The 56,823-nt window shown below is 65.2% G+C and carries 53 protein-coding genes and 1 other RNA gene (2 of these 54 running past the window's edge); 27 read left to right on the forward strand and 27 right to left on the reverse strand.

The genetic code is table 11. The annotated features are described in order from the left end of the window. A protein-coding gene (locus tag IE116_RS23270; protein WP_189616003.1) for an NCS2 family permease crosses the window boundary here: on the reverse strand, positions 1–764 show its 5' portion. 526 nt of this gene lie to the left of the window's left edge; the window shows 764 of its 1,290 coding nt (coding positions 1–764); the start codon lies at positions 762–764; the stop codon falls past the left edge of the window. Positions 765–938: 174 nt separating this feature from the next. Then, entirely contained in the window at positions 939–1,274 is a 336-nt protein-coding gene (locus tag IE116_RS23275) for a BON domain-containing protein (protein WP_189616005.1), read from the reverse strand. A 139-nt stretch (positions 1,275–1,413) separates the two neighbouring features. Between IE116_RS23275 and IE116_RS23280 the strand changes: the two genes are divergently transcribed. Continuing rightward, complete coding sequence (locus IE116_RS23280) at positions 1,414–2,271, forward strand: 23S rRNA (adenine(2030)-N(6))-methyltransferase RlmJ (protein ID WP_189616006.1); 858 nt, start codon at positions 1,414–1,416, stop codon at positions 2,269–2,271. A 104-nt stretch (positions 2,272–2,375) separates the two neighbouring features. Here the strand turns inward: IE116_RS23280 and IE116_RS23285 are convergent, their stop codons facing one another. After that, on the reverse strand, positions 2,376–3,389 hold the full coding sequence (locus IE116_RS23285; protein ID WP_189616008.1) for a Bug family tripartite tricarboxylate transporter substrate binding protein: 1,014 nt from the start codon (positions 3,387–3,389) through the stop codon (positions 2,376–2,378). Between the two features lie 81 nt (positions 3,390–3,470). Beyond that, complete coding sequence (locus IE116_RS23290; RefSeq protein WP_189616011.1) at positions 3,471–3,920, reverse strand: carboxymuconolactone decarboxylase family protein; 450 nt, start codon at positions 3,918–3,920, stop codon at positions 3,471–3,473. Positions 3,921–4,040: 120 nt separating this feature from the next. On the opposite strand from IE116_RS23290, the gene IE116_RS23295 reads away from it, so the two are divergent. After that, positions 4,041–4,709, forward strand: coding sequence for a GntR family transcriptional regulator (locus IE116_RS23295; protein ID WP_189616013.1), 669 nt, complete (start codon positions 4,041–4,043; stop codon positions 4,707–4,709). A gap of 23 nt (positions 4,710–4,732) precedes the next feature. Here IE116_RS23295 and IE116_RS23300 read toward each other — a convergent pair whose 3' ends face one another. The 11 genes from IE116_RS23300 to IE116_RS23350 form a co-directional block, all read right to left on the reverse strand. Next, on the reverse strand, positions 4,733–6,661 hold the full coding sequence (locus IE116_RS23300; RefSeq protein WP_189616015.1) for a hybrid sensor histidine kinase/response regulator: 1,929 nt from the start codon (positions 6,659–6,661) through the stop codon (positions 4,733–4,735). Further along, positions 6,658–8,445, reverse strand: a complete 1,788-nt coding sequence (locus IE116_RS23305; protein WP_189616016.1) for an ATP-binding response regulator — start codon at positions 8,443–8,445, stop codon at positions 6,658–6,660. Before IE116_RS23305 ends, IE116_RS23300 begins: the two co-directional genes overlap by 4 nt. 23 nt (positions 8,446–8,468) lie before the next feature. After that, positions 8,469–9,473, reverse strand: a complete 1,005-nt coding sequence (locus tag IE116_RS23310; protein WP_189616018.1) for an ATP-binding SpoIIE family protein phosphatase — start codon at positions 9,471–9,473, stop codon at positions 8,469–8,471. A gap of 13 nt (positions 9,474–9,486) precedes the next feature. After that, positions 9,487–9,903 carry an anti-sigma regulatory factor gene (locus IE116_RS23315; RefSeq protein WP_373303093.1) on the reverse strand — a complete coding sequence of 139 codons (417 nt, stop codon included), beginning with the start codon at positions 9,901–9,903 and terminating at the stop codon, positions 9,487–9,489. After that, positions 9,900–10,268 carry an STAS domain-containing protein gene (locus IE116_RS23320; RefSeq protein WP_189616019.1) on the reverse strand — a complete coding sequence of 123 codons (369 nt, stop codon included), beginning with the start codon at positions 10,266–10,268 and terminating at the stop codon, positions 9,900–9,902. The genes IE116_RS23315 and IE116_RS23320 overlap by 4 nt, the downstream gene beginning before the upstream one ends. A gap of 3 nt (positions 10,269–10,271) precedes the next feature. Next, positions 10,272–11,123: an STAS domain-containing protein gene (locus IE116_RS23325; RefSeq protein ID WP_373303094.1), complete on the reverse strand. Its 852-nt coding sequence runs from the start codon at positions 11,121–11,123 to the stop codon at positions 10,272–10,274. Positions 11,124–11,292: 169 nt separating this feature from the next. Then, positions 11,293–11,970, reverse strand: a complete 678-nt coding sequence (locus tag IE116_RS23330) for a glycosyltransferase family 2 protein (protein ID WP_189616023.1) — start codon at positions 11,968–11,970, stop codon at positions 11,293–11,295. Beyond that, a complete protein-coding gene (locus IE116_RS23335) occupies positions 11,967–12,566 on the reverse strand; it encodes a class I SAM-dependent methyltransferase (RefSeq protein WP_189616024.1) in 600 nt (199 codons plus the stop codon). Before IE116_RS23335 ends, IE116_RS23330 begins: the two co-directional genes overlap by 4 nt. 10 nt (positions 12,567–12,576) lie before the next feature. Then, a complete protein-coding gene (locus IE116_RS23340) occupies positions 12,577–13,338 on the reverse strand; it encodes a PIG-L deacetylase family protein (protein ID WP_189616026.1) in 762 nt (253 codons plus the stop codon). Next, a complete protein-coding gene (locus IE116_RS23345) occupies positions 13,326–14,393 on the reverse strand; it encodes an acyl-CoA dehydrogenase family protein (protein WP_189616028.1) in 1,068 nt (355 codons plus the stop codon). The genes IE116_RS23340 and IE116_RS23345 overlap by 13 nt, the downstream gene beginning before the upstream one ends. 393 nt (positions 14,394–14,786) lie before the next feature. After that, on the reverse strand, positions 14,787–14,966 hold the full coding sequence (locus IE116_RS23350) for a CsbD family protein (RefSeq protein WP_189616030.1): 180 nt from the start codon (positions 14,964–14,966) through the stop codon (positions 14,787–14,789). A 176-nt stretch (positions 14,967–15,142) separates the two neighbouring features. Here IE116_RS23350 and IE116_RS23355 point away from each other — a divergent pair, with 176 nt between their 5' ends. Then, complete coding sequence (locus IE116_RS23355) at positions 15,143–17,227, forward strand: putative bifunctional diguanylate cyclase/phosphodiesterase (protein ID WP_189616032.1); 2,085 nt, start codon at positions 15,143–15,145, stop codon at positions 17,225–17,227. Between the two features lie 99 nt (positions 17,228–17,326). Next, the gene (gene folE2 / locus IE116_RS23360; protein ID WP_189616033.1) at positions 17,327–18,274 is read left to right on the forward strand and encodes a GTP cyclohydrolase FolE2; all 948 of its coding nucleotides are present in this window, start codon (positions 17,327–17,329) and stop codon (positions 18,272–18,274) included. Between the two features lie 18 nt (positions 18,275–18,292). Here folE2 and IE116_RS23365 read toward each other — a convergent pair whose 3' ends face one another. Both IE116_RS23365 and IE116_RS23370 read right to left on the reverse strand, forming a co-directional pair. Continuing rightward, entirely contained in the window at positions 18,293–19,324 is a 1,032-nt protein-coding gene (locus IE116_RS23365) for an Lnb N-terminal periplasmic domain-containing protein (protein WP_189616035.1), read from the reverse strand. Between the two features lie 51 nt (positions 19,325–19,375). Next, the gene (locus IE116_RS23370) at positions 19,376–20,242 is read right to left on the reverse strand and encodes a TraB/GumN family protein (protein ID WP_189616037.1); all 867 of its coding nucleotides are present in this window, start codon (positions 20,240–20,242) and stop codon (positions 19,376–19,378) included. 290 nt (positions 20,243–20,532) lie between these two features. On the opposite strand from IE116_RS23370, the gene IE116_RS23375 reads away from it, so the two are divergent. The 7 genes from IE116_RS23375 (at position 20,533) to IE116_RS23405 (ending at position 30,353) form a co-directional block, all read left to right on the forward strand. Continuing rightward, positions 20,533–21,423, forward strand: a complete 891-nt coding sequence (locus IE116_RS23375; RefSeq protein ID WP_189616039.1) for a LysR family transcriptional regulator — start codon at positions 20,533–20,535, stop codon at positions 21,421–21,423. A 138-nt stretch (positions 21,424–21,561) separates the two neighbouring features. Further along, a complete protein-coding gene (locus IE116_RS23380; RefSeq protein ID WP_189616041.1) occupies positions 21,562–22,716 on the forward strand; it encodes a mandelate racemase/muconate lactonizing enzyme family protein in 1,155 nt (384 codons plus the stop codon). A gap of 172 nt (positions 22,717–22,888) precedes the next feature. After that, complete coding sequence (locus tag IE116_RS23385) at positions 22,889–23,914, forward strand: Bug family tripartite tricarboxylate transporter substrate binding protein (RefSeq protein WP_229828850.1); 1,026 nt, start codon at positions 22,889–22,891, stop codon at positions 23,912–23,914. Between the two features lie 8 nt (positions 23,915–23,922). Beyond that, a complete protein-coding gene (locus IE116_RS23390) occupies positions 23,923–25,086 on the forward strand; it encodes an alpha-hydroxy acid oxidase (protein ID WP_189616043.1) in 1,164 nt (387 codons plus the stop codon). Positions 25,087–25,666: 580 nt separating this feature from the next. Beyond that, complete coding sequence (locus IE116_RS23395; protein WP_189616045.1) at positions 25,667–26,419, forward strand: hypothetical protein; 753 nt, start codon at positions 25,667–25,669, stop codon at positions 26,417–26,419. 71 nt (positions 26,420–26,490) lie between these two features. Further along, entirely contained in the window at positions 26,491–27,243 is a 753-nt protein-coding gene (locus tag IE116_RS23400; RefSeq protein WP_189616048.1) for an N-acyl amino acid synthase FeeM domain-containing protein, read from the forward strand. 161 nt (positions 27,244–27,404) lie between these two features. Continuing rightward, positions 27,405–30,353 (forward strand): putative bifunctional diguanylate cyclase/phosphodiesterase, encoded by a 2,949-nt coding sequence (locus IE116_RS23405; RefSeq protein WP_189616050.1) that lies wholly within the window; start codon positions 27,405–27,407, stop codon positions 30,351–30,353. A 69-nt stretch (positions 30,354–30,422) separates the two neighbouring features. Here the strand turns inward: IE116_RS23405 and ssrA are convergent. The 5 genes from ssrA to IE116_RS23430 all read right to left on the reverse strand — a co-directional run bounded on the left by ssrA (position 30,423) and on the right by IE116_RS23430 (position 34,501). Next, positions 30,423–30,843: a transfer-messenger RNA gene (ssrA, locus tag IE116_RS23410) on the reverse strand. 27 nt (positions 30,844–30,870) lie between these two features. Beyond that, positions 30,871–31,536: an HAD-IA family hydrolase gene (locus IE116_RS23415; protein WP_189616052.1), complete on the reverse strand. Its 666-nt coding sequence runs from the start codon at positions 31,534–31,536 to the stop codon at positions 30,871–30,873. After that, positions 31,533–32,264, reverse strand: a complete 732-nt coding sequence (gene ubiG, locus IE116_RS23420) for a bifunctional 2-polyprenyl-6-hydroxyphenol methylase/3-demethylubiquinol 3-O-methyltransferase UbiG (RefSeq protein WP_189616054.1) — start codon at positions 32,262–32,264, stop codon at positions 31,533–31,535. The genes IE116_RS23415 and ubiG overlap by 4 nt, the downstream gene beginning before the upstream one ends. A gap of 133 nt (positions 32,265–32,397) precedes the next feature. Beyond that, positions 32,398–33,045, reverse strand: a complete 648-nt coding sequence (gene ompA / locus IE116_RS23425) for an outer membrane protein OmpA (protein WP_189616056.1) — start codon at positions 33,043–33,045, stop codon at positions 32,398–32,400. A gap of 97 nt (positions 33,046–33,142) precedes the next feature. Continuing rightward, entirely contained in the window at positions 33,143–34,501 is a 1,359-nt protein-coding gene (locus IE116_RS23430; RefSeq protein ID WP_189616057.1) for a TRZ/ATZ family hydrolase, read from the reverse strand. 128 nt (positions 34,502–34,629) lie between these two features. On the opposite strand from IE116_RS23430, the gene gyrA reads away from it, so the two are divergent. From gyrA to aroA, 5 genes are all read left to right on the forward strand, one after another. Then, positions 34,630–37,374, forward strand: a complete 2,745-nt coding sequence (gene gyrA / locus IE116_RS23435) for a DNA gyrase subunit A (protein WP_189616059.1) — start codon at positions 34,630–34,632, stop codon at positions 37,372–37,374. A gap of 58 nt (positions 37,375–37,432) precedes the next feature. Further along, entirely contained in the window at positions 37,433–38,563 is a 1,131-nt protein-coding gene (serC, locus tag IE116_RS23440; protein ID WP_189616061.1) for a 3-phosphoserine/phosphohydroxythreonine transaminase, read from the forward strand. Next, a complete protein-coding gene (gene pheA, locus IE116_RS23445) occupies positions 38,556–39,638 on the forward strand; it encodes a prephenate dehydratase (protein WP_189616064.1) in 1,083 nt (360 codons plus the stop codon). The genes serC and pheA overlap by 8 nt, the downstream gene beginning before the upstream one ends. A 66-nt stretch (positions 39,639–39,704) precedes the next feature. Further along, positions 39,705–40,658 (forward strand): prephenate dehydrogenase, encoded by a 954-nt coding sequence (locus IE116_RS23450; protein ID WP_189616066.1) that lies wholly within the window; start codon positions 39,705–39,707, stop codon positions 40,656–40,658. A 140-nt stretch (positions 40,659–40,798) separates the two neighbouring features. Continuing rightward, on the forward strand, positions 40,799–42,127 hold the full coding sequence (gene aroA / locus IE116_RS23455) for a 3-phosphoshikimate 1-carboxyvinyltransferase (protein ID WP_189616603.1): 1,329 nt from the start codon (positions 40,799–40,801) through the stop codon (positions 42,125–42,127). Here the strand turns inward: aroA and IE116_RS23460 are convergent. Next, positions 42,103–42,375: a DUF2061 domain-containing protein gene (locus tag IE116_RS23460; protein WP_189616068.1), complete on the reverse strand. Its 273-nt coding sequence runs from the start codon at positions 42,373–42,375 to the stop codon at positions 42,103–42,105. The two genes, aroA and IE116_RS23460, sit on opposite strands and share 25 nt — an antisense overlap. Before the next feature lie 106 nt (positions 42,376–42,481). On the opposite strand from IE116_RS23460, the gene cmk reads away from it, so the two are divergent. The 3 genes from cmk (at position 42,482) to IE116_RS23475 (ending at position 45,461) form a co-directional block, all read left to right on the forward strand. After that, positions 42,482–43,177, forward strand: coding sequence for a (d)CMP kinase (cmk, locus tag IE116_RS23465; RefSeq protein ID WP_189616070.1), 696 nt, complete (start codon positions 42,482–42,484; stop codon positions 43,175–43,177). A 224-nt stretch (positions 43,178–43,401) separates the two neighbouring features. Next, positions 43,402–45,111, forward strand: a complete 1,710-nt coding sequence (rpsA, locus tag IE116_RS23470) for a 30S ribosomal protein S1 (RefSeq protein ID WP_189616072.1) — start codon at positions 43,402–43,404, stop codon at positions 45,109–45,111. Positions 45,112–45,158: 47 nt separating this feature from the next. Next, on the forward strand, positions 45,159–45,461 hold the full coding sequence (locus tag IE116_RS23475) for an integration host factor subunit beta (RefSeq protein ID WP_179590588.1): 303 nt from the start codon (positions 45,159–45,161) through the stop codon (positions 45,459–45,461). A gap of 62 nt (positions 45,462–45,523) precedes the next feature. Here IE116_RS23475 and IE116_RS23480 read toward each other — a convergent pair whose 3' ends face one another. From IE116_RS23480 to IE116_RS23490, 3 genes are all read right to left on the reverse strand, one after another. Further along, positions 45,524–46,360 (reverse strand): alpha/beta fold hydrolase, encoded by an 837-nt coding sequence (locus IE116_RS23480; protein WP_189616074.1) that lies wholly within the window; start codon positions 46,358–46,360, stop codon positions 45,524–45,526. Between the two features lie 151 nt (positions 46,361–46,511). Then, complete coding sequence (locus tag IE116_RS23485; protein WP_189616076.1) at positions 46,512–47,159, reverse strand: NADPH-dependent F420 reductase; 648 nt, start codon at positions 47,157–47,159, stop codon at positions 46,512–46,514. Positions 47,160–47,319: 160 nt separating this feature from the next. Next, entirely contained in the window at positions 47,320–48,078 is a 759-nt protein-coding gene (locus IE116_RS23490; protein ID WP_189616078.1) for an SDR family NAD(P)-dependent oxidoreductase, read from the reverse strand. A 109-nt stretch (positions 48,079–48,187) separates the two neighbouring features. Here IE116_RS23490 and IE116_RS23495 point away from each other — a divergent pair, with 109 nt between their 5' ends. From IE116_RS23495 to cysM, 7 genes are all read left to right on the forward strand, one after another. Continuing rightward, the gene (locus tag IE116_RS23495) at positions 48,188–49,141 is read left to right on the forward strand and encodes a LysR family transcriptional regulator (RefSeq protein ID WP_189616079.1); all 954 of its coding nucleotides are present in this window, start codon (positions 48,188–48,190) and stop codon (positions 49,139–49,141) included. An 86-nt stretch (positions 49,142–49,227) separates the two neighbouring features. Continuing rightward, positions 49,228–49,554: a LapA family protein gene (locus IE116_RS23500; RefSeq protein ID WP_189616080.1), complete on the forward strand. Its 327-nt coding sequence runs from the start codon at positions 49,228–49,230 to the stop codon at positions 49,552–49,554. Positions 49,555–49,563: 9 nt separating this feature from the next. Then, positions 49,564–50,805, forward strand: a complete 1,242-nt coding sequence (lapB, locus tag IE116_RS23505) for a lipopolysaccharide assembly protein LapB (protein WP_189616081.1) — start codon at positions 49,564–49,566, stop codon at positions 50,803–50,805. After that, positions 50,798–51,769: a D-glycero-beta-D-manno-heptose-7-phosphate kinase gene (rfaE1, locus tag IE116_RS23510; RefSeq protein ID WP_189616082.1), complete on the forward strand. Its 972-nt coding sequence runs from the start codon at positions 50,798–50,800 to the stop codon at positions 51,767–51,769. Before lapB ends, rfaE1 begins: the two co-directional genes overlap by 8 nt. Before the next feature lie 98 nt (positions 51,770–51,867). Continuing rightward, positions 51,868–52,857 carry an ADP-glyceromanno-heptose 6-epimerase gene (gene rfaD, locus IE116_RS23515; RefSeq protein WP_189616083.1) on the forward strand — a complete coding sequence of 330 codons (990 nt, stop codon included), beginning with the start codon at positions 51,868–51,870 and terminating at the stop codon, positions 52,855–52,857. Between the two features lie 543 nt (positions 52,858–53,400). After that, positions 53,401–53,883 carry a ComEA family DNA-binding protein gene (locus IE116_RS23520; protein WP_229828852.1) on the forward strand — a complete coding sequence of 161 codons (483 nt, stop codon included), beginning with the start codon at positions 53,401–53,403 and terminating at the stop codon, positions 53,881–53,883. Between the two features lie 29 nt (positions 53,884–53,912). Continuing rightward, positions 53,913–54,818, forward strand: coding sequence for a cysteine synthase CysM (cysM, locus tag IE116_RS23525; protein ID WP_189616084.1), 906 nt, complete (start codon positions 53,913–53,915; stop codon positions 54,816–54,818). 64 nt (positions 54,819–54,882) lie between these two features. Here the strand turns inward: cysM and mltB are convergent, their stop codons facing one another. Continuing rightward, a complete protein-coding gene (gene mltB / locus IE116_RS23530; RefSeq protein ID WP_189616606.1) occupies positions 54,883–56,058 on the reverse strand; it encodes a lytic murein transglycosylase B in 1,176 nt (391 codons plus the stop codon). A 279-nt stretch (positions 56,059–56,337) separates the two neighbouring features. Between mltB and IE116_RS23535 the strand changes: the two genes are divergently transcribed. Next, positions 56,338–56,823, forward strand: the 5' portion of a protein-coding gene (locus tag IE116_RS23535) for a histone deacetylase family protein (protein ID WP_189616085.1). It continues 438 nt past the right edge of the window; the window shows 486 of its 924 coding nt (coding positions 1–486); its start codon is at positions 56,338–56,340; its stop codon lies beyond the right edge, outside the window.

Here is a 56,823-nt window from a genome sequence, read left to right on the forward strand (position 1 = left end):
GCGTCGAACACTTCCACCAGCACGAAGACCAGGATCACCTGCAGGAAACCCGCGTGCAGCACGCCCAGGATGTCCAGTTGCAGGAAGGTAGGCGCAAGGCTGGGCGGCGTCGAGAGAATGCCATTGAAGGTATTGATGCCCAGCAGCATGCTGACCACCGTGACCACCAGGATCCCGATCAGGATCGCGCCGCGAACCTTGAGCGCATCCAGCACGGCGATCACGAAAAAGCCCAGCACGGCCAGCAGGGCCTGCGGCGAATGCAGGTCGCCCAGGCCGATCATGGTGGCCGGATTCTTGACGATGATGCCCGCGCTGCTCAAGGCGATGATGGCCAGGAACAATCCAATACCGGCCGCGATGGCGCTGCGCAAGGACGGCGCAATGCCCGCAATGAGCCAGCTGCGTATCCCGGTGACCGTCAGCAACAGGAAGATGCAGCCGGAGATGAACACGGCGCCCAGCGCCTGCTGCCACGTATAGCCCAGGGCGGCCACGACGGTAAAGGCAAAGAAGGCATTCAGGCCCATGCCCGGCGCCATGCCGATCGGGTAGTTCGCCACCAGCGCCATGACGATCGACCCGATGGCCGCGGCCAGGCAGGTCGCGACAAAGATCGCATCACGATCCATGCCCGTGGTGGACAGGATCTGCGGGTTGACGAAAATGATGTACGACATCGTCAGGAACGTCGTGATCCCGGCGATCACTTCGGTCTTCACGGTCGTCCCGTGCTCACTTAACTTGAATAGGCGCTCGAACATGGTGGCTGTCCTGGTCGGTGGGTGCAACCTGAATAGTAGGTGTGCAAGCGCTGACTTGAAAACAAAAGCGCCCCGACCTATCGGGGCGCTGTGGTGTGTTTGCCGTGACTATGGCGCAGGCAGGGATTGCATGCTAAAGCACGCAGGCACCCCTAGGCGCGCAGGCGGGAATCGTTACTTGCGCAGCTGCAAGTTGTTTTTGACGTCGGTCACGCCTTTGATGCCGCGCACCGTACGCAGCGCGGAGTCGATCTGTTCGGTGCTTTCGACTGCGCCCGTCAGGTTCACCACGCCATTCAGCGTTTTCACGCTGATCTGCAGCGACTTGGTCAGCTGTTCCCGCAGCAGCGCGCCTTTGACCTGAGTGGTTATCAGGCTGTCATCGACGACGTCTCCCAACGTACGGTGATGGTCATTGCTCATCGGAGCGGGGGTCTGCGCATGCGTCAATGGGGAAAACACGGCGGCGGCGCTGGCGAGGGCGGCGAAAATCAGATGCTGTCGTTTCATAGGGGGGCTCCTTGTCAGGGTGCAGGGACGGCAGGGGCTGAGTCCCTGCTCAGACCGCCAAGGTAGTGCGCCGGCAAGGTCGCGTCAAAGCCCCGGGTGTAACCCCTAGTACACTGCAAGGTCATCGAACCGGGTCCCTATGTTCAGCTACCGTCACGCCTTTCACGCCGGCAACCACGCCGACGTCCTCAAACATGCCATCGTCGTTTACCTGCTGCGCCATCTTGCGCAAAAGGACGCGCCGTATTGGGTCATCGACACGCATGCCGGGGCGGGCGCCTATGCGCTGGAAGACGAGTGGGCCGAAAAGAATGCCGAATACGAAACCGGCATCGCCAGGATCTGGGAGCGCGACGATCTGCCCGAGATGATCGCCGACTACCTGAAACAGGTGGACGCGTTCAACGAAGACGGCACGCTGCGCTACTACCCTGGATCGCCCTTCATTGCCGCGCAGCTGCTGCGCGAGCGTGACCGGCTGCGGCTGTTCGAACTGCATCCGACCGAGATCGACGTGCTGCGCAAGAACGTCCAGTCGCAAGGCCGGGACGTGGCCCGGCGCACGATGATCTACGCCGCTGATGGCTTCGAGGGCATCAAGGCGCTGCTGCCGCCGCCGACCCGCCGCGGCCTGGTTTTGCTGGATCCGTCGTATGAAGACAAACGCGATTACGCGCGTGTGGTCCAGAGCGTGAAGGACGGACTGGAGCGCTTTGCCACCGGCTGCTATGCCGTGTGGTATCCGCAGGTCGCCCGCAACGAAGCCATTCAGTTGCCCGAACGCCTGGCCAAGCTGCCGGTAAAGAGCTGGGTGCATGCCGCGCTGACCGTGCAGTCGCCGTCGGGCGATGGCCTGGGACTGAATGGCAGCGGCATGTTCATCCTCAACCCGCCGTGGACCCTGGCCGCGGCCCTGAAGGACACCTTGCCCTGGCTGACCGAGGCGCTGGGGCAGGACGACGGGGCCAAGTACACGCTGGAATTCAAGGAAGGCTGACCGGCTGGTTGGCAGGCGCGGGCGCTGCGCGTGGGACGCCGGCCGGTCACGTGTGACGCCGGCCCGCCTGCATCCCGCCGGCCCGTCCCGCATCCCGCCAACCCTTAATCTGCGCGGATGTTCCCCTTCTTCACGATGCCGCCCCACAGCGCGATTTCGCTTCCCACGTAGTCGCCAAACGCTGCGCTGTCCATGAAGTGGATCTGCACGCCCGTGTTGTTCATCACCTCCACCACCGCTGGATCGGCCAGTGCCCTGCGATTGGCTGCGGTCAGCGCGGCAACCACAGCGGGCGGGGTGGCGGCCGGCACGAACATGCCCGCCCAGGTCGCGCACACCACGCTGGGGTAGCCCAATTCGGCAAAGGTCGGCACGTCCGGCAGGGCCGGATGCCGCTGGGCCGCCGCCACCGCCAGGGCGCGGGTCTTGCCGGCTTTCAGGTTGGGCAGGGACACCGTGACCGTGTCGAACATCATCGCGATATTCCCGCCCAGCAAGTCCACCGCGGCCGGCGCGCCGCCCTTGTAGGGCACGTGGGTCATGTCCACACTGGCAGCCTGCTTGAACAGTTCGCCCGCCAGGTGCAGCGACGTACCGTTGCCGGCCGATCCGAAGGTCAGCTTGCCGGGCTCGCGCTGCGCCTGGGCGATCAGGTCGGGCACGCTGCGGATGTCACTGCTGGCGCGCACCACCAGCACATTGGGCACCGAGCCCCAATGCGCGATCGGTGTGAAGTCGCGAACGGCATCGAAGGGCAGGCGCGGAAACAGCGCCGGGTTCACGCCGTGCGTGGCCGACGTGCCGACCAACACCGAATAGCCGGTCGGCGCCGCCTTGGCGATCTGTTCCGCGCCGATGTTGCCGCCGGCACCCGGCTTGTTTTCCACCACGACCTGCTGGCCCAGTTCGCGGCTGAGCGATGCGCCCATGGCGCGCGCCATCTGGTCGATCGCGCCGCCTGCCGCGAAGGGCACGACCATCTGGATTGGCCGGGTCGGAAATGCCTGGGGGGAGGGCGCCTGTGCTTGTGCCTGTGCCTGCGCGGCGCCGTGCACCAGCAGGCCCGTCAGGGCGGCTGCCAGGGCAATACCCGCAACGGACGTTGTGATCGTAGTCATGGTTGTCTCCTGATGACCTTGTGGGCCGCTGGCCCGTGATCGGGCTCTGTGGCGGCAAAAAGCTGCGTCAAGAACGCATCGTCACGCCGGATCGGCCTGCTTGCTTTCGTGTTCGGCAATTGTCGCCAGCAGTTCCGCGCCCCGGTTGGCCGCCGACAGCCCGCGGAACAAGAAGCACAGGCTGACTACGGCCTGCATCTCTTCCCAGCTTGCGCCGGCGCGCCGCGCGGCAATGCCATGCAGCACCACGGCATCGTTCATGTCCATCAACAGCATGCCGAACAGCATCAGCTGCGCCGTTTTCACGTCGAAGCACTTGGGATACATGGCCTGCTCGCGCATCTGCTCCTGCAGATCCAGCAGTTTGGGGTCCAGCGCGCCGGTCACGGCCAGGCGGGCTTCAATGCGCGGCGGAATGAAGCCGATCAGGTCTTTGTAGATATCGCCACGCGCTTCTTGCGAGGTCACCGGATCGGCGTAGGCGCCAATGCGTGATTCCACCAACTGGCGATCGATTCGTTTGGGCAGCATGACAGTCTCCGTCTAGGGTCGATGAGGGATCGGCAGCGATCCGTTGCCCATGGTCAGGTAAATCGATTTTTACGTCAATATCGATTTTCAAGCGGCGTGTTTACGATATCATCGCAAGCCATGAGCGCCTCTCTTACTTCCCGACTGACCCAAACGCTGCGCGACGAGCTGCTGAACGGCGCGTTCAAGCCCGGCCAACCGCTGCGGCTGAACCAGTTGTGCGAACAGTTCGACGTCAGTCTGAGCCCCTTGCGCGAAGCCATGTCCCGCCTGGCCGCCGAGGGCCTGGTGATCGCGCAGGACCAGCGCGGCTACCAGGTCGCGCCCGTGTCCCTGAAGAACCATGAAGAAATCACCGCCTTGCGGGTGATGCTCGAGCCGTGCGCCCTGCGCGCCGCCATGGCGCAGGGGGGCGAGGAATGGGAAGTCGATCTGGTGGCGGCGCATCACCGCCTGCAAATGATCGAAAAGCGGGGCGCGGCAACCGGAGAAGCGCCCGCCGACTGGGAACAGCGGCACCGCGAATTCCACCTGACCCTGATTGGCGCCGGGCAGATGCCGGTGCTGACGCAGTTCTGCGAAAAGCTGCTGGATTTTTCGGATCGGTATCGCCGGATCTTCTTGCGGACGCGGCCGCTGGACCGGAACATTCCCGACGAGCATGACGCCATCCTCAAGGCGGCCCTGGCGCGGGATGCGGACACCGCCTGCGCCCTGCTCACGCAACATATCGAACGCACGGCCGCCAACATCTCGAAGATGCTGACGGCTGATCTGCCCCCAGCCTGAGCCTGGAGCCGACGTTCATCGGTTCAGACCGGCTGCTCCGGCAGATGGTCGATGACCGCTTCCAGGCTGGCCAGGTCGGTCGGCTTGACCAGGTGGAAGTCGATGCCGGCCGACCGCGACTTCAATTTGTCGGCTGCCTGGCCATACCCCGACAGCGCCACCAGCACGGCACGCGATGTGGCGGGTGACGCACGCAGTTCCCGCGCCAGCTGATAGCCGTCCATTAGCGGCAGGCCGATATCCAGGATGATGACCTCGGGTTGCAGGCGCCGCGCGGTTTCCAGGCCACTGACGCCGTCCAGCGCCACGGTCACGATATGCCCGCGCTCGCCCAGCAGCAGCGCCATGCCTTCGGCGGCATCGGCGTTGTCTTCCACGATCAGGATGCGTCGTGACGTAGGGTGCCCGGCAATGGCCGCGGGATCGGTCGACGCGCGGGGGCCGGGCGCGCCCAGGGGCAGGTCCAGCGTGAACACGGACCCGTTGCCCGCGCCACCGCTTTTGGCCGTGATCTGGCCGTCGTGCATGTGCGCCAGCGTCTGGGCCAGCGACAGCCCCAGGCCCAGTCCGCCTTGCGAACGGTCCAGCGACGGATCGGCCTGCATGAACAGGTCGAACACGTGGGGCAGGGTGTCGGCCGCAATGCCAATGCCGTTGTCCCGCACGCTCAGGTGCATGCGGTCGCCATGCTGTTCGGCGGTCAGCGTGATTTCGCCGCCCATGGGCGTGTACTTGGCGGCGTTGTTCAACAGGTTGCCCAGCACCTGTGCCAGCCGCACCGGGTCGGCCGACAGCCACAGTTCGTGCATCGGCATGACGGCGGTGAACGCGTGTTTGCGCTGGTCCATCAGCGGCCGCACCGCTTCGGATGCCGCGCGCACGACGGTCGACAACGCCACCGGCTCGCGCACCAGAGAAATCTTGCCGTGCGTGATGCGGGAGACGTCGAGCAGTTCGTCGACCAGGCGGCTCAGGTGATCGACCTGCCGTGAAATGATCTCGCGCGCCTTCATCTGCACGCCGGTGGCGCTGGGTTCGATCAGGCGCATCAGTTCGACGGCATTGCGGATCGGGGCCAGCGGATTGCGCAGTTCATGCGCCAGCATCGCCAGGAACTCGTCCTTGCGGCGGTCCGCGTCGACCAGCGCCTGCGCGGCGGCCCTGCGGTCGGTGATGTCGTGAGCAACGCCCGTCAGACGGGTGATGGCGCCATCGGCGCCGCGTATCGGAAAGCCGCGGTCATGGATCCAGGCAATCCGGCCATCGGCATGCTGCAGCCGGTATTCCTCGTCATAGCTGCCGGTGGTGCGCGCCACGTCCAGGGCGGTTCGCACCCGTTCGCGATCGTCGGCATGCACGGGGGACCACCACAGGTCGGGATTGGCCAGCACCGCTGCGTCGTCCACGCCCCAGACGCTGCCGATGGCCTTGCTCACGTACACATGTTCGCCCAGCGTCGGCTCGTACACCCAGAACACGTCGCCGATCGCTTCGGCCATCTGGCGGAACCGTTCTTCGCTTTCGCGCAGCGCGGCTTCGGCAGTGCGGTGCGCATCTTCGGCCGCCTTCATGCGCAGCAGCGCGCGGACGTTGGCGATCAGTTCTTCGGGTTCGATGGGCTCGATCAGGTAGCTGTCGGCGCCGCCATCAAAGGCTTTCACGCGGTCGCGGCTCTGCACGGCCGAGGCCGACGTCTGCAGCACGATAATGGATCCGGTGACCGGGTCTTCCTTGATCCGCCGGCACACTTCCATGCCATTGATGTCGGGCAGCATCACGTCGAGCAACATCAGGCTCGGCTGTTCGCGGGCGGCGGCGTCCAGCGCTTCCTGGCCAGTGGCCGCTTCAATGACGCGATAGCCTGCCAGTTTCAGCAGACGCGACTTGGCGTAACGGCCACCTTCGTTGTCGTCGACGTTCAGAATCAGATCATTGCGGGGCGGCGTAGTCATGCCACGGAATCTCCGGAAGCGGACGAGGGCGACGACGGATCCGGGCTGTCCAGCCGCGCCAGCAAGGCCAGCACGTCATGCCGCTCCGCGGGCTTGGACAGATAGGCATCGGCGCCAAGCGCGATCCCCTTGCCCTTGTCCAGATTGTCAGTGGCAATGATCAACAGCGGGTCGGTGTCACCATGCTTGATCTCGGTCAGCAGGCGCCAGGCTTCTTCTTCGGGCGGCACGATTTCCAGCAGCACGGCTGCCACCGGAATCATGGCCAGCATCTTGCGCGCGTCCTGCACGGTGGCGACCGACACGGGCTGATAGCGGGTGCCGCGCACGTAGTCTTCATACAGCAGCCGGGTGGCGGGATCGTCTTCCACGATCAGCACGGTAGGCCGGTCGGGGTCGAGCGCCAGCGCGCGGTCGGTCGACGATGTTTCGTGCAGCGGATCTTCTTCGGCGTAGCGCAGCGGCAGCGTCGCAATGAACACGGAGCCGACGCCCGGCGTGCTCTCGGCCTTCAGGTCGCCGCCCATCAGCTCGGCCAGCTTGCGGCACAGGGGCAGGCCCAGGCCCGTCCCCTTCACGCCGCGTTGCAGGCGGTTTTCGATCTGCGTGAATTCCTCGAAGATCAACGGCAGGTGTTCGGTGGCGATGCCCAGGCCGGTGTCGCGCACGCGAAATTCCATCGCGCGACCGTCAGGCGTCACCTGGGCCGATACCTCGACCTCGCCCCGCTCGGTAAATTTGAGCGCGTTCGAAATCAGGTTGCGCAGGATCTGCGCGATCTTGCCTTCGTCGCTGAACATGACGGGCAGAGCCTCGTCGTGCACGAACAGCAGATCGACCTTGCTCGAAAGCAGGGGACGCATCATGCCGCGCAAGGCGCTGAACACATTGGTTACGTCCACCGGCGCGGCGCGCACGTCGGTCTTGCCTGCTTCGATCTTGGCCAGGTCGAGCAGGTCGTTCACCAGTTCCGACAGGTCCTCCGCCCCGCGCAGGATCAGGCTTACCTGCTTTTCCTGCTCGGGATGCAGATCGCCGTCCACCCGGGCCAGCAGCAGGCGCGACAAAGCCCGTATCGAGCTGAGCGGCGTGCGAAATTCGTGGCTCATGTTGGACAGGAAGCGCGACTTCATGTGGTCGGCGCGGCGCAGGTCTTCGGCCTTTTCGTCGAGCTCGGCATACAGCGCGACAACGCCGCGGTTCGTATCCTCGAGCTCGGCGGTCAGCTGGATCAGCTGCTCCTGCCGCGCCCGCACCTCTTCCAGGGCCTGCAGCAGTTCCTGGTTGTGGCGCTGCACTTCGTCGAAGCTGGTGGCAACCGGGCCCTTGGCTAGCTGGGCGCCCAGCTCGCCCACTTGCGGGCCCGACAGGGCAGGCACGCCCGGCGGCAACAGTTTCTTCAGGGTGATGACGGTGCCGCGTTCGCCGGTATCGACCGAACTCTGGTCCATCAGGCGCATGGCGCCGGTCAGCCCCACGCCCATGCCGGTGGTCGACACATAGCGGCCGTTCAGTACCTGCTGCAGCTGGCCGATGCCTGGACCGTTGTCGGAGATCTTGACGATCAGCACCTGGGGCGGCGTTTCGCCCTCGAGCAGATAATCCACGCGGCCGCCGCCGGCATACGTGAAGGCGTTGCGGGCGACTTCAGAAATGGCCGTCGCCAGCCGCGTCTGGTCCTGCACGCCAAAGTTCAGCAACTCGGCGATCTGCCGGGTTCGCTGACGGGCCAGGACCACGTCCTGTTCCAGGGAAATGCTCAGGGTCAGTATCCGATGACTCATGTCCGTCGCACCACGATCCGTAGTCAGTTGCGCCGCGCGACGAGGACGGTGACGTCGTCGCGCTTGCGCCAATGGGCCTTGCACACCGTCGCGGCAATGACTGCCGGATGACGGGCATCGAGTCCCGGGAAGTCGTTGAGGTTCCATTGCGTCGACAGGCCGTCGCTGTGCATCAGCAGCCAGCTGTCATGCGGCCAGTCTACGTCCAGGGAGCCGACCTTGCGCATGTTGTGCCCGACGATGCCATTATGGGTGACCAATTGCTTGCGCGCGCCCTGGCCGCCGATGAACGCGGCCACGTTGCCGACGCCAGCAAATTGCGCCTGCCCGGTCGACAGGTTCAGCGACAGGATCGACACCGCGGCGCCGCGTGTTGCGCGCAGGGCGCCGTGCGCTTCGTGGATCAGGTCGGCGGCGGGCCAGTTCTCGCGGTTCGGCAGCACGTCGGTGGCCGCCATCGACGCGCGATAGGCCTCGAGGCCGTGGCCCAGGCCGTCGGCGACCATGATCGCGCAGCGCCCGCCCGCCTGCTCGACGCGCCAGTCATCGCCCGACAACGTTTCGCCGGGCAGGGGCAGGCAGACCGCGCCAATCTGCAGCAACTGGTCCGGCACGGCCCGGCCGGGCCACAGCGTCATCCAGAAGGTCGACCCGCAGGCACTGTCGCTGTACCAGTCGAACTGGTCCGACAGCCGCGCGAGCGCGCCCAGTCCGGTGCCGGCGGTGCCGGCTGTGGAATGCCCGTCCGCAAAGCTCAGCGCCGCGTCGGGCAGGCCCGGGCCGTTGTCCACCGCGATCACTTCAATGCCGTCGCCAGCGTCTTCGGACTCGGGATGGGGCAGCGGGCGGATCAGCAACATGCCGCTGCCGGCATGCTTGAGGATGTTGGTGGCCGCCTCGGTCACCACGATCGCCACACGACCCCGGTCGGTTTCGTTCAGGCCAAGACTGCGTGCTATTTCGGTAGCCTGGCGGCGCGCATCGGCCACCTGGCTCACCTCATCGATCGGAAGGGCGACCTGTCGCATTACGGGTTCGACATTACATGCGTTTCCACTTGATGACCGAGACACGCGTGCCCCGGCCCACTTCTGATTCGATCGAAAATTCATCGCACAGGCGTTTGGATCCGCCCAGTCCCATGCCCAGCCCGCCACCGCTGGTGAAGCCGTCCTTCAACGCCAGGTCCAGATCCGGAATGCCGGGGCCCTGGTCGATGAACGACAGCTGGATGCCGCGGCGTCCGGGTTGTTCGGGCAAGGACACGTGGGCTTCGCCCCCGCCGCCGTATTTCAGCGTATTGCGCGCCAGTTCGCTGGCGGCCGTCACGACCTTGGTCTGGTCGGCCAATCCGAACCCGAGCGCGACGACACGCTCGCGCACGTACTTGCGCATGCGGACCACGTCCTCGTCCGTCTGCAATGGCAGCACGGCAAGCACCTCGGTGTCGTTCATCATCCGATCAGGCGATCAAAGTCGCGCGTAAGCAGCGCCATGCCTCGTTCCACATTCAGGGCGGTCTTGACGCCATCGAGCGTCAGGCCCAGTTCCACCAGCGTGATCGCCACCGCCGGCCGCATGCCGACCAGCACGGTGTCGGCATCCAGCACGCGGGCCATGGCCGCCGTGTTGCTGATCATGCGTCCAATGAAGGAGTCCACCACGTCCAGCGCCGAAATGTCGATCAGCACGCCGGACGCGCGGTCGCGCACGATACGGTTCGTCAGGTCGTCCTGCAGGGTCATGGCAAGCCTGTCGTGCATGTCCACCTGGATGGTCACGAGCAGGAACTTGCCCATTTTCAGAATGGGGATGCGTTCCATGGATCAGCGCGCCGCGGCGGTAGGCATGTTGGTCGCGCCGGTGCGCTTCAGGGCGATCACGAAGGCGTCGGCCAGCGTCGCCTTGGTCGTCACGTCGGTCAGGTCCACGCCCAGGTGCACGATGGTCTGCGCAATCTGCGGACGAATGCCGCTGATGATGCAATCGGCGCCCATCAGGCGGGCAGCAGCCACGGTCTTGAGCAAGTGCTGCGCGACCAGGGTGTCGACGGTCGGCACGCCGGTAATGTCGATGATGGCGATCGAGGCGCCGGTTTCGACGATCTTTTCGAGCAGGCTTTCCATCACGACTTGCGTGCGGCCGCTATCGAGCGTGCCGATCAGCGGCAGCGCAAGGATGTTGTCCCACAGCTGGACCACCGGGGTCGACAGTTCCATCAGTTCCTGTTGCTGGCGCACGATCACCTCTTCGCGGCTTTTCTGAAAGACCTCGGTCGTATACAGGCCGAGCTGATCCAGCACGGTGTCGACGGCGCGGTTCTGTTCGGCCAGCGCCTCGGGCGTGGCGCTCAGCGCCTGGCTCAATACGGCAAATACCGGATTCTTCAGGGCAAAGATGAACATGGCGGTTTCAGACGGGCTGAAGCCGGTGCGTGCGCGCGTGTTCGAGATTTCGGTCAGCAGGCCTCGCACTTCGTCCCAGTCGCGGCCTGAAATATCCGCGGTCGCGCTGCGGCCCAGGGCAGCGATCAACGCGCCCAGGAATTGCCGGCACTGATCGCGCAATTGCGGTTCGGCCTGGCGCTTTTGCCGCGCCGATTGCAGCAGACTGGCCACCCAGTTATCGAGAAGGTCGTTGTAATGGACTTCGAGAATCTTGGCGGAAGCGTCTTGCATGGGCATGGGGGTCCTTGGTGCTGCATCGGAAGGTAGAGTCAGGTTGGGGATTCTACGTAACAAAGCTCATCGAATGGGCGAATGTCGTAAGCATTTGCGTACGGCCAACAGGAAGCGGCGCGTTTTCCCGCGGCTTCCTGTTCCCCCTTCCGGCGTTCGAGCCAAAGTCCTAGCCCACGGCCTCCGGCTTCCAGACAGGCGACGCGAGCGACCGCAGGTAGTCGCCAAAGCCGCCGGCCGCGCGCGGATCGGTGCGCGCGCTGGTGGCCACGCGCGGCAGCGCGCTCCACGCAATGCGTGCGCCGCTCGAAACAAGGGCTTCGACCATCGCGACGTCTTCGCTGACGGCGAGGGCGCTGAAGCCGCCCGCGCGCACATAAGCCTGCGTCGAGACGCCAAAGTTCGCGCCATGAACATGCCGGTGGTCGTCGCGGTCCTGATACAGGCCTTCATACCGTTCGCGCACGGCGGGGGTGTGGGCCGACCAGTCGTCCACGCTCACCACACCGCATACGGCATCCGCGCCCAGTCCGACCTGCGCGGCCAGCCAATCGCGCGCGACGACGGTGTCGGCATCGGTAAAGGCCAGCCAGCGTGCGCCGCCCGCGATCAGCTGCGATGCGCCGGTGGCGCGGGCCAGACCCACGTTCCGGGCGTGCACACGCAAGATGCCGACGCCGTGGGCGCGCGCAACGTCTTCGGAATCGTCGGTGCAGCTATCGAGCACGACCACGACGTACACCGCTTCGCCGCGCAGGTCCGGATGCGCAGCTGCGCAGGCCACCGCAGCCAGGCAGGCTGCCAGGTTCTCGCCCTCGTTATGGGCCGGAATCACCACGCCTATCATGTCAGTCCCTCTGCACGGCCAACGGACTGGCCCTGGCGGGTCCAGACATCCAGCACGAAATCGTCTTCCTGGTGATGCACGACACCCGCCAGGCCGGTCTCGGCGGCCAGGGTCTCGTGCACCGCATCGCCGCCATAGGCGCAGCCATCGATCAGGGGGCGCCAGTGGCAGGCCAGCAAGGTCCCGGTGGCGGTCAGCGAGCCAAGGCAGGCCCGCGCCAGGGTCGCCAGCTCGGCGGGGGGCAGGTAGTAGGCCAGTTCACTGATCACGATCAGATCGAATGTCTCATCGGGCCACTCAGCCGGCACACGCATCGTCTCGACACGGGCATGGGGCACGTCTGTCAGCCGTTGTCTTGCCAGCCGCACGGCCGGCGCACTGGCGTCGCAGGCAAGCAGCCGGTGGCAGCGCGGGGCCAGGTCGGCCGCCAATTCGCCGTTGGCGCAACCGGGCTCGAAGATGCTGTCGTAAAAGCTTGCAGGCAGGCAGGCAAGGGTGATGGCGCGCTTGCGCTGTTCGTACCAACGCGTGCGGAATCCCCAGGGGTCATCCGAGGTGGCGAACAGACTGTCGAAGTACGGCGGCGAAAGAGGCATGGCGCTCCGGTCAGACAAAGACGAATTCATGGTCACGCGTCAGGCGGGCCAGCGCCCACGGCGGCAGGACGGCGTGGCCGGGCAGGGTAGGGTCGGCTTCCACCTGCGTGCGGTGGGCGGCGATCGCGCGACGCTTGGCCTCGCGCTGGGCCGGGTCCAGGCGTACCCGGGCCAGCCGGTGCCAGGGCACGCGCGGGTCGCCGGGCTCGGCCCAATGCCACATCCATACCGGCAGCTCGATCAGCGGCAGGCCTGCCCTGGCGCAGCAGTCAGCCGCCGCTCGCCCCGTCGCTTCATGGTCCGGATGACCGTCCAGGCGCCAGGTGGCGAAGACCACGTCGCCGGGACGCAAGACGGCAGTCAGCGCGCGATGCAATGCCGCCTCGGTTCCGGTCACGCCGCCGTCGGGCAGCTGCAGGCCGAGCACCGGCACGCTGGCAAGGCCCATCTCCTGCATCGCTGCCTGGCGTTCGGCGCGACGCGCAGCTTCGAGCGTGGTCGGGGTCCAGCGACGTGAGTTGGTGTGGCTACCGCCCCCATCCGTCACGGCGACCACCACGACGTCCCGGCCGGCATCGGTCCACTGCCGCATCAGCCCGCCGCAGGCCAGCACTTCATCGTCGGGATGGGGAGCAATGACCACCGCGCGGCAGCCATGCGGCAGCAGCGTGGTAGCGTCCACCGCGGTCAGGGCATGCAGGCCGGGCCATGCATCCCAGACGGCTTCGGGAGTGCCCTCGGCGCGAATCTCGCGGTTGCCTACAAGCCCCATGAGTTCTCCGGCGCGTCGAGCTGTGTCCGGGCAAGGGCCGCCAGATCCTGCTCCGCATGACTCTGGCGGATGAAGACGGGCAGGTCGGCTGCCATGCGGGCATAGCGCGGGTCCCGGCAATAGGGCGTTGCGCCCAGCGCGCGGCCGGCATGATCGAGCACCAGGGTGGCGGTGGCTTCGGCGCTGGCACGGACACGCAGGGCAATGGCCATCGCGTCCTGCTTCGGATGCGCGTCGATCCAGGCGGCGGCTTCGCGCAGCAGCGACGCGGTCTGGCCCAACGCAACTTCGATCGCCCCCAGATGGGCAAGGCGAAAGGACAAGGCGGCGGACGCGCCCGATGGCGCTGCGTTGTCCGGCCGATGGGCCGCTGCCGCGCAGGCATGTCGCACGGCATTGGCAATGGCGCAGGCGCCACCGTACCAGCAGGCGGCAATGCCGGCGCCGCCGTGCCAGAATCCCGGGCGGCCCACATACTGTCCGGGCCTGCCGACCCAATGCGCGTCGGCCTGCGCAAAATCGACCTCGACGCTATAGGTGGCTTCCATGCCGACGGCATGCCAGCCCCGGTCGGTCACTGTCACGCCGGGTTGATTCATCGCCACGGCAACCAGCACGGGCTTGCCGTCGGCATTCCAGGCGCTGACCACCGCATGCGTCACGGCAGCCGCGCCCGAGCACCAGGCCTTGGTGCCGGTCAACACCGCGCCGCCATCGGGGCCGGGGCGCGCTTGAACGCGCGCTGTCGGCGGCTCGGCCGACCACGTCGCCCACAGACTGCCCGGCGCAGGATCGGGACCATCCAACTCGGCGAGAATCGCCAGGGCATCGGCATGGCCTTCCACCAATTTGATGGCGGCCAGGTCCCGCTCGGCAACGGCGGCGAACAGGCGCCACCGTGCCAGCGTATTGCCCACGCCGGGCAACGCGATCGCCCCCAGGCCCGCCGACACCAGATCCCGCAACAGGTCGTCCGGGTCGATGGCCGGTGTGCTTCCACCCGTCACTCCGCCGCCGGCTGGCGCCAAGGCTTGCAGCACGTCCTTGATGTCCACGCCAGACGCGCCCGTCGTCGCTCCGGTCCTGGCTAGCAGGGGCAGAGGGGCAGGCAACACAGCGGATGGAACGGAGCGCAGCACGAGGGGCCTTTGCGAAAGGGTACGGACACGACAGACGCACGGCGCCGCGGGGTCGCGCGGTAATGCGATCCCGGTAGCGGCAGGCCGACAGGCTGTTGCTTTACACGCCGGCCTTGAGGGGCCAGCGGGAATGAGGCGTGGACCCAAAGGTCCACGAAGTGATGCGTCCGGCGCCGCATGCCATCCCGTCAGATCGATCGGGGTCATCGCGCGGGCTTGATCGCCGCCGCGCCGGACTTGGGCTTGCTCCCTGCCGGTTGCGCATCGCCGTCGAACGGCGATCACAAACCGTGGGCAAGCGGTACTGCCTTAGATCTTGCTGTCTTTGACGACTTCTTTCACGTCGCCGACATTCTTCTGAACCTTGCCTTCGGCCTGGTTGGCCAGGCCCTTGGCCTGCGTGCTCGGGCTGTTGGTGGCTTTGCCGACAGCTTCCTGCACCTTGCCGCCGATATCCTTGGCCGTACCCTTGACTTGGTCTTTGTTCATGGCTTTTCCTTTATCGCGGGAGAGTCCGCACAGACTCAACAGCAAGCGGCGTTCCCGACTCTTCCGTATCGCGCCAGAAAACAACGCCAAAGCGCGCAGCAGCGCCGATTGCCGCTATAGTGCTGCCAGCCGCCGAACCGGCGCGGCACCCGCGGAAACGCTCCTCGACGACAACGATGCTCGAGTCTACCTATAGCTATCCGCTCGTGCTGTTGTCGTTTCTGATAGCGACCGTGGCAGCTTTTACCTCCCTCGACCTGACCGGTCGCATTGCTAGCCTTCCCCGCGCATCCAACCGGACATTCTGGCTTTCAGGAGGCGCCGTGGCGCTGGGCCTGGGCATCTGGTCCATGCACTTCATCGGCATGCTGGCGTTTTCGCTGCCCATCCCGCTGGGTTACGACCTGGCCACCACGCTGTATTCCCTTGCGCTGGTGATCGGCGTGGCGTACCTGGCCCTGCACCAGGTCACCCAGCGCACGCTGACCCGCCCGCGGCTGCTGGTCGGCGCTGTGGTGGTCGGGCTGGGCATATCAGGCATGCACTATATGGGGATGGCCGCCCTGCAGATGTCCCCGGGCATCGATTACAGCCTGCCGCGCGTCCTGCTGTCGGTCGCCATCGCCGTGGCGGCGTCGTTCATGGCGCTGCGCCTGGCCTTCGCCCTGCGCTCGGCCGACCGCCAGCGCCGTTTCCGCCAGCGGCTGGCCGCCGCCATGGTCATGGGCGCCGCCATCTGCAGCATGCATTACACCGGCATGTGGGCGGCAGAGTTCCCGATCGGTGTCGTCTGCCTGGCTGCCGGCCAGATCGACATCCACTGGCTGGCCGCCACCATTCTTGCCGGCACCCTGGGCGTGCTGGGCGTGGCGCTGGTGCTGTCCGTGCTCGATTCCCGCCTGCAGGACCGCACGCTGCGCTTTAACGACACCCTGCGCAGCGCCAACGAAATGCTGCTGTACCAGGCCACGCACGACGAGCTGACCGGCCTGCCCAATCGCGGCTTTCTGGCGGAACGGCTCGAGCAGGCCATTCTGTTCGCCCGCAGCAACGACAAACGGTTCGCGGTCTACTTCATCGACATCGACGGCTTCAAGGCCATCAACGATTCGCTTGGCCACAATGTGGGCGACGCGGTGCTGCGCGAACTGGCCTGCCGCCTGCGGCTCAAGCTGCGCCGCGAAGACGTGGTCGCGCGCTTCGGGGGCGACGAATTCGTGGTGGTGGTGGAAAACCTGTCCACGGCAGCCATCGCCGGCGACCTGGCCGAAAAGCTGCTGGACTGTTTCCAGGAAGAATTCGACCTGGTCGACACCCACATGACCGTGTCGCCCAGCATTGGCATCAGCGTGTTTCCGGAAGACGGGCAGACCAGCGAAGCGCTGCTCAAGAACGCCGACGCCGCCATGTACGAGGTCAAGAACGCGGGCCGCAATGGCTACCGCTTTTTTGAAGCGGCCATGAACACCAGCACCCAGCGCGCCATGAATCTGCAACGCAGCCTGCGCGGCGCGGTGGCCGCCAATCAGCTCCATATCCATTACCAGCCCAAATTCGACTGCACGAGCGGCAAGTTGCTGGGCGCCGAAGCGCTGTTGCGCTGGACGCATTCCGAACTCGGCCCGATCGAGCCCAGCGAGTTCATTCCGATTGCGGAGCGTTCCGGCAACATCACCCGCATCGGGCAATGGGTGATCAAGGCGGTGTGCCAGCAGATCCGCATGTGGGACGACGCCGGGCTGGCGCCGGTCAAGATCGCGATCAACCTGTCGCCGATCCAGCTGCGTTCGTCATCGTTGATTCGCGAGGTGATCGAGCTGACGAAGGAATATGGCGTGGCGCCGTCCCGGCTCATGTTCGAGATCACCGAGTCGGTGGCGATGCAGAACGCCGAAGAAACCATGAAGGCGGTCCAGCGGCTGCAGCAAGCCGGTTTCGAAATGGCGATCGACGATTTCGGCACCGGCTATTCGAGCCTGAGCTACCTGCAGCAGTTCGCCGTCCGCCAACTGAAGGTGGACCGCCTGTTCGTCAATGAACTGGATGTGAAGGGTTCCAAGAGCCGGTCGATCGTGTCGGCCATCATTGGCCTGGCGCATGCGCTGGACATGGAAGTCGTGGCCGAGGGGGTCGAAACGGCCAGCCAGCTGGCCATGCTGGCAGAAATGAAGTGCGATCAGGCCCAGGGCTTCCTGCTGGCCCGGCCGTTGGGGGTGGTGGACTTTTCGCGCCTGATGGGAATGGAACCGGCCCTCGTCTGACGGGTATAATGCAACTCTATTGCATTAACCGCCCGCCGACGCCTTGATCCGCTGCGTGAGCTGACGCGTGATGTCGCGGGCCATTCCAGGAAGCTGTCCATGCCCGATTTCGCCGTCCCCGACGCGCTCTTTGACCCGCTGCCCGACGTCGCCCGCAATGATCGCCCGCTGCGTCACACCCCGCTGGCCTGGGTCGGCATGGAAGGCATCGCCGTGCCGGTTCGCCTTGACGATCCGGCATTCCCCGCAGCGCTGATCGGCCACGCCGATGCCGCGGTGGACTTGCCCGATCCTGGCGTCAAAGGCATCCACATGTCGCGTCTGCACCGGCTGGTCACCACCGCGTGCCAGGCGGGCCCGCTGACGCCCGCCGCCTTGCACGCCTTGCTGGCCGACATGGTCGCCAGCCATCACGATTGCGGGTCGACCGCCGCGCGTGTCATCGTCCGGACCCGGCTGTTGCGTGCCCGCCCCGCGCTGGTCACGCCAGGCCTGAGCGGCTGGCAGGACTATCCCCTGACCCTGATCGCCGAACGCCGCGACGGCGTCACCACGCTCAGCCTGCGCACCGAAGTGGTCTACTCGTCCACCTGCCCATGCTCGGCCGCCCTGGTGCGCCAGGTGGTTCGCGAGGCTTTCGTGCAGCACTTCGATGGCGCGCCGCTGACCCTGGCCGCCGCCGCCGACTGGCTGTCCGCCCACGCCACGCTGGCCACCCCGCACAGTCAGCGCAGCGTGGCGGACGTGACGGTTACGCTGCGTGGCGATGGGACGCGAACGGCCCCGCTGGCCATCGGCCACTGGCTGGACCGCATGGAATCGGCCCTGGGCACGCCGGTGCAGACGGCCGTCAAACGGGCCGACGAGCAGGCCTTTGCGCGGCTCAACGGCAGCCACCTCATGTATGTGGAAGACGCGGCAAGAGCCGTCGAAGCCGCCTGCCGTGCGGATCCCGACGTGATCAGCGCGCAGGTGTCGGTCAGGCATCTGGAAAGCCTGCACCCGCACGATGCGGTGGCGACGGCCGACTACCGGGCCGCGGCGTAGAGCAAGGCCGCCGCAGCATCAATGCGGCGGTGTCACCGCCGGATCCGCGCCCGGAATGCCCCGGCGGATCGCAGTCGAAAAATCCGGATCCGCATCGGCCGCGCGCGCGCGCTCGGTAATGCGGCCCCGCTCGCGTAGCGTCTCGAGCGAATACCCCTGCGTCAGTGCGCCTGCGTCATAGACATAGCCATCCAGCTTGCTGGACAGCAGCAGCCGGTAATCCATCGGCAGGCCGCCCACGATGCGCGCCATCATGTGATAGACAATGGTGGTGCAGTTGGCCGTGACCGTGTGATAGAACCGGGGCGTGTGCACCAGGGCGTTGGCCTCGGCCACATACGCCAGGAACAGCGAACGCAGTGTTGGTTGGGACACCTGCACCCGGAACAGGTGGTCGTCTTCCTGCCGGATGTTGGTCCGCACCCGGACAATGTCGCGTTCATCCGCGGCCACGACGCTCATTTCGAAGTCTTTGAAGAAGCCGCCAATGGCCGAAAAGCTTTCCGTCTTTTCCTTGCGAATCTCGACGGAAAACGTCACATAGCGGCCATCGTCGAACCCGAATGACACCAGCGTGTGTGCAATGCCGGGCAGGCCCCACGACGACAGGATCATGTCTGCCGACACCAGCCGGTCCAGGTCATAATCACGGCGTTCCCAGCGCGGGGTGTAGTCGGTTTCGCTGCGCCAGTCGAAGTTGCGCACGTTCTGCAGCGTCACCAGATTGCCGTTGATGGTGCCCGAGGTCATGGACGCCACGTCGTCAGCCCATTCCCGGTTGTTGGACGGCGCCAGGGTGTTCCACCAGATCGACAGCAGCACGAAAGCCACGGCGTAGGCTGCAAAGCCGAGCCAGCTGCGTTCGCGCCAGGCCAGCCCCAGGGCGGTCATCGCGATCAGCACCCACGCTGCGACCAGCGCCGCCTTGACTGCGGGCGGAAAGGGCAACTGATACCAGAGCGCCATCGCGCCCCAGGCAGCCGACAGAAACGTCGTGATCGACGCAAGCGCCAGAAGGCAGGTGGTCAGGATGGATCGGAGTCGGGACATGGGATCAGTGAAAGGCAGCGTCGCCAGCAGTATAGGAGCGGACGCGCCGATTCACCGCACCGGCTGCAGCGCCACCCGTTCCACCGCAAACCCCTGCTCGGCCAGCAGCCGCAGCAGGCTGACGTCGCCGGTCATGTGCAAGGCGCCCACAGCGGCGAACACGCTGCGGCCCGGGCCATGCAGGTCGACAATGCGGCGGGCCAGCGCCGGATTGCGGTCGTCCAGCACGCGCCGCATCATGGCGCGTTCGTCCGACGTGGTCAGGCAGTCGCACCAGCGGGCGTAGTCGGCCAGGTCGGCGTCGTCACCGCGCTCCCAGGCAGCGATCAAGCGTTCCAGCGTGGCGGTGTCCTTGCCGTCTTCCAGGCCGTCGAGCATGGCGGCGACTTCCGGCACATTCACGGTGCCTGGCGGGCCGAACAGGGCGCGCACCTGCAGTTCCGGGGTTTCGAGCGAGACGACAGGCGTGCCCGCCGCGCGCGCCCACGCGGCCAGCATCGTGTCGACGCCGAACTCGGCATACAGCCCGGCGCGCCGCGCGACCGTCAGTTGGGCGATGGTGGTGACCGCCAGCGGATGCAGTGCCTGGATCAGCGCGGCCGGCAGGCAGCTGGCGCGCACCTGCTGCGCCAGTCGATCCACCAGGGGCGGCGGCAGGCTCAAGCCGGGCGGCGCGGCCATCAAGGCGCCGACGCGCGCCTGCAGGTCGGGCGCCAGCGGGTCCAGTTCCAGGGCAAGGACGCCGCTCGTCTTGAGCGCCTGGGCCACCACCGGCCCCGGCGTGGCCCACGCGGGCCGGCCGGCATGCACCGTGCCGTACAGCCACGACGTACTGCCGCCGCGCGACAGCTTCCACAACAGCCCCCGGTCTTTCCCATCGGACTGCGCCGCCGCCGCGGTCACCTCGGCTCTGGTCAAGGGCGCCGGGGGGCAAGGCGCCGCAAGGGCAGAGACCGCCGGGGCCACGACAAGGGCGACCGCCGCGCACACCTGCAGCACGTGACGCCAAAGCGGGTAGGAGAGTGTTTTTGTTGGATGCGGCACGAAAGGATCCAGCTGACAGGAAGGCGCCGCCAGTCTACCCACCTGCACGTGGGATGCCCACCCCGTCATGGCGTTGCCCGCGTTGCCCTCTGCGCAAAAGCGATTGCCCGTTGCGCCCCGCGTGGCCCTGCTACAGTCAGAAAAAACACTTTTGCGGGGACGCCATGACCGACCTGATCGACCTGACCACGTTACGTGTGATTGCGGCGGCTGCCGACCTGGGGTCGATCAGCGCGGCCAGCGACCGCCTGAACCTGGCTGTGGCCGCGGCCAGCGTGCGCATTTCGGCGCTGGAAGACCACCTGGGCTTCCGGGTGTTCGAACGATCGTCGCGCGGGGTGCAGCTGACCCCGGGCGGCCACCTGCTGGTGCAGCGCAGCCGTGAACTGCTGGCCGACGCCGACCGTCTGGCGCTCGACCTGCGCGACTACAGCCAGGGCTTCCAGGGCTACGTCCGCATCCTGGCCAACTCGTCGGCCATTCTGGAGGCACTGCCAGGCAAGCTCGAACACGTCATGCGCAGCCACCCCCTGATCCGGGTCGATGTCGAAGAACGCAGCAGCCCCGACATCCCCATGGCGGTGCTCGATGGCCGGGCCGACCTCGGTATTGTCGACATCGGCAATCCGCCGCAAGGACTGGTGCTGCAAGACCTGTTCACCGACACCCTGGTGCTGGTCGTCCCGGCCGCGCATCCGCTGGCCAGCCGCGAACGGATTGCCCTGATCGATGCCATGGACCAGGATTTCATCGCCCTGACCGATGGCACGGCGCTGTCGAACCGCGTCATGCTGGCGGCCCGGCAAGCCGGCCGCACCGTCCGCATCCGCATGCAAATGCGCGGCTTCGACGCGGTCTGCCGCATGGTGGCGGCCGGGTTGGGGGTAGGCGTGCTGCCTCTTGAAGCCGTGAGCCCGCAACTGGCCTGTCTGCCCATTACCGCCGTGCCTCTGTCGGACCCCTGGGCCATCCGCACCCATCGGCTCATCACGCGCAGTGCGCCGCCGCCGTCACCTGCGGCGCGCACCGTCATCACGACCTTGATGGCGCAATGACGCGAGGGCGCTGACGCGGGCCCGAAACCGCTTTCGCCGTTGGCGAAAGCCGCATTCTTCCCACGTGCTTGCCCCCCGGGATCGCGCCTTCCTACACTCGTCCCATCGTTGCCCGTCAGAGGCACCCCTGGAGACAGCATGAAGATTTCCCGCGTCAACGCCACGCCGTTGAACCTGCCCGTATCGGTCACGATTTCTGGCCGCACCAAGACCACCTCGCTTTCCGTCTGCCTCGTCGACATCGAGACCGACACCGGCCTGGTGGGCACCGGCATGACCGCCATCACCGAAGAAGAAGTGATCGGCGCCATCGTCAACGACATCGCCGCGCATGCGCTGATCGGCGCCGATCCGTTGCGGCACGAGCAACTATGGGAACGCCTGTACTGGCTGCTGACGCCGCGCGGGCAGTCAGGCTATGCCAGCCACGCCATCGCCGCCATCGATCTGGCGCTGTGGGACCTGAAGGGCAAGGCCCTGGGCCAGCCCTGCTGGCGCCTGATGGGCGGCGCCCGTGCCGAGGTCCCGGTGTATGCCACCTTCGGCTTTGCCTTCTTCGATCGCGATGAACTTGCCGCCGCCGCGCGCAGCTGGGTGGACCGCGGCTTCAAGCGGCTGAAGATGACGGTGGGCCATCATGGCCTGCAACGCCGTGACGAACCGCGGCCGCTCGACACGTTGATCACGGAAGACGTCGCCCGCATCCGCGCCGTGCGCGAAGCCGTCGGCCGCGACGTGCAGCTGTATATCGATGCCAACTGCAGCCTGGATTACTTCCATGCACACGCCCTTGCCAAGCGCGTGGAACCGTTCGACATCACCTTCTTTGAAGAGCCCGTATCGCAGAACGACATTCCAAACCTGGTCAAGCTGCGGCAGTCCACGTCGATCCCGCTGGCGGGCGGCCAGAACGAAGGACTGGCCAGCCGCTTTCGCGACATGCTGGTGGCGCAGGCCGTGGACGTCGTCCAGCCCAATGCGTGCATCAGCGGCGGCTACACCCAGTGCCTGCGCATTGCCGGCATGGCGGCCGCGTTCAACACCCGCTTTGCCAACGGCGGCGCCTGGCCCCACCACAACATGCATCTGCATGCGGGGCTTGCTAACGGGTCGCTGGTGGAATATCACTCGGTCGCGGTGGAATGCTGCAAGCAGGTGTTTGACGACCTGCCCGAACCCACGGCCGGCATGCTGACCTTGCCCGACACGCCCGGGCTGGGCTTCAACCCGAACCGCGAGCGCGTCAAGGAACTCGCGCGCCGCCCGGGATCACGTGGCGTCGGCAAGGCCTGATCCGCAGGCGGCGCCATGGCGTCGCCGGGCCCATGCCGGCAAGGCGCCCGCATGACATGACATGTCATGTCATGACAAGAGACCGTGGGCGGGCACTGCCGGCTACGGCTGAGCTGAAGCGCGCATACAAGAACATCCATAACAAGAAACAAGACAAAGACAGGAGACATTCATGACACCCACCCCGCGTGCGCCACGCCGTAGCTTGCTTGCATTGGCCGCCTGCTGTGCCGCGCTGGTTGCGACCTCGGCCATGGCGCAGCCCCAGCGCACCCCCTCGGCCGCCAAAACGGCTGGCGGCGCCACCACCTATCCCGAGCGCCCCATCCGTCTGCTGGTGGGATACTCCGCTGGCGGCGGCCTGGACGCCATGGCGCGTCTGCTGGCGCCGCGCCTGTCCGCCCAGCTGGGCCAGCAGGTGGTTGTCGAGAACCGCGCCGGCGCTGCCGGCGTCATTGCCGGCGACGCCACGGCGCGCGCCACGCCCGATGGCTACACCATCATGCTGGGCGACAGCTCGCTGCTCATCGCGCAGTACTTGCAGCCGCACCTGACCTTCGACCCGGTCAAGAGCTTCGTTCCGATCGCGTCCGTCTTCACGCTGCCGCTGGTCATCGTGACCGGCAATCGCTTTCCGGCCAGGACGCCGGCCGAATTCGTGAGCGCGCTCAAGGCTGCGCCGGGCAAGTATTCGTTCGCGACCTCGGGCGTCGGCACGGTACATCACCTTGCGTTCGAAATGCTCAAGGGGCAGACCGAGACCGAGGTCATGCACATCCCGTATCGCGGCGCCGCCCAGATCGTGCCCGACGTCATCAGCGGCCAGGTGCCGATCGGCGTGGTCAGTGTGGCGGCGGCCATCAGCCAGGCCAAGGCGGGCAGCCTGCGTGCCGTGGCCATCATGAGTCCGGTCTCCATCGCCGGCGCCGATATCGCGCCGCTGGCCGATGCGCTGCCGGGCTTCGACGCCGCGCCCCGGCTGTTCCTGATCGCCCCGGCCGCCACCCCGGCGGCCATCGTGGAGCGCCTGAGCGAGGCGACGCGCACCGTCATGGCCGCGCCTGACCTAGCGCAGGCCGCAGCCGTGCAGGGCGCCGTCCCAGCCTTCCTGCCCGCGTCAGCCATGGTCAGCGAGATCGCGCGCGAATCCGCCATGTGGGGCAAGGTCATCCGCGATCGCAAGATCTCGGCGGAGTAGGGCGCGCCATGCCTGTCATAACAAGTATCGAGGACCTTCGCGTGCTCGCCCAGCGGCGCGTGCCGCGCATGTTCTACGACTATGCGGACTCGGGGTCGTGGACCGAGAGCACCTATCGGGCGAATGAAGACGACTTCAACCAGCTGCTGCTGCGCCAGCGTGTCGCGGTCAATCTCGAACGTCGCAGCACGCAAACACGCATGGCGGGGCAGGACGTGGCCATGCCCGTGGCCATTGCGCCGACGGGTCTGGCCGGCATGCAGCATGCCGACGGCGAGATCCTTGCGGCCCGCGCGGCGCGCGCGTTCGGCATCCCGTTCACGCTGTCCACGATGAGCATCTGCTCGATCGAAGATGTCGCCGCGGCCACCCATAACCATCCGTTCTGGTTCCAGCTGTACGTGATGCGGGACCGCGCATTTATCGAACGATTGATGGAACGCGCGGCACAAGCCGGCTGCCCGGTCCTGGTCCTGACACTGGACCTGCAGATCATCGGCCAACGCCACAAGGATCTGAAAAACGGACTCAGCGCGCCACCCCGGCTGACGCTGCGCAACGTCGCCAACATGATGACGCGGCCGCGCTGGTGCGCCGGCATGCTGCGCACGCCGCGCCGCAATTTCGGCAACGTGATGGGGCATGCCAAAGGGGTCGACACCATGCACTCGCTGGCGGCCTGGACGGCCGAACAATTCGACCCGACGTTGAGCTGGGATGACGTCGCCTGGATACGGCGCAAGTGGGGCGGCAAGCTGATCCTGAAGGGCATCCAGGAAGTGGAGGACGCAAAGCTGGCCGTGGACAGCGGCGCCGATGCGCTCATCGTGTCTAACCATGGCGGCCGCCAGCTCGATGGCGCGCCTTCGTCGATCGCCGCCTTGCCCGAGATCGTCGACGCGGTGGGTTCCTACATCGAAGTGCACATGGATGGCGGCATTCGCTCTGGGCAGGATGTACTAAAAGCAGTCGCGCTAGGTGCGAAAGGCACCTACATAGGTCGGAGCATGCTTTACGGCCTGGGTGCGATGGGAGAGGCGGGCGTACATCATGCGCTGCGCATCATTCAACGCGAACTGGACCTGACGATGGCCTTCTGCGGCTGCACCGACATCCGGCAGGTGGACCGCGGCATCGTCCGGCCGGTCAGGCGATACGGCGACGGCAACTGATAGTCGGGCGCGTCGAACACCCCCTCATCACCCGACCCTATGCATGCAATTGCATGGGTTCGCGGCCCGACTTTTGCGTAGGCGCAAACACCACAAACGTCTGCGCAAAACACCACAGGCGTGGTCCTCCAGTTGGATGATCGCCCGTATGGACGTCGGCTCCATCCCTCGCCTCATCCCACGTAATCCATCCCTCCACCTCGCCCATCGCGCGCAATTGCGTTGCGTCGATCCGACGCATCGCGCGTCGTGCCATCAGCGCCATTTTCCTGTTTTGGCTCTTCGCGGGTGAAGCACGCCATGCCGTGATCTGCGGGCCGTGACGTGTCGTGCGCGATGCGTTTCATCGAGGCATGCGCAAGCATGAAGTCGAAGGTCGCGTGGATGCCATGCCGAGGATTACACCCAACCGCTAGTTTGTGTGAGTGCACTGAAGTTCCATAACCGCGAGTGATGCATTGCGCGTCGCGACACTTTGCGCAGGAAAGGGACGGTGAATCTTCCACGTACTTATGCGACTCTGCCGTATCCGTTGCCAAACGCGGCGACGGCATCCCATCTCACCTCAGGAGTTCACACCATGAACCGCACCTTCACACTCTCCACGACCGCCCGCAACGACAGCGACGCTTTCCTGCCGCAGACCGAAGAACGACTCCCATTCACTATTCGCGTCGTCAAGGATGAAGGCGCTCTGGCCAAGGCCGTTCGCATCCGTCAGGCCGCCTATGGCCGTCATGTGCCCGAGCTGGCCAAGACACTCGGCGCGCCCGAAAGCTACGACGTCGAACCCGGCGCCGTGATCCTGCTTGCCGAATCCAAGATGGACGGCGAGGCCATCGGCACGATGCGCATCCAGACCAACGCGGTCAGCCGCCTTGGCGTCGAACGGTCGGTGCTCTTGCCTGACTGGTTGCAGCAGCAACGATTGTCGGAAGCAACCCGTCTTGGCGTGTCAGAAGGACGTGTCGGTCATGTTGCGAAGATCGCCCTGTTCAAGGCCTATTACCAGTACTGCCTCGAGACCGGCGTCGAGTGGATGATCACTGCCGCGCGCTCGCCGCTGGACCGCCAGTACGAAGCGCTGATGTTCCAGGACGTGTTCCCGGGCCAGGGCTTCATCCCCATGCTCCACATCGGCAACATCCCGCACCGCGTGATGGCTTTTGACGTCGCCTCGGCACGCAAGCGCTGGGAGCAGGGCGGCCATCGCCTGTTCGATTTCATGGTCCGCACCCATCACCCCGACATCGACATCCGTGATCACGGCGGCCGCCTCGTTGACGACCAGGTCAAGACCCACGAAGCCCGCCCCGTGCACATCGCCGCGTGATCGATCCAACGCTCGCACCACCCCTTTCGTCATTCATTCCCTCTCTCACTTCATCGCAAGGAAATTCCATCATGTCGACCACTTTCATCGCCGCCACCACTGCCCGCAACGACGCCGCCGCCTTCTTGCCGCAAACTGAAGAACGACTCCCGTTCACGATCCGTGTGGTCAAGGATGAAGACGCACTGGCCAAGGCCGTCCGCATGCGCCAGGCCGCCTATGGCCGTCACGTGCCTGAACTCGCCAAGACCTTGGGCGAACCTGAAACCTATGACCGCGAACCCGGTGCCGTGATCCTGCTGGCCGAATCGAAGCTGGACGGCGAAGCCGTGGGCACCATGCGCATCCAGACCAACGTGCGCAATCGCCTTGGCGTCGAACGATCGGTGCTGCTGCCCGACTGGTTGCAACAGCAACGACTTGCCGAAGCCACGCGCCTGGGGGTGTCCGAACGCAAGATCGGCCACGTCGCCAAGATCGCCCTGTTCAAGGCCTACTACCAGTATTGCGTCGAGACCAATGTGGACTGGATGATCACGGCCGCCCGCTCGCCGCTCGATCGGGGTTATGAAGCGCTGATGTTCCAGGACGTGTTCCCAGGTCAAGGCTTCATCCCGATGCTGCATATCGGCAACATTGCCCACCGCGTCATGGCATTCGACGTCGCGGCGGCACGGACCCGTTGGGAACAAAGCGGTCACCGCCTGTTCGACTACATGATCCGCACGCACCACCCTGACATCGACATCCGTGGCTACGACATGGATCGCGTGGAAGACGAAGTGCTGGCATTGGATGAGCGTGCTGTGCATATCGCGGCCTGAGCGCCGCATTTCTCACCACGCCTTCCGATCAAGTTGTAACCATCGACCCGTGCGGATCACGGGCCGATGGCTTTTGTCGCTCTGCACCTTCTGCCCGTCGTATCATGCGTTGGCGGTAATACGTAGACCTGCATTCGGGTCAAGACATGGGGGCGAGTGGTATGGAATGGATCAGGCAGGCTTGCCGGAGCGTCGACAAGTTGTTCCGCAACTTTTCGTACTATCTGCTGCCCGTTGCGATTGCCCTGTTCTCGTTGTACTTCCTGATTTTCCTGCCCAGTATCTACGACACCCGCGGCGCAACATCGCTGCCGTTCCGGGTCGTCGAGGCAACATCCACCGATTTCACGCCCGCCAGCGCGCTCGACGCCTTGCGTGGTCAGGCCGATGCGCTGACAGCCAGTACCCAGCTATCCGAGCATCCCTTCTGGCTCGCTGTCCGGTTGCCGCAGGACTCCCGCAATAAAGATACGTTCCTGGATTTTCCGTCGCGCCATACGCAGGCCATGTCCTGCTGGAATGCCGAGACCCTTGCGCCTCTCGGGCACACCGACCGTGTCTCATTTACCGGAATGATCCAGCCCGTCAGGGCCGGCTACGCGTTTTCGATCGACCGCATGACGGACGTGCGCGAGATGTTGTGCCGCGTCGTCAGTTCCGGTCCGGCGCGTCTGTCGTTCTCGATCTGGCCGCGCGATCAGCTGGCCAGTTCGTCGCGCGCGTTTGCGCATGGCATCGGCCTGCTCGAAGGCGGTCTGCTGACGCTGGCCCTCTTCACGATCGTGACGGCGCTGATCAATCGCGAATCGCGGTATGTGCTGTTCGCTGTCTGGCTCATCGGCAATCTGCGATTGGGTGCGCTGTCGATGGGGTGGGACACCCAGTGGTTGAGCCGCGTCATCGACAACGATTGGATGCCCGTCATCAGGATGCTGACGATGGCGTTCTATTACGTCGTCACCTATACCCTGTTCACACAGTTCTTTGAACGCGAATTGCGAGTGATCGGCTATCGCTGGCTGATGCGCGCCGTGCAGCTGCTGGGCATCGTGCTGCTCGTCCTGGCCGTCACGCTGCCGTACTCGATGTTCCTGCCTGCCTTGTGGGCGGTGACCGGATTCGGCGCGGCGTCGCTGGTCTTTTTCCTGGTCCGCATCCTGGTCATCACCCGGTCCAGGATCGCCTGGTGGTATAGCGCCACCCTGGTCTTCACGCTGTTTGCGACCTTCTCGGAAGTCATCGCCGCGGCCTTCGACTTCAAGGCCCTGCTCGAATCCTTCAACAGCGTGACTGCGGCGCTGGGCGCCAGCCTGATGGCGGGCTTTGCGTTCGCGGAACAGATGCGCGAAGAAAAGCACGAACGGATGCAGGCGCAGGCCGAACTCGACCGCACCTACCAGGTCACGCCGGTCGGCCTGTTCACGCTCGAACCCGATGGATCGTTCGTACGCGTGAACCCGGCGCTGCGGCAACAGCTGGGGCTTGAAGACCAGTCCCTGCCCGCCAAGCCGTGGGCCGACTACTTTGCCCCTGGCGCGTGGGACGCACTGCAAGGCCTGGCGGCTCATCCGAAGGGCGGCGAACTGGAAGTGTCCGGCGTGGCCGCCGCCGGGGCTGAAGACACCGGATCCGACCCCCGCTGGTACCTGGTGCGCGCGGCGCATGCCGGCGACCGCATTGAAGGGTCGCTGCAAGACATTACCGAGCGAGTGAAGTACACCGAACGCCTGCAATTCCTGGCCAACAACGACTCACTGACAGGCGTGCTCAACCGCCGGGGGGTCGAAGAAATCCTGAACAGCGCCATCATCAACTTTTCGGACGACCATGCGCTGTCGATCGCGTATCTGGACCTGGACCGGTTCAAGCTGATCAACGACCTGTATGGCCACCAGGCAGGCGACGAAGTGCTCAAGCAGGTCTGCGCCCGCGTGGACAACGTGCTTGAAGCCGGCCACTTCCTGGGGCGTGTTGGCGGCGATGAATTCATCGTCATCTTCCATGACACCGACACCGCGCGCGCCCACGAGCTGTGCCTGCGCGTCGTCAAGGACATTTCGACCCGGCCCTACCAGCTGCGCAATCGCGCCTTCCAGGTCAAGATTTCCATCGGCCTGGTTGAAGCGACGGCCGGCATGGACGCCAAGGACCTGATCTCGGCCGCCGACCGCGCCTGCCGCGAAGCCAAGCGCGGCGCCCACGGCCACGTGGTCGTCTACAAGAAATACGCCCGCGAATTCCTGGACCGCGCCGAAGAACTGCGCCTGATCGAAGAGCTGGGCAGCACCTTCTCGCCCGTCGGCTTCTTCCTGGAAATGCAGCCCATCATGGCGCTCAAGGATCCCGGGAACTCGCTCAACTTCGAAGTGCTGCTGCGCATGCTGGACTCCCACGGCGAACGCCTGCCGCCCACCAAGATCGTCGCCGCCGCGGAAGCCAACGGCAACATCGCCGAACTCGACAAGTGGGTGCTCAGCAGTACCTTGCAGTGGCTGCGCACCAACGTCACACGCCTGCCGCGGACCAAGTTCGTCTGCGTGAACGTCAGTGGCGCGTCGCTCAATGACGAGGCCTTCATTGAAGATGTCTTTGCCTTGCTCGAGCGCTACCAGGACGTCGCGCCCATGCTCTGCATCGAAATCACCGAAAGCGTGGCGCTGCACGACCTGGAAAATTCGCGCCGCTTTATCGAACGCCTGAGGCAGTGGGGGGTGCGTATCGCGCTGGACGACTTTGGCGCCGGGTACACGTCGTTCTCGTACCTGAAAGACCTGTCGGCCGATGCGCTGAAAATCGACGGATCCTTTGTGCGCGGCATGCACCGCCACCCTGCCAACCTCGCCATCGTCGAAGCGATCGTCGAACTCGCGCACAACCTTGGCATGCGCAGCATTGCCGAATGGGCCGAGGATTTCGAGACGGTCGAAGCGCTGGCCGAGATGGGCGTCGACTACGTGCAAGGCTACATTGTTGCGGAACCGCAGTCGCCCGTCGCGCTGCTGGAAGCCGAATCGTGCCTGAGCTTCGTCACCGACTACCGCCTGCTGCGCTTCTTTCAGGAACGGGAGAAGGGAGGGGAGATGACGACCAGCATGAGCGACTATCACTGACGCCTGACGCCTGCCGGCCACCTTTGCATAGGCAAAAAAAATCCCAGCACAAGGCTGGGATTCGGAGACTGGTGGAGCCGGGGGGAATTGAACCCCCGTCCGCAAGCCCTCAACAGGCAGTTCTACATGTGTAGTCGATTAATTTTTGTTTAACCTCACACTTAGCCAACCGACAGGCCGGAGTGAGGCGATTCACGTAGTTTAAATCTGGACCGTGTGACCCCAGTACAGACCGATTCCTTGTGAATGTCACTGCTGCGGTTCAAAGATGACCCTTCAGGGGTTAGCCCTCCAAGTCATCCTTTAGGAAAGTTTTACCCTCCCTCCGCCTGACCCAAGGACAGATCAGTGCAGCGGCTCACCGCTTAAGCGGCGAGAGCGAAACGCTCGTCGTTGGCGTTTATTTGCGTTCCAGTGGTTTTACGAAGCGTACTGGTGCTCGACATGCCCTACTCTGCGTCGCGACCCACGTCGAATCCGGATCGGCCCCAGGAGTCTTATATTGTACGCGATCCCGTCATTTCAAGTGCAAACGGTCGATGGCGGGCAATAAATCTTCGGGCGCGTGCGCCACTTCGTCCGCGCCCCACGCGTCAACCGGGTCGCTATCGCCGTTGTAGCCGTACCCGACGGCGATGGTTTTCATGCCGGCGGCCTTGCCCGCCACGATGTCGCGCAGGTCGTCGCCCACGTAAATGCAGTCTTCCGGCGCGTGTCCGGCCTGGCGCGCGGCATGGAGCAGGGGTTCGGGATGCGGCTTGTAGTACGCCGTCGTATCGCCGCACACCGTGATTACGCTGGCGTCGTGCAGGTCCAGATGCCTGACCAGCGGCAACGCCAGCCGCGTCACCTTGTTGGTGACGATGCCCCATGGGGTGCCGCGGCGATGCAGCTCGGCCAGCAGCGCTTCCACACCCGGGAACAGCACCGTGTGCACGGCGATATTGCGTTCGTACTCCGCCAAAAACGCCTGCTTGGCGGCTTCGTAGTCTGGATCGTCGGGCTGGAGGCCCAGCGCCACGCCCAGCAAGCCACGCGCGCCATGCGAGGCCATGTGGCGCAGGGCGGTCAGTGGCAGAGCGGGGAGCCCCTTGGCCGTGCGCTGCGCATTGGCGGCCGCGGCCAGGTCGGGCGCGGTATCGGCCAGCGTGCCGTCAAAGTCGAACAGGATCAGCGGCGTCATGTGCGCACCATGGCGACCATGTAGTTGACGCTGGTGTCCGACGTGAGCGAATAGCGCTTGCCGATAGGCTGGTACTGCAGCCCGCGGATTTCCGTGGCCTCGAGCCCGGCGCGGCGTGCGTCGCCGATCAGTTCGCTGGGGCGGATGAAGCTTTCATAGCTGTGCGTGCCTTGGGGCACCAGGCGCAGCAGGTATTCGGCGCCCAGGATCATGTAGCCGAAAGCCTTCAGATTCCGGTTGATCGTGGAAAACATGACGTGCCCGCCGGGTTTCACCAGGGCAGCGCACGCGCGGATGATCGACCCGGGGTCCGGCACGTGTTCGAGCATTTCCATGCACGTGACGATGTCGTACTGGCCGGGTTCATCGGCGGCAATCTGTTCTGCGGCAATATTGCGATATTCGACTTTGATGCCGGTTTCGAGGCTGTGCAGGCGCGCGACTTTCAAGGATTTTTCGGCCAGGTCGATACCGGTGACGATGGCGCCACGGGCTGCCATGCTTTCGGCAAGAATTCCGCCGCCGCAACCTACATCCAGCACCCTCTTGTTGCCCAATCCCCGCGCATTCTGGCTGATCCAGTCCAGGCGCAGCGGGTTGATGGCGTGCAGCGGTTTGAATTCACTTTCCGGGTCCCACCAGCGCGACGCCAGCGCGCTGAATTTTGCCAATTCAGCGGCGTCCGCATTCACATGCGGGGTATTGAGGGCAGAAACGGTGGCATTCATTTAGTCCACTCCAAAATAAAAAACCCCGCAGTCAAAGATCTGCGGGGTTTTAATTCTAACGGCACCGGACAGGCTGCCGTCAGGATTCAGTCAAACAGCAACCGAATTTACCAGCGTTCAGCTAGCGTAGGCCTTAACGGTTACGCGTGCCAACCACTTCAACTTCAACGCGACGGTTCTTGGCGCGACCGGCGGCAGTCTTGTTGTCAGCGACCGGCTGCTTTTCGCCCTTGCCTTCCGTGTAAACACGGTTGGCTTCGATGCCCTTGCTGACCAGGTAGGCCTTGACAGCTTCGGCACGACGGACGGACAGACGCTGGTTGTACGCATCGGTACCGACAGAGTCAGTGTGACCCACGGCGATGACGACTTCCAGGTTGATGTTGCGAACTTGTGCGACCAGTTCGTCAAGCTTGGCGCGAGCTTCTGGCTTCACGACAGACTTGTCGAAGTCGAACAGGGCGTCAGAAGAGTACGTGACCTTCTGGCTGACAGGCACCGGTGCCGGCACGACGGCTGGCGGTGGTGCAGGACGAGGTTGCTGAACAGGAACCACAGCTGGAGCTGGCGGCTTCAGCGCGCCATCGCAGGACGGGTCAGCAGTCGCAGGGGTCCAGAACCCGTTGCGCCAGCAGAGGCCATCGTTGCTCTTCAGAAGCGGGCCACCAGCGGTTTGCCAGTTATCGTTTGTTGTCGTGGTCTGAGCTGTGGCCACGCCTGAGGCCGTTACGGCAGCGAAGGCGAGCGCCAGAGAGATTCCAACTTTGGAGCGTTTGTTCATGTTTCTCCTCTTAGCTTGAAATAAAACTCGCAGCGAACCCCCGCCGCAACATGAATTACGAGGTAAGTATAGCATTCGGACTGTTTTCTCATAGATGTCACTCCTTGGACACGTAAGGTTTTGTGCCAGAAAGGACACCCACTGCGAGCGTGTGCCACTGCGGGATTCTGGACAATATCCTTTCGAGTTCCATCCGTGCCGATATCTTGGTGAGATGTAGTTTTTTAGCAACTGACTCGCCAGCGACCCAAACCTCCTCCACGTCCTCTCTTCCGGCCGTGTAAACGACGTGCGACGCGGGGTCGAAAACGGGCAACTGGTGCGCCGCATCCAGCCGTATCGCCACCATGTCGGCCTGCTTGCCGACCACCAGCGAACCGATCCGGTCCTGCCAACCCAAGGCGCACGCGCCCCCGAGCGTGGCGGCGTGCAGCGCCTGGTGCGCCGAAAAAGCGGCCGCGTCGCCGCTCGCGCCTTTTGCCAACAGCGCCGCCAGTCGGACTTCAGACAGCATGTCGAGACGGTTATTGCTGGCCGCACCATCGGTTCCCACGCCAAAGTTCAATCCATCTCGTAACAATTGCGCTACCGGTGCGATACCGCTGGCAAGCTTCAGATTGGATGCCGGGCAGTGGGCCAGGTGTGCACCTCGCGCAACGAGCATGGCAATGTCGGCCGTATCCAGATGCACGCCATGGATGGCGATCAGGCGCGGCGACAGGAGGCCGAGGCGGGCAAGCCGGGCGGTCGGCCGCAAACCGGTCCGGGCCAGCGCGTCGCTGACTTCCTGCGCGGTTTCCTGCAGATGGATGGCGATCGGGACATCCAGTTCCTCGGCCAGCATGTCGATCCGGCGCAAGGTGTCGTCGCCAACGGTATAGGGGGCGTGGGGCGCGAACATGAAACCCAGCGACGCCTCGCCGCGAAAGTCGGACTGGGCGGCCAGGCCCTGACCGATGTAGGCGTCGGCGTTGGCGGCATAAGGCGTTGGAAAGTCGATCACCGTCATGCCGACCACGCAGCGCAGCCCGATCGCGAGCGCCGCGCGCGCGACCGCATCCGGGTGGAAATACATGTCGGCGCAACAGGTGGTGCCGCCCGCCAGCATTTCGGCAAAGGCAAGCACGCTGCCGTCATGGACGAAGTCGGGGGACACCAGCCGGCTTTCCAGCGGCCAGATGCGGTCGTGGAGCCAGGTCATCAGGGGCAGGTCATCGCCCGCGCCGCGCAGCAGGCTCATGGCCGCATGGGTGTGCAGGTTCACGAAACCCGGCATCAGCACCCGGCCGGGCAAATGCCGGACGGTGGCGTCCGGATAGCGCTGGCGCAGTGCTGCATGCGGGGCGATGGCCAGAATGCGGCCGTCCTGCACCGCGACGCCGTGGCCCGTCAGCACCGTGCCGGCAGGTTCGATCGGAAGGATCCAGTCGGGAAGGAGGAGCGTGGTCGAAGCCATGGCGCGCGCCGCAGGGGAGGATGGCGACTATTACATCATGGGCGCGGCGGGTGACCGGATGGTAAACTCCAAAGCTTCGCCCTGCCAGTTGCCCGGGGGCGCGATAACTCACTTTATGCAGCTTGCCCATGGATTCCTTCGCCAAGGAAACAATACCGATCTCTCTTGAAGAAGAGATGCGTCGCAGTTATCTCGATTACGCCATGAGCGTGATCGTCGGGCGCGCGCTGCCCGATGTGCGCGATGGCCTGAAACCGGTGCACCGCCGGGTCCTGTTCGCCATGCACGAGCTGAACAACGACTGGAACCGCGCCTACAAGAAGTCGGCGCGTATCGTCGGGGATGTGATCGGTAAGTACCATCCTCACGGCGATCAGTCCGTGTACGACACCATCGTTCGCATGGCGCAGCCGTTCTCGCTGCGCTACATGCTGGTGGACGGCCAGGGCAACTTCGGTTCGGTCGACGGCGACAGCGCCGCGGCCATGCGATACACCGAAATCCGCCTGTCCAAGATTGCGCACGAACTGCTGGCCGACATCGACCAGGAAACCGTCGATTTCGGGCCGAACTACGACGGCAGCGAAAAAGAACCCCTGCTGCTGCCATCGCGCCTGCCCAACCTGCTGGTCAACGGCAGCTCGGGCATCGCAGTTGGCATGGCCACCAACATTCCGCCGCACAACCTGTCCGAAGTGGTCGACGGCTGTCTGTTCTGCCTGCGCAACCCGGAATGCACGGTCGACGAACTGATCGAAGTGATTCCCGCGCCCGACTTCCCGACCGGGGCGACCATCTACGGCATGTCCGGCGTGCGCGAAGGCTATCGCACCGGCCGCGGCCGGGTGGTCATGCGCGCCAAGACGCACTTCGAAGACGTGGATCGTGCCGGCGGACGCCAGGCCATCATCGTCGACGAAATCCCGTACCAGGTGAACAAGCGCACGCTGCTTGAACGTATCGCCGAACTCGTCAACGAAAAGAAGGTCGAGGGCATCTCCGACATCCGCGACGAGTCCGACAAGGACGGCATGCGGGTCGTGATCGAGCTCAAGCGCGGCGAAGTGCCCGAAGTCGTGCTGAACAATCTGTACAAGAACACGCAGCTGCAAGACACGTTCGGCATGAACCTGGTGTCGCTGGTCGACGGCCAGCCGCGCCTGCTGAACCTGAAGCAGATGATCGAGTACTTCCTGCAGCATCGGCGGGAAGTGGTCACGCGTCGCACGGTGTTCCAGTTGCGCAAGGCGCGGGAACGCGGTCACGTGCTGGAAGGCCTGGCGGTCGCGCTGGCCAACATCGACGATTTCATTGCGATCATCAAGGCGGCGCCGACCCCACCGGTCGCGCGTCAGGACCTGATGGCCCAGTCGTGGGATTCGTCGCTGGTCCGCGACATGCTGGCCCGCGCCGAAAACGAGACCGATGGCGGCCTGCAGGCCTACCGTCCGGAAAGCCTGCCCGCCGGCTTCGGCATGCAGGCCGACGGCCTGTACCGCCTGAGCGATACGCAGGCGCAGGAAATCCTGAACATGCGTCTCCAGCGCCTGACCGGCCTGGAGCAGGACAAGATCGTTGCCGAGTACAAGGAAGTGATGGCCACCATCGCCGACTTGCTCGACATCCTGGCCAAGCCGCCGCGTGTCACGGCCATCATCACCGACGAACTGTCGGCGATCAAGGCCGAGTTCGGCACCGACGCCAAGGACAGCCGCCGCTCGCACATCGAGCTGAACGCGACCGAGCTCGACACCGAAGACCTGATCACGCCGACCGACATGGTCGTGACCCTGTCGCACACCGGCTATATCAAGAGCCAGCCTTTGTCCGAATACCGCGCGCAAAAGCGTGGCGGACGCGGCAAATCGGCCACCGCGATGAAGGAAGATGACTGGATCGACCAGCTGTTCATCGCGAACACGCACGACTTCATCCTGTGCTTCAGCGATCGCGGCCGGGTGTACTGGCTCAAGGTCTGGGAAGTGCCGCAAGGCACGCGTACGTCGCGCGGCAAGCCGATCGTGAACATGTTCCCGCTGAACGATGGCGAGAAGGTCACGGTGGTGCTGCCGATCAAGGCGTTCGACGAAGACCACTTCGTGTTCATGGCCACGGCCAAGGGGACGGTCAAGAAGACGCCGCTGTCCGACTTCTCGAACCCCCGCAAAGCCGGCATCATTGCGGTCGACCTGGACGAAGGCGACTACCTGATCGGCGCGTCGGTCACCGACGGCAAGCACGATGTCATGCTGTTCTCGGACGCCGGCAAGGCCGTGCGTTTCGACGAAAACGACGTGCGCCCGATGGGCCGTACCGCGCGCGGTGTGCGCGGCATGATGCTGGATGAAGCGCACAACGTGATCGCGTTGCTGGTGGCCGAAAACGAAACGCAAAGCGTGCTGACCGCGACCGAAAACGGCTACGGCAAGCGCACGCCGATCGCCGAGTACACGCGCCACGGCCGTGGCACCAAGGGCATGATCGCGATCCAGACGTCCGAGCGTAATGGCAAGGTCGTCGGCGCGGTGCTGGTGACGCCAACCGACGAGATCATGCTGATCACGACGGGCGGCGTGCTGGTTCGTACCCGGGTCAGCGAGATCCGCGAAATGGGCCGCGCCACGCAAGGCGTGACCCTGATCAACGTCGACGAAGGCACGCATCTGTCAGGTGTGCAGCGTGTGGTCGAAACCGACCATGAAGAGGCCGAAGCCATCATCGCGGGTGAAGGATCGCTGTCGGGCGACCTGTCGTCCGGCGATGACGTGACGCCAGATGCAGGTGACGACGGCGCCGCGGGCGATGTCCCGGACGATGCAGCCGACACGGACGCATCCGATTCGGACGCAGACGACGCGACGCCCGACGCCTGAGTCATCACCCCGTCCTCTTGAACCGTGCCCCGACTATCAACAGCCAGTGCAGACCGCGATGAAACGTCCTTATAACTTCTCTGCCGGTCCGGCCGCATTGCCGGAAACCGTGTTGCAGCGCGCCGCTGCCGAAATGCTCGATTGGCAGGGCAGCGGCATGTCGGTGATGGAAATGAGTCATCGCGGCAAGCACTTCAGCCAGATCTGCGACGAGGCCGAAGCCGACCTGCGCGAACTGCTGGCGATTCCCGACGACTACGCGGCGCTGTTCATGCAGGGCGGCGGGCTGGCCGAAAACGCCATTGTTCCAATGAACCTGATCGGCCTGCAGGTGGCCCAGGCGGCCGACTTCGTGCTGAGCGGGTCATGGGCGGTCAAGTCGTATAAGGAAGCGCGCCGCTACGGCAATGTGGCGGTCGCGGCCACGGCCGAACAGGCCACCGAGATCAACGGCGTGCAGCAGGCGCCGTGGACCTATATGCCCGACCCGTCCACCTGGAAGGTGCGGCCGGAATCGAGCTACCTGCATATCTGCAGCAACGAGACGATCGGCGGCGTCGAATTTCCGGACTGGCCCGACCTGGCCAGCCTGGGCGCCCCCGACACGGTGCTGAGCATCGATGCGTCGTCGCACATCCTGTCCCGTCCCATGGACGTGACGCGTGCGGGCGTGGTGTTTGCCGGTGCGCAAAAGAACATTGGTCCAGCCGGCCTGACGATCGTCATCGTCCGCAAGGACCTGCTGGGCAAGGCGTTGCCGATCTGCCCGTCCGCCTTCGATTACGCCATCGTGGCCGAGAACGACTCGCGCTACAACACGCCGCCAACCTATGCGATCTATATCGCCGGGCTGGTGTTCAAGTGGCTCAAAGAGCAGGGCGGCCTGGCCGGGATGGAAGCGCTCAATACCGCCAAGGCCCGCGCGCTGTATGACTATGTCGATTCGTCTTCCTTCTATCGCAATCCGGTGGAACCGTCGGTGCGATCGCGCATGAACGTGCCGTTCATCCTGCATGACGACGCGTTGAACGCGGCGTTCCTGAAGGAAGCCGATGCGGCCGGACTGCTGCAACTGAAAGGGCACAAGAGCGTGGGCGGCATGCGGGCGTCGATCTATAACGCCATGCCGATGGAAGGGATCCAGGCCCTGATCGCATTCATGAAGTCGTTCGAGCAAAGCCATGGATGATCTGCTTGCGCAGAAGCTTGCGCCTTTGCGCGCCCGGATCGACGAGATCGATGCCGAAGTCTTTGCCCTGCTGACCGAACGTGCGCGCACGGCGCTGGCCGTGGGCGAGGTCAAGCAGCATGTCAGCGGGCCGGTGTTGCGGCCAGAGCGGGAAGCCCAGGTGATCCGCCGTCTGCAGGACATGAATGCCGGGCCGCTGCCGGCGTCCGCCATTGCGGCGATCTGGGGCGAGATCATGTCGGCCTGCCGCGCGCTTGAAGAGCCTGCCAAGGTCGCCTACCTGGGTCCGCAAGGCACGTACAGCGAAGTCGCGGCCCTGGCGCATTTCGGCCACGCGATCGAGACGGTGCCTTGCGTCAATTTTGACGAGGTGTTCCGCGCGGTCGAAGCGGGCCGCGCCGACTTCGGCATGGTCGCACTTGAAAACTCCAACGAGGGCGCGGTCAACCGCGTGCTCGACCTGCTGCTGACGTCGTCGGCCAAGGTGCTGGGCGAGCGTTCGGTGCCGGTTCATCATTGCCTCATGACCCGCAGCGGCACGCTTGACGGCGTGCAACGGGTGCGCGCTCACCCGCAGGCGCTGGCGCAGTGTCAGGCGTGGCTGTCCGAACACCGTCCGGACCTGATCCGCGAGTCGGCCTCCAGCAATGCCGAAGCGGCCCGCATGGCGGCCGAAGATCCCACGGTGGCCGCCATTGCCAGCGAGCAGGCGGCCGGTCTGTGGAACCTGTGCATCGTTGCGCCCCACATCCAGGACGATCCCCACAATCGCACGCGTTTCCTGGCGATCGGCCATATCGACACGGCGCCGTCAGGCAAGGACAAGACCAGTTTGATCCTTGCCGTGCCGAACGAAGCGGGCGCTGTGTATGAAATGCTCAAGCCGCTGGCCGACAACGGCGTGTCCATGACGCGCTTCGAATCGCGCCCGGCTCGCACCGGCCAGTGGGAGTACTACTTCTACGTCGACATCGAAGGCCATCAGCAGGACCCTCAAGTGGCCACTGCGCTGGCCGTGCTCAAGTCGCGGGCGGCCTTCTTCAAGGTGCTGGGCTCCTATCCGGTGGCTCCCTGATTGCAGCGCCGGGCGGCCTTTGCCGTCCTGCGCGATTCGGCCCCTCCCTTTTTTTCCGGTAGCCGCATGACGCTTTCTTCTTCTCCCGCCGCGCCCGGCGCGCCGCTCGTTCCCGTGCTGGTGGTGGTGGGTGTCGGCTTGATCGGCGGTTCGTTCGCGGCCGCGTTGCGGCAGGTGGGCCAGGTCGGCAAGGTGATCGGCGTGGGGCGTCAGGTGGCCAGCCTGGAGCGCGCGCGGGACCTGGGTCTGATCGACGAATTCCTCCCGCTGGACCAGGCCGTCGCGCAAGCCGACCTGGTGCTGCTGTCGGTGCCGGTTGGCGCCACCGAAGCAACGTTGGCGGCGCTGCTGCCGCATCTGCCCGAACACGCGGTCGTGACCGACGTGGGCAGCACGAAACGCGACGTGGTGGCTGCTGCGCGGGCCGCAATGGGCGACCGTATCAATCAGTTCGTGCCGGGCCATCCCATCGCGGGCAGCGAACAGAGCGGCCCCGACGCGGCGCAGACCGGCCTCTACCAGGGTCGCGACGTGATCTTGACGCCGTTGCTGCAGAACACCCGCGCCGACGTCGAATTCGTGCAGCTGGCATGGGAGCTGTGCGGCGCCGAAGTCCGATTGATGACCCCCGAACTGCACGACCGCGCGCTGGCCTCGGTCAGCCACGTGCCGCACCTGCTGGCTTTCGCTTATATGGGCCAGGTGATTGGCGCGCCCGACACGGCGCTGCGGCTCGACCTGGCCGGAAGTGGCTTCCGGGACTTCACGCGGATCGCCGGGGGATCGCCCGACATGTGGCGCGATATCTTCCTGGCGAACCATGACGTGCTGCTCGACGAGGTCGCCCAGGTGCGAGGTATGCTCGACATGTTCGAGCGGGCGATCCGCCATGGCGACACCGAACAGCTGACCGTGCTGCTGCAGGCCATTTCGTCGGTCCGCCGCAATTGGGGCGAGGCGCAAGCCGCCGACACGCCGGCCGCCAGCCGTGCATCGCCCGACGCGGCTGCGGAAGTCTGAATGGTGCTTCGGGCCTGTTCGTATGATCTGTTGGTCCGACCTGTTTGTCTGACCGACCTGCCTTGACCCACTCGCCTGACCGATTAGCCTGACCCCTTCGCCTGATCCACGTGCACGATTCCTCCAGCCTGAGCCCCGCCATGTCCGACGCGCCGCACCTGTCCCATCTTGATTTGTCGCCGGTCCGCACTGCCCAGGGCACGGTGGCGCTGCCGGGTTCCAAAAGCATTTCGAACCGGGTGCTGCTGCTCGCGGCGCTGGCCGAAGGCACAACCCGGGTGACTGGGCTGCTCGATTCCGACGATACGCGCGTCATGCTGGCGGCGTTGCGGGCGCTGGGTGTGCCGGTGGCGCCGGGCGGTGATCGCAGCGAGGTGTCCGTCACCGGCGCCGCGCGCTTTCCGGGATTGCACGCCACGCTCTTCATGGGCAATGCCGGCACCGCCATCCGGCCGCTGACCGCGGCGCTGGCCATGATGGGCGGACACTACCTGCTGAGCGGCGTGCCGCGCATGCACGAACGGCCGATCGGCGACCTGGTCGATGCCTTGCGCATGCTTGGCGCGCGCGTCGCGTACCAGGGCAAGGAAGGCTACCCGCCGCTGTCGATCGGCGTGGGCGACCTGACGCTGAAAGGCCCGGTGCGCGTCAATGGCTCGGTATCGAGCCAGTTCCTGACAGCCTTGCTGCTGGCGGCGCCGCTGGCCACGGCCGCGACGGGGCGCGACTTTGTCATCGAGGTGCAAGGCGAGTTGATCTCCAAGCCGTACGTCGAAATCACCCTGAACCTGATGGCCCGGTTTGGCGTGACCGCGCAGCGCGATGGCTGGACGCGGTTTACCGTGCCTGCACGCGCTCGATACACGTCGCCCGGACAGATCCTGGTCGAAGGGGACGCGTCATCGGCGTCGTACTTCCTGGCGCTTGGCGCCATTGGCGGCGGGCCCGTGCGCGTGACCGGCGTGGGGGAGGGCAGCATCCAGGGCGATGTGGCCTTTGCCGACACGCTGGCCGCCATGGGCGCCACGGTCCGCACGGGGCCGGACTGGATTGAAACCACGGGATTGCGGGTGGCCGCTGGCGAACGCCTGCGCGCCTTCGACACGGATTTCAACCTGATCCCCGACGCGGCCATGACGGCGGCGGTGCTCGCGCTGTATGCCGATGGCCCATGCACGCTGCGCAATATCGCCAGCTGGCGCGTGAAGGAAACGGACCGCATCCACGCCATGGAAACGGAACTGCGCAAGCTGGGCGCAACGGTCACGGCCACCCATGACAGCCTGACCGTTACGCCGCCAGCGCGCTGGACGCCCGCCGAGATCGGCACCTGGGACGACCACCGCATGGCCATGTGCTTTTCGTTGGCGGCATTTGGCGGCCAGCCGGTCCGTATCCTGGACCCGAACTGCGTCAGCAAGACCTTTCCGACCTATTTCGACGTTTACGCCGGGCTGGTCGCGGCTTGACCGGGAGCGTGTATCGGCATCTGGCCGGACGCTTGACCGTACCCGTCGGCTGCGCGACCCTGGCTGCGCAGCGCCTTGGCGTGCTGCCGCTTTTCCCAGGCCCGGTCAAAGAAGTAGTGCACCACGGTGTTGACGATGGGTTCAACAAAGGTGACGGCGCCGCTCATCGCAACACTGCCGGTGATCAGATAGGTCACGCTGAACGCGGTAACGACGTGCACGCCGCCGAAGGCAAGGGTCTTGGCCATGAAAACTCCGTAAGCGTTAATGCCAATTGAGAATTGATCTCATTATTGGGTTTTGCCGTTCCGGCTTCAAGACAATAGATTTCATCGCATTGATAGGAAAAGACAAATGAGTGGCGCGCACGTGCAGGTAATCGCTATCGATGGGCCGACCGCCTCGGGCAAGGGCACCATCGCCCATCGCGTCGCGCAGCAACTGGGCTGGCACGTGCTGGATAGCGGCGCCTTGTATCGGCTCACGGCGCTGGCCTGCATGAAACGCGGCATTTCGCTTGACGCGGTGGATCAGGTGGCCGATATCGCCGGTCAGCTGGACGTCCGGTTCCACGAGCTGGGCGTCTACCTGGACGGCCACGACGTAGGCGCCGAGATCCGCCAGGAAGCCGTGGGCAACGGCGCGTCGCAGGTCGCCGCGCTCGGACCGGTGCGCGCGGCGCTGCTGGAACGCCAGCGGGCATTTCGTCAACCCGACGGCCTGGTGGCCGACGGCCGCGACATGGGCACGGTGGTGTTCCCCGATGCCATCCTGAAGGTGTTCCTGGTGGCCAGCGCCCAGGCTCGGGCCGAAAGGCGGTATAACCAGTTGATCGAAAAGGGATTTTCGGCTAATCTCTTAACCCTTTTGCATGATTTGGAAGCGCGTGATGCGCGCGACATGCAGCGGGTCAATGCCCCGCTTTTTCCGGCGGACGACGCCCTGGTGCTCGATTCGTCCGACCTGTCGATCGACCAGACAGTCGCCCAGGTGATGGCCTGGTACAAAGGCAAGTTGCCCCAGGGTAGGAAGAAGCCACCCAAAGGGTAGGAAGAAGCCACCCAAAGGGTAGGAAGAAGCCACCCCGACCGTGAGCCATCCACGCGGCCACGAAGCTCCACAGAATGTTTTCGCAGGACAGCGCACAGGCTTTGGTTCGAGTGCGCTGATTGGCCCTCAGCAATGAGGTTGTTTGACTCCACCGATTGGTACGGTTCCAGGACGAATTCTCGTCTGCCCCCAATGAAGGTGTGTAACCCCGGTACAACACAACAATGTCTTCGGTTTCCGAAATTCCAGCAGGCGAAGAAAGTTTCGCCGCACTGTTTGAAGAAAGCATCAAGAAACAAGAGATGAAGTCTGGCGAGGTCATCACTGCTGAAGTGGTGCGCATCGACCATAACTTCGTGGTGGTCAACGCTGGCCTGAAGTCCGAGGCTCTGATCCCGCTCGAAGAATTCCTGAACGACAAGGGCGAACTCGAAGTGTCGGAAGGCGACTTCGTCTCCGTCGCGATCGACGCGCTGGAAAACGGCTACGGCGACACGGTTCTGTCGCGTGACCGCGCCAAGCGCCTGGCTGCCTGGCTGCAACTCGAGCAGGCGCTCGAGTCGGGCGACCTGGTCACCGGCACCATCACTGGCAAGGTCAAGGGCGGCCTGACCGTCATGACCAACGCAATCCGCGCCTTCCTGCCGGGTTCGCTGGTCGACCTGCGTCCTGTCAAGGACACCACGCCGTACGAAGGCAAGACCCTCGAATTCCGCGTCATCAAGCTCGACCGCAAGCGCAACAACGTCGTGCTGTCGCGCCGTGCCGTGCTCGAAGCCAACATGGGCGAAGAGCGCCAGAAGCTGCTCGAGACGCTGCACGAAGGTGCGATCGTCAACGGCGTGGTCAAGAACATCACCGACTACGGCGCATTCGTGGACCTGGGCGGTATCGACGGCCTGCTGCACATCACCGATCTGGCATGGCGTCGTGTGCGTCACCCGTCGGAAGTGCTGACTGTCGGCCAGGAAATCCAGGCCAAGGTCCTGAAGTTCGACCAGGAAAAGAACCGCGTCTCGCTGGGCGTCAAGCAGCTGGGCGAAGATCCCTGGGTGGGCCTCGCTCGTCGCTACCCGCAAGGCACGCGTCTGTTCGGCAAGGTCACGAACCTCACGGACTACGGCGCATTCGTCGAAGTCGAAGCCGGCATCGAAGGCCTGGTCCACGTGTCCGAAATGGACTGGACCAACAAGAACGTCGATCCCAAGAAGGTTGTCACCCTGGGCGACGAAGTCGAAGTCATGGTTCTGGAAATCGACGAAGACCGCCGCCGTATCTCGCTGGGCATGAAGCAGTGCCGCGCGAATCCGTGGGAAGAATTCTCGATCAACCACAAGCGTGGCGACAAGGTCCGCGGCGCCATCAAGTCGATCACCGACTTCGGCGTGTTCGTCGGTCTGCCTGGCGGCATCGACGGCCTGGTGCACCTGTCCGACCTGTCCTGGAGCGAAACCGGCGAAGAAGCCGTGCGCAACTTCAAGAAGGGCGACGAAGTCGAAGCCGTGGTTCTGGGCATCGACACCGACAAGGAACGCATCTCGCTGGGCATCAAGCAGCTGGAAGGCGATCCGTTCACCAACTTCGTTGGCACGTACGACAAGGGCGCCGTGGTTCCTGGCACCGTCAAGTCCGTCGAACCCAAGGGTGCTGTCGTGACCCTGTCGGTGGATGTCGAAGGCTATCTGCGCGCTTCCGAGATGTCGACGGGCCGCGTGGAAGATGCATCGACCATCGTGAAGGTGGGCGACAACGTCGACGCCATGATCCTGAACATCGACCGCAAGACGCGTTCGATCCAGCTCTCGATCAAGGCGAAGGACAGCGCAGAGACGGCTGACGCCATCCAGCGCATGTCGGATGCCAGCGCATCGTCGGGCACGACCAACCTGGGCGCACTGCTCAAGGCCAAGCTCAACGAACGCGAAAACGGTTGATGGCCTCCTGACAGACGATGCTTTCGGCTCGCCCTGGCATGGATTCCATGACGAAATCCGAGTTGATCGCGCGTTTGGCGGCCCGCTATCCCCAGCTGGTCGCCAAGGATGCCGATTACGCGGTGAAAACGATCCTCGACGCGATGGCCCAGTCCTTATCGGAAGGCCACCGTATCGAGATCCGTGGCTTCGGCAGCTTTTCGCTGTCGAAACGCCCGCCGCGTATAGGCCGTAATCCGAAGTCCGGCGAGCGGGTGCTGGTGCCTGAAAAACGGGTGCCGCACTTCAAGGCCGGCAAGGAATTGCGGGAACGTGTCGACGTTGCCGCCGCCGAACCGCCGCCCGTGTAAGAACGGTCGGCGCGCCGGCAACAAAAAACCCCGACAGCTGCAAGGCTGCCGGGGTTTTTTCTTTACGCCTGGATGAACGCGAGTAGGTCGGCGTTCAGCACATCGGCGTTGACGGTCAGCATCCCATGCGGGTACCCCGGGTAGGTCTTGAGGGTGGCGTTGGGGAGCAGCTTGACGCCCTTGATCGCGGCATCGGCGATCGGCACGATCTGGTCGTCTTCGCCATGCAGCCACAGCGTGGGTACCGTAATCGCCTTCAGGTCATCGCTCTGGTCTGTTTCCGAAAAGGCCTTGATGCCTTCGTAGTGGGCCTTGGCGCTTCCCATCATGCCCTGGCGCCACCAGTTCTGGATCACGCCGGGCAGCACCTTGGCGCCGTCGCGGTTAAAGCCGTAGAACGGACCCGTCGGCAGGTCGGTGAAGAACTGCGCACGGTTGGCAGCCAGCGCCGCTCGCAATCCGTCGAACACCTCCATCGGCAAGCCTTCGGGATTCGCCTCGGTCTTGAGCATCAGGGGCGGCACGGCGGACACCAGGATCGCCTTGGCGACGCGGCCGGCCGGCTGGCCGTGCTTCGCCACATAACGCGCCACCTCGCCACCGCCGGTCGAATGCCCGATGTGGACCGCGTTCTTCAGGTCCAGCGCTTCGACGACCGCAAACGCGTCGGCGGCGTAGTGGTCCATGTCATGGCCTTCGGACACTTGATCCGACCGGCCATGGCCGCGGCGATCGTGGGCCACGACCCGGTAGCCGCGTTGCACGAAGAACAGCATCTGTGCGTCCCAGTCGTCGGACGACAAGGGCCAGCCGTGGTGGAACACGATAGGCTGGGCGGTTTTCGGGCCCCAGTCCTTGTAGAAGATGTTGACGTTGTCAGAGGTGGTGATGAAGGGCATGCGATGCTCCTGAGGGGACGGTAACGATGCGACCAGGGCTGGCGCAACGGACGAGGCTTGCGGTTAACGATCACGGCGTGCGGCAGAGATGACGTTGCGCAGGCCCTGAAGGCTTGCGCAACGGACAGACGCTTGCAGCGCTGACAGGGTGTCAGCCGAATTTGACAAGATTGAGAGCGGGCAGCGGGCCGCCCGGAAACTGGGCGAGGCGGGCCCCGATGGCGAGCGCACCAAGGTCGATGCCGAAGAAGCCCAGGCGGTCGATCAAAGCGGCCACGTCGGCCTTTGCCTGTGCGTCATCCCCGGAATAGAACATAACGCGGCGTCCGCCTTCCCGTCGAGGGTCGCTGGCCACGTGCTCGGCCAGCAGGTGATTGAAGGCTTTGACCAGGCGGGCGCCAGGCACCCTCTCGGCCACGACTTCTGACGACGTGCGGCCCTGCAGCTCGGCAGGCTTGAACAGCGGCCCTTCGATCGGGTTGTTGGCATCGACCACGATCCGCTGGCCGAAGTCGGGCAGGCCGGCAAGCGCGGCGGGCAGCCTGGACCAGTTGACGGCCACGAACACGATATCCTTGGCGGCGGCTTCTTGGCGGGTGCCGGCCTGGATTGTCGGGCCGATGGCGGCGACCGTGTCGGCCAGGCTGGCGGGGCCGCGGCTGTTCGACAGCGTGGCGGTGATGCCGGCGCGTGCCAGTGCGGTGGCGATGGCATGTCCGATATTGCCGGCGCCGATGATGCCGATGCTCGGATCGCGGTTGGGTTGTGCGGCGGCTGGGGTGTGGGTCGAAGTGGTCATGATGGAATGTCCTTGTGTCGTGGTTTGAGAGGTGTGCAAACGGGGTCAGGGTCCGGACGTCGGCAGTGGATGTCGGGACCGGTATCGGTGATGTGGGTCCGTGATGAGGCGGCTGTGGGTCGGTTCTAAATCGGTGCGGCCCTTGACCTTTGCGGGTCGATCAGGCGAGCTGTCCGCCATCGACGTTGAGCGTGGCGCCGGTGATGTACGCCGCATCGGGGCCGGCCAGAAACGCCACGGCGGCAGCGATTTCTTCTGGAAGTCCGTAGCGGCCCAGCGGTGTCAGTGCCTTGAGGGTCTGGGCAAACGGTCCGTCCTGCGGATTCATGTCGGTGTCGATGGCACCCGGCTGGACGACGTTGACGGTAATGTTCCGTGCGCCCAAGTCGCGCGACCAGCCCCGGGTGTAGGCGGCCACGGCGGCTTTGCTGGCGATGTAGTCAGCCGCGCCGGCAAACGGCACATGCACGGCGCCGGTGGTGCCGATGGACACGATGCGGCCGCCGTCCGACATGAGCGGCACGGCGGCGCGCACCGCGGCGGCCACGCCTTTGACGTTGACGTCGAATTGCCGATCGAAGGCAGCCAGGTCGGCCTGGGCGTCGTCGACCGTGCCGGTCACGAACACGCCGGCCGAGTTGACCAGGATGTCCAGGCGTCCGAGCCGGGCGTGGACTTCCTTGACCAGGGCGGCGACCTGAGCGGTGCTGGCCTGGTCGGCCCGCACGGCCAGCGCACGGCGGCCGCCCGCTTCGATCTCTTTCACCAGCGCCTGGGCGCGGTCTTCGGACGCGGCATAACTGAAGGCAACGTCAGCGCCGTCGTGGGCCAGGCGGCGGACGATCGCAGCGCCGATGCCCCGGGCGCCGCCGGTCACAAGGGCGACTTTGCCGGCCAGCGGTTGAAGGGTAGTGGTCATGTGTGCTGCTCCGTGTGGAATGTCGATGAGGCATTCTGACGCCGGTACTCCATGCTGATAAGCTACAAATCGCTGGATTGATCTTCAACGATTGCTTTAAAATAGGCAGATGGAGACACTCGCGAATCTGGAATCGTTTGTCCGTAGCGCCGAGGCAGGCAGCTTTTCCGAAGCCGCCCGACGCCTGTCGCTGACGCCCGCTGCGGTCAGCCGCAATGTGGCCATGCTCGAGCGCAACCTGGATGTGCGGCTCTTCCACCGATCCACCCGCAGCCTGACGCTGACCGAAGCCGGCGAAGCATTCCGCCTGCAGATCACCGATCACCTGCTGGGTTTGCAGGCAGCGATCGCCGCGGCGACCGACGGTGGCGAGCCGGCCGGCGTGCTCAAGGTCAGCCTGCCGCCGCTGCTGGGCACGACACATGTGCTTCCGCTGTTGCCAGCCTTCCTGGCCCGTTACCCCCGGATCCGTCCGGACTGGCATTTCGAAACGCGCCCGGTCGACCTGATCGCCGAGGGGTACGACGCGGCGATCGGGGGAGGCTTCGACCTGACGCCCGGGATCATTGCCCGCACGCTGGCGCCCGCGCACATCGTTGCCGTCGCCTCGCCGGCCTATCTGGCCGGACGTCCGTTGCCGGCCGATCCGGGCGGCCTCGTCGGCCTGGACGGCATCGTGATGCGCGCGCCGCGCACCGGACGCGTGCGCCAGTGGACGATGCGCGACGTGGCAGGCAACGAAATGGCTGCACCCCTGCGCGACACGTTGGTGTTGAACGAACCCGCGGCCATGCGGGACGCGGCGCTGCTGGGCCTGGGCGTCGCTTTGCTCGCCGTGCCGGACGTGCTGCCCGAGCTGGAAGCGGGGCGTCTGGTGCGGCTGCTGCCACGCTGGTATGCCGACGCGGGCGCCATCTCGCTGTACTACGCGTCGCGTGCCTTGCTGCCGGCCAAGACCCGGGTGTTTGTCGAGTGGGTCATGGATGCCTTCAAGGCGCAGCACCTGGCGGAACGCCTGGCAGGCAGCCTTGGGGCGTCCTCGCGCAAGGTGTCGTCTCGATAAAGGACGCAACCCTTCCAGCGCCGGGGCGCTTGAAACACGCTGCCCGGCTTACAATCGCTCCCTACTTCTTTCCTGGAGCATCGACAATGCGATATCTCGTCTGGGCGTTGCGCTTGCTGATCTTTGTCGTGGTGCTGCTCTTCGCGTTGAAAAACACGGACCGCGTCACGGTGTATTTCTTTGCTGATCGCCTGATCAGCGAGGTGCCGCTCATCGTCGTGATGTTGGGTTGCTTCGTTGCCGGGACGCTGTTTGGTCTCTTGCTGACGGTGCCGGCCGTCTTGCGCCGCCGGCGCGAAATGGCCACGCTGCGCCGCGAACTGGAACGCACCCGCGCGCTGGTGCCCGCCACCGGCGCGCAGCCCGAGGTGCCGCCATCGCCCGACGTCTACATCCCTTTGTCTCCGTTGTAAGGCCAGCCCGTGGATTTCGAACCCTGGTGGTTGATTGCCGTCCCCCTGCTGTTCGGACTGGGCTGGATCGCGGCGCGGGTGGACGTGCGGCAGATGCTGTCCGAGAACCGCAACCTGCCCGACTCCTATTTTCGGGGCCTGAACTTCCTGCTGAACGAGCAGCACGACCGCGCCATCGACGCGTTTGTGGAAGTGGCCAAGCTCGATCCCGAAACGACCGACCTGCACTTTGCCCTGGGCAGCCTGTTCCGGCGGCGCGGTGAAATCGAACGCGCGATCCGGGTGCATCAGAGCCTGCTGCAGCGGCCCGACCTGCCGGTCAGCCAGCGGGAGCAGGCCATGAACGAACTGGCGCAGGACTACCTGCGCGCAGGCATGCTGGATCGGGCCGAAGCCGCCTTCGATCAACTGAAACCGACGCGCTTTGCGCCCGATGCCTTGCGCGCCCTGATCCGCATCCACGAAACCGAGCGCGACTGGCCGGCCGCAATCCAGGCCGTGCATGCGCTGCAAGGCCTGGTCGACGAACCGGTGCCGCAAGCCGTGCACTTCCATTGCGAAGAGGCCGCCGCCGCGCTGGCCTTGCCGGTGCCCGATATCGATGCCGCGACCCACGCGCTGGACGCCGCCACGCATGCGTCGGAACTGGCCCAGCGCAGCGCCGAGGCGCCGCCCCACGTGCGTATTGCCATCATGCGGGCCGATCTGGCGCTGCGCGAAGGCGACCTGCGTGCGCAGCGACTGCAGCTCAAATCGATCCTGGCGTCGCACCCGGATTATGTCGGCCTGATCGCCGAGGCCTTCCTGACCAACTACCGCGCCACGCAGCGCGAAAACGACGGGCTGGAGCAACTCGAAGCGCACTACGCGCGGCACCCGTCGCTCGACCTCTTCAACTCGATTTTCCTGGCGCGTGGCCGCCTGCACGGCGCGGCCGACGCCTGGGCGTTTGCGCGGGCGGCGCTGCAACGCAATCCTTCCTTGCTCGGCCTGGACCGCATGCTCGAAGCGCAACTGGCGCGCGGCGCCGAAACCCCGCCGGCAATCGAAAGCATTCCAGGCGCGTGCACCGCGCTGTCGGTGGAAGACGTCGCGCTGATGCGCAGCCTGATCCACAAGCATACGCAGCGGCTGGATCGGTATGCGTGTCGCGCGTGCGGCTTCAAGGCCAAGCGCTTTCACTGGCAGTGCCCGGGCTGCAATGCCTGGGAGACCTATTCGCCCAAACGTTTGGAAGAACTGGATGTCTGACACCAAGGCCGCGCCTGGCCAGCCTTTTCCCTCGGACGCCGTGCGCCAGTCGGCGCGCGTCCTTGTCATCGGCGACGTCATGCTGGACCGCTACTGGTTCGGCGAAGTCGACCGGATCTCGCCGGAAGCGCCGGTGCCCGTGGTGCGCGTGTCGCGCAGCGAAGACCGCCTGGGCGGCGCGGCCAACGTGGCGCGCAACGTGGCGGTGCTGGGTGCACGCGTCACCCTGGTCGGGATCGTCGGCAACGACGATTCGGGCGTGGCGATTTCGCGCCTGTGCGCCGAAGCCGGCGTGACCGCCGAACTGGTCACCGATGCCGCCATTCCCACCACCATGAAGATGCGGGTGCTGGGCCGCCAGCAGCAATTGCTGCGGGTCGACTTCGAGCAGAGTCCGGGGCCCGACACCTTGGTGGCGCTGGCGGAACGGGTGGCCAGCCTGATGAGCGACCACGATGTCGTGGTGCTGTCCGATTACGCCAAAGGCGTGCTGGAACATGTCGAACCGCTGATCGCCCTGGCGCGCCGCCACGAGTGCATCATCCTGGTCGATCCGAAAGGCGACGACTACAGCCGGTACCGCGGCGCGACGCTGGTCACGCCCAATCAGTCCGAAATGCGCGATGCGGTGGGCCGCTGGCGCGACGACGACGAACTGGCCGAGCGCGCGCAGCGGCTGCGCGTAGCCCTGGACCTGAAGGCATTGCTGGTGACGCGGTCGGAGCTGGGCATGACGCTGTACACGGCCGACGGCCGCGACCATGTCGGGGCGCAGGCGCGCGAGGTGTTCGACGTGTCGGGCGCGGGCGATACCGTCATTGCCACGCTGGCCGTCATGCAGGCGGCCGGGCTGGATCTGCACGACGCGATGCGCTGGGCGAACCTTGCCGGCGGCATCGTGGTCGGAAAGCTGGGGACGTCGATCGTCACGCCGGCCGAATTGAGCGCGGCGCAAGCGGGCTGACGCCGCCATGGGGGCCACCGGCCCCGTTCGAATTACAACCGGTGGACCGCGCGCGTGGGTGGGCCGCGCGTCGTTCGCCATGGAACAGGAAGCACATCATGATCATCGTCACCGGCGCTGCGGGATTCATCGGCAGCAACCTCGTCCAGGGGCTGAACGCCCAGGGCCATCGCGACATTCTGGCGGTGGACGATCTGCTCGAGGGCGACAAGTTCGTCAACCTGGTCGACGGCCAGATTGCCGACTACATGGACAAGGCCGAATTCCGCAAGCGCGTCATGGACCGCAGCCTGCCACCCATCGACGCGATCCTGCACCAGGGCGCCTGCTCGGACACCACCGAGCGCAACGGCGCCTACATGATGGACAACAACTACCGCGTCACCCATGAGCTGTTCGACTACTCGCAGCAGCAGCGGATTCCACTCATCTATGCGTCGTCGGCCGCCGTGTATGGTGCCGGCCCGGATTACGTGGAAGACCTGAAGTACGAAAAGCCATTGAACGTGTACGGCTATTCCAAATTTTTGTTCGACCAGGTGTTGCGCCGGTACCTGGGCAAGCTGACCGCGCCGGTGATTGGCCTGCGCTACTTCAACGTGTATGGTCCCCGCGAACAGCACAAGGGGCGCATGGCGTCCGTGGCCTTCCACAACATGAACCAGTTCCTGTCCGAAGGGCATGTGCGGCTGTTTGGCGGCTGGGATGGCTATCCCGATGGCGGCCAGCAGCGGGACTTCATCTCGGTGCACGACGCCGTGGCAGTAAACCTTCACTTCCTGGAACACCATGACCACCCGGGCGTCTACAACTGCGGCACCGGTCGCGCACAGCCATTCAACGATGTGGCGATGGCGGTGGTGAACACGCTGCGGGAAGAGCAGGGCGAGGCGGCATTGCCTCTGGACGAGCTGGTCGCCAAGGGGCTGATCCGTTACATCCCGTTCCCCGATGACCTGAAGGGCCGCTACCAGAGCTACACGCAGGCCGACACGACGCAGCTGCGCGAAGCCGGGTACACGGCGCCGATGCGCGATGTGCAGACCGGTGTGTCGGAATACGTGCGGGCGCTGCGCGCCGCCAAGTGATTGGATGACGCCAGGGGCGTGTCGAGGGGACGGGTTGCAGGTGCTGAACCGTCGCGTCGGCTGCACGTCCTACGTAGCGTTGCGCTAGGACATCGCGGCGCGCCGCGGCGCCGCTTGGTGGCCCATCGGCGCACGATGGAGGTTCTGATCTGCCCTTGCGTGTCTTGCCAGCCGGCCGGGACGCGCAGGCAGCCATGCACCTGGAGCCGCCCAATGAATCCCTTTCTTGAATCTGCCTGCGCCAAGCCGCCTGGCGCGCCGTCGTCTGCCTCTGCACCGTCAAGCGCTTCGTCCACGGGTGCTACCGTACCGGCGCCCTGCGAACTGTCAGCGGATGAACTGGCCGCGTGCGACATCGGGGCGGCAGAGGGGGCTGAGGCGGCAGAGGCGCCGGGGTCCGTGTCCGCCTTGGCCGAGCCAGCGACCTCCAGGCCACCGGCCCCCGCGCCGCCTGCCGTGCACGCAAACCCGTCGTCGTCCACTGTGCACGGCCTGCCGTCGTGGTTGCCTGACACGTCACCACGCCACCGGACACGCGCTGTATTGCGCCGCACGCGCCACTTGGTCTTCCTGGCCGCGCTGACCGCCGGCGGGGTCTCGCTTGCTACCCCGGGCGCCGCCTACGGACTGGACGTCAACACGGCCACCCAAGCGCAGCTTGAAGGCATCCGCGGCATCGGGCCCAAGACGGCGTCCTTGATCGTGCGCGAGCGGCAGCAGCGCGGCCAGTTTTCGTCGTTCGAGGATTTTGCCGGACGGGTACGCGGCATCGGCCCCAAGAGGGCCGAGCGGCTGGCGGCGCAGGGGCTGACGGTCGGTGCGTCGCCTCGGGTGATGGCATCCCGGCCCACGGCCAACGCCGATACACGCAGCACGCGTTCCACTACATTCCCAGCGCAGGCGTTCGGCGCATCCGCGTCTCCTCCGGCCCGCACGTCGCCGTTCCCGCCGTCCCCCGATCCGTCCCGCATGCCCCCTGCGCTGATCGTGAATACGCCTGATGCCAGTAAGGGCAAGGGCCATTAAACCGCCTCGCGCGGAGTTATCATCGACCTATGAAATCCTATCCCACCATTGAAGACACCATCGGCAAGACGCCGTTGGTTCGCCTGCAGCGGATTCCCGGTGCGGGCAACGCGGCGCGCGGCAACATCATTCTTGGCAAGCTCGAGGGCAACAACCCCGCCGGCTCCGTGAAGGATCGCCCGGCGCTCTCCATGATCAAACGCGCGGAAGAGCGCGGCGAGATCAAGCCCGGCGACACGCTCATCGAGGCCACCAGCGGCAACACCGGCATTGCGCTGGCGCTGGTGGCGGCGATCCGCGGGTACAAGATGCTGCTGATCATGCCCGACAATCTGTCCGTCGAGCGTCGCGCGGCCATGACCGCCTATGGCGCCCAGCTGATTCTGACGCCAGCGGCCAGCGGCGGCATGGAATACGCCCGCGACCTGGCCGTGTCGATGCAGTCGGAAGGCAAGGGCAAGGTCCTGGACCAGTTCGCCAGTCCCGACAATCCGCTGGCGCACGTCGAGACGACCGGCCCGGAAATCTGGGACGACACCGACGGCGCCGTGACGCACTTCGTTAGCGCGATGGGCACGACCGGAACGATCATGGGGGTGTCCACCTACCTGAAGTCGCGCAATCCCGCGATCCAGATCGTTGGCGCCCAGCCCACCGAAGGCTCGTCGATTCCCGGCATCCGCAAGTGGCCTGAGGCCTACCTGCCGTCCATCTACGACGGCAGCCGGGTCGACCGCGTCGAATACGTCACACAGGCCGATGCCGAGCAGATGGCGCGCCGGCTGGCGTCCGAAGAGGGCATCTTTGCGGGGATTTCAGCCGCGGGTGCGCTGGTGACGGCGCTGCGCGTGGCCGAAGAAGTCAGCAATTCGACGATCGTCTTCATCGTCTGTGATCGCGGGGACCGCTACCTGTCCACCGGCGTCTTTAACTGAGACTGAGTGTCGCCCCAAGCCCCGGGAAAGCAGGTTCCCCGGGGCGGGTGGGTGCTCGGCAGGGTCAGGGCTTCTTCTTTTCCAGTTCCGCCGCCAGGTCGGCAACCGATGTGGCGTAGAAGTAGCTGCGGTTGTACTGGGTGATCGCAAAGAAGTTCGGTGCGGCCACACGGTATTCGGTGGTGTCGGTGGGGCCGTCGTACAGGTCGATCACGCCCATCTTCCAATCCGTCCAGGCGCCGCTCCAAGTGCCGTCGGTGTTGATGATGCGGGCGCCCGCCGCGTTCAGTTGCGGCCAGGTCAGGGTAGGGACCAGGCCGCCGTCCACCAGGGGTTTGGGGTCGGCGGGCAGGCGCACCGGCAGGAAGACGGGCTGGCCGGGTTTCCAGCCGTGCTCGATCAGGAAGTTCGCCACTGACGCAATCGCATCGTCGGGGCTGGCCAGCAGATTGATCTTGCCGTCGCCGTCGCCGTCGACCGCAAAGCGGCGCTGGCTGCCCGGCATGAATTGCGGCAGGCCGATCGCGCCCGCGTAAGAACCTTGCACGGACAGGGGATCGAGCCCCGATTCCTTGCAGAGCACCAGGAACTGCGCGAGCTGTTCGCGAAAGAAGGGGCTGCGGTCATTCGGCGCTTGCGGCGGGTAGTCGAAGGCGAGCGTGGACAGGGCGTCCAGCACACGGAAGTTGCCGGTCACGCGGCCGTAGAAGGTCTCGACGCCAATGATGGACACGATGATGGACGCCGGTACGCCATACTTGGCTTCGGTGCGCGCCAGCATCGGGCCGTGCTTGACCCAGAAGTCGACCCCTTCCTTGATGCGGCGCGGCTCGACAAAACGCGTGCGGTAGCGCGGCCAGCTGCGGACCGACGGCGTGGCGGCGGGCAGGACGAGCTTGGCAACGGTGGCCGAAAAGCGCGCCTGCTTCAGGATGGCGGCCACGTCGGCCGGATCCAGCCCGCGCTGGGCCATCTCGGCTGCAAAGGCGGCCTTGGCGTTGCTTTCGTTGGGCGACGGCGCAACTTCTACGGCGGGGGCTGATGGTGTCGTCGGCGTTGTCGATGTCGTCGGTGTCACGGCGACCGGCATGGACGTGGCGCCGGATGCAGCGGTCCCCGCGTTGGCGGATACGGTGCCGGCCGACCCGTACGATGTCGAACCCGACGCTGCGGCCCCAGCGGGCACGCCGCCCGATGCCGATGCCGTGCCCGACGCGCTGCCCGGGGCATTGCCCCCCATCGCCGGCGTCGTGCCGGGGGTCGATCCGCCGGCAGTCGCCACCGCGCTCCCGCCCGCTGGCGCCGACGACATGTCGCCCGCCGCCGGATCGGTGGACGCGCAGCCCGCCAGCACGCCGGCGGTCAGGCAAAGGACCCAGGCGGTTCGGGACGGAAGAAGGGCAGGGCGGGAAAGTCGATCGGAGAAAGGCACGCGTAATTACCCGGTTGGCTGAAGCAAGGAAAACGAGGATGCTGCACGGTGTCAGCCACGGTTGCAAGTCGGAGACCCTTTTCACGCATGGCCACGCTGTTTTTTACCCACCCCGAATGCCGCTTGCACGAGATGGGCGAGTGGCACCCCGAAACGCCGCTACGCCTGGACGCCATTACGGATCAGCTGCTTGCATCCGGCGTTTTGCCCCATCTTGACGAACGCGAAGCGCCGGCCGCGCCCGACGACGCGTTGTTGCGTGTCCACACACCTGCTTACCTGGCTGAACTGGCCCGCCGCGCGCCTGCCGAAGGCTATGCCGAGATCGACCCCGACACGTCGCTGAACCCGCACACCCATGCCGCAGCATTGCATGCGGCGGGCGCGGGCATCGCGGCAGTCGACGCCGTCATGGCGGGCGAGTCAGATACCGCCTTTTGCTCGGTACGCCCACCGGGCCACCATGCGTGCCCGGATCGGGCCATGGGCTTCTGCTTCCTGAGCAATATCGCGGTTGCCGCGCGCCACGCCCTGGACCACCACGGCCTGGAGCGGGTGGCCGTGATCGACTTC

The organism is Pigmentiphaga litoralis, assembly GCF_014651835.1.
Classification (GTDB): Bacteria; Pseudomonadota; Gammaproteobacteria; order Burkholderiales; family Burkholderiaceae_B; genus Pigmentiphaga; species Pigmentiphaga litoralis.

Excerpts from the sequence above, each read along its gene's own strand:
- IE116_RS23275 (WP_189616005.1), bottom strand. The coding sequence starts at position 1,274 with ATGAAACGACAGCATCTGATTTTCGCCGCCCTCGCCAGCGCCGCCGCC.
- IE116_RS23280 (WP_189616006.1), top strand. The coding sequence starts at position 1,414 with ATGTTCAGCTACCGTCACGCCTTTCACGCCGGCAACCACGCCGACGTC.
- IE116_RS23285 (WP_189616008.1), bottom strand. The coding sequence starts at position 3,389 with ATGACTACGATCACAACGTCCGTTGCGGGTATTGCCCTGGCAGCCGCC.
- IE116_RS23290 (WP_189616011.1), bottom strand. The coding sequence starts at position 3,920 with ATGCTGCCCAAACGAATCGATCGCCAGTTGGTGGAATCACGCATTGGC.
- IE116_RS23295 (WP_189616013.1), top strand. The coding sequence starts at position 4,041 with ATGAGCGCCTCTCTTACTTCCCGACTGACCCAAACGCTGCGCGACGAG.
- IE116_RS23300 (WP_189616015.1), bottom strand. The coding sequence starts at position 6,661 with ATGACTACGCCGCCCCGCAATGATCTGATTCTGAACGTCGACGACAAC.
- IE116_RS23305 (WP_189616016.1), bottom strand. The coding sequence starts at position 8,445 with ATGAGTCATCGGATACTGACCCTGAGCATTTCCCTGGAACAGGACGTG.
- IE116_RS23310 (WP_189616018.1), bottom strand. The coding sequence starts at position 9,473 with ATGCGACAGGTCGCCCTTCCGATCGATGAGGTGAGCCAGGTGGCCGAT.
- IE116_RS23315 (WP_373303093.1), bottom strand. The coding sequence starts at position 9,903 with ATGATGAACGACACCGAGGTGCTTGCCGTGCTGCCATTGCAGACGGAC.
- IE116_RS23320 (WP_189616019.1), bottom strand. The coding sequence starts at position 10,268 with ATGGAACGCATCCCCATTCTGAAAATGGGCAAGTTCCTGCTCGTGACC.
- IE116_RS23325 (WP_373303094.1), bottom strand. The coding sequence starts at position 11,123 with ATGCAAGACGCTTCCGCCAAGATTCTCGAAGTCCATTACAACGACCTT.
- IE116_RS23330 (WP_189616023.1), bottom strand. The coding sequence starts at position 11,970 with ATGATAGGCGTGGTGATTCCGGCCCATAACGAGGGCGAGAACCTGGCA.
- IE116_RS23335 (WP_189616024.1), bottom strand. The coding sequence starts at position 12,566 with ATGCCTCTTTCGCCGCCGTACTTCGACAGTCTGTTCGCCACCTCGGAT.
- IE116_RS23340 (WP_189616026.1), bottom strand. The coding sequence starts at position 13,338 with ATGGGGCTTGTAGGCAACCGCGAGATTCGCGCCGAGGGCACTCCCGAA.
- IE116_RS23350 (WP_189616030.1), bottom strand. The coding sequence starts at position 14,966 with ATGAACAAAGACCAAGTCAAGGGTACGGCCAAGGATATCGGCGGCAAG.
- IE116_RS23355 (WP_189616032.1), top strand. The coding sequence starts at position 15,143 with ATGCTCGAGTCTACCTATAGCTATCCGCTCGTGCTGTTGTCGTTTCTG.
- folE2 (WP_189616033.1), top strand. The coding sequence starts at position 17,327 with ATGCCCGATTTCGCCGTCCCCGACGCGCTCTTTGACCCGCTGCCCGAC.
- IE116_RS23365 (WP_189616035.1), bottom strand. The coding sequence starts at position 19,324 with ATGTCCCGACTCCGATCCATCCTGACCACCTGCCTTCTGGCGCTTGCG.
- IE116_RS23375 (WP_189616039.1), top strand. The coding sequence starts at position 20,533 with ATGACCGACCTGATCGACCTGACCACGTTACGTGTGATTGCGGCGGCT.
- IE116_RS23380 (WP_189616041.1), top strand. The coding sequence starts at position 21,562 with ATGAAGATTTCCCGCGTCAACGCCACGCCGTTGAACCTGCCCGTATCG.
- IE116_RS23385 (WP_229828850.1), top strand. The coding sequence starts at position 22,889 with ATGACACCCACCCCGCGTGCGCCACGCCGTAGCTTGCTTGCATTGGCC.
- IE116_RS23390 (WP_189616043.1), top strand. The coding sequence starts at position 23,923 with ATGCCTGTCATAACAAGTATCGAGGACCTTCGCGTGCTCGCCCAGCGG.
- IE116_RS23395 (WP_189616045.1), top strand. The coding sequence starts at position 25,667 with ATGAACCGCACCTTCACACTCTCCACGACCGCCCGCAACGACAGCGAC.
- IE116_RS23400 (WP_189616048.1), top strand. The coding sequence starts at position 26,491 with ATGTCGACCACTTTCATCGCCGCCACCACTGCCCGCAACGACGCCGCC.
- IE116_RS23405 (WP_189616050.1), top strand. The coding sequence starts at position 27,405 with ATGGAATGGATCAGGCAGGCTTGCCGGAGCGTCGACAAGTTGTTCCGC.
- IE116_RS23415 (WP_189616052.1), bottom strand. The coding sequence starts at position 31,536 with ATGACGCCGCTGATCCTGTTCGACTTTGACGGCACGCTGGCCGATACC.
- ubiG (WP_189616054.1), bottom strand. The coding sequence starts at position 32,264 with ATGAATGCCACCGTTTCTGCCCTCAATACCCCGCATGTGAATGCGGAC.
- ompA (WP_189616056.1), bottom strand. The coding sequence starts at position 33,045 with ATGAACAAACGCTCCAAAGTTGGAATCTCTCTGGCGCTCGCCTTCGCT.
- IE116_RS23430 (WP_189616057.1), bottom strand. The coding sequence starts at position 34,501 with ATGGCTTCGACCACGCTCCTCCTTCCCGACTGGATCCTTCCGATCGAA.
- gyrA (WP_189616059.1), top strand. The coding sequence starts at position 34,630 with ATGGATTCCTTCGCCAAGGAAACAATACCGATCTCTCTTGAAGAAGAG.
- serC (WP_189616061.1), top strand. The coding sequence starts at position 37,433 with ATGAAACGTCCTTATAACTTCTCTGCCGGTCCGGCCGCATTGCCGGAA.
- pheA (WP_189616064.1), top strand. The coding sequence starts at position 38,556 with ATGGATGATCTGCTTGCGCAGAAGCTTGCGCCTTTGCGCGCCCGGATC.
- IE116_RS23450 (WP_189616066.1), top strand. The coding sequence starts at position 39,705 with ATGACGCTTTCTTCTTCTCCCGCCGCGCCCGGCGCGCCGCTCGTTCCC.
- aroA (WP_189616603.1), top strand. The coding sequence starts at position 40,799 with ATGTCCGACGCGCCGCACCTGTCCCATCTTGATTTGTCGCCGGTCCGC.
- IE116_RS23460 (WP_189616068.1), bottom strand. The coding sequence starts at position 42,375 with ATGGCCAAGACCCTTGCCTTCGGCGGCGTGCACGTCGTTACCGCGTTC.
- cmk (WP_189616070.1), top strand. The coding sequence starts at position 42,482 with ATGAGTGGCGCGCACGTGCAGGTAATCGCTATCGATGGGCCGACCGCC.
- rpsA (WP_189616072.1), top strand. The coding sequence starts at position 43,402 with ATGTCTTCGGTTTCCGAAATTCCAGCAGGCGAAGAAAGTTTCGCCGCA.
- IE116_RS23475 (WP_179590588.1), top strand. The coding sequence starts at position 45,159 with ATGACGAAATCCGAGTTGATCGCGCGTTTGGCGGCCCGCTATCCCCAG.
- IE116_RS23480 (WP_189616074.1), bottom strand. The coding sequence starts at position 46,360 with ATGCCCTTCATCACCACCTCTGACAACGTCAACATCTTCTACAAGGAC.
- IE116_RS23485 (WP_189616076.1), bottom strand. The coding sequence starts at position 47,159 with ATGACCACTTCGACCCACACCCCAGCCGCCGCACAACCCAACCGCGAT.
- IE116_RS23490 (WP_189616078.1), bottom strand. The coding sequence starts at position 48,078 with ATGACCACTACCCTTCAACCGCTGGCCGGCAAAGTCGCCCTTGTGACC.
- IE116_RS23495 (WP_189616079.1), top strand. The coding sequence starts at position 48,188 with ATGGAGACACTCGCGAATCTGGAATCGTTTGTCCGTAGCGCCGAGGCA.
- IE116_RS23500 (WP_189616080.1), top strand. The coding sequence starts at position 49,228 with ATGCGATATCTCGTCTGGGCGTTGCGCTTGCTGATCTTTGTCGTGGTG.
- rfaE1 (WP_189616082.1), top strand. The coding sequence starts at position 50,798 with ATGTCTGACACCAAGGCCGCGCCTGGCCAGCCTTTTCCCTCGGACGCC.
- rfaD (WP_189616083.1), top strand. The coding sequence starts at position 51,868 with ATGATCATCGTCACCGGCGCTGCGGGATTCATCGGCAGCAACCTCGTC.
- cysM (WP_189616084.1), top strand. The coding sequence starts at position 53,913 with ATGAAATCCTATCCCACCATTGAAGACACCATCGGCAAGACGCCGTTG.
- mltB (WP_189616606.1), bottom strand. The coding sequence starts at position 56,058 with ATGGGGGGCAATGCCCCGGGCAGCGCGTCGGGCACGGCATCGGCATCG.